We start from the raw sequence: 57,671 nt of genomic DNA, 5'->3' as shown, positions 1-57,671 counted from the left end.
GTCGTTGAAGAACAAATAGCGTTTACCTTTTTTAGCATCGTAGTTCATATTGGCAGCAAAGAGAACTACTATGTCAAATACAGGTTTTTTACTATCTTTGAGTATGAACTGACCCATATTGCGGATATCCCAGTCGTTAGTTTCTACGTAAGCTACCATTTTCATAGGTTCTTTGCGGTCGGGGCAGCTATAGGTTCCGGGAGGCATAGGTTTTTTAGAGGTTTCGCTAAGAGCGGTATAATCACCATCTTTATGCACTTTTACTAAATGGAATACTTGTTGACCAGCCATTTCTACTTTTAAAGGGAGTAGGTAGTCACCATAATCCAAAGAAGCAAAGTCTTTGATAGTAACTTTTACTTCAGCTTCAGTAGCACCTTTGGAGTAAGAAGAGCCTTCAAAAGTATAGTTGGCTGCAGGTAACAAACTATAGTCTGAAGCTCCTTTAAAAACATTGTAATCTTTTACAATTTTTTCCATAGAGCCGGTGAGCAATGTAACGGTTCCAGCATCGGTAGCGGCTTTTCCAGTTTTGATTGCAAATGTATAAGAACCATCGGCGGTAAAGGTAGTTTCCTCTTGTTGAGGAGCTGTTTTGTAATACAAGGAACTTCCTTGGCTACTCATAGTATTGTTCTCGGGCTGAGGCAACTCTATTTTGTCTTTGTCGCAAGCGTACAGCAATGCTGCACCTATCATTATATTGGCTATGATGTATTTTGCTTTCATATTATTCAGTTATTTTTACACCTTTCTCTTCTTCGTGTAGTTGGATAGTTAGTCTACCATTTTTGTTAGCCTGACCTCTTAGGATAAGATCGCGGTTATTGCCAGAAACGTCAGGTATTTTATTGTTTTTCACTTCATTCATTTTCCAGTAAGCGTACAATCCACTTTCAGTGTTTTTCACTTCGTACATGTTATCTTTTATTTGTGTAACGGTACGAGCTATGTTCCACAAACGGATTTCGCTAAAACGAGCTACGATACCGCGGTTGCTGTTGTAGCTACGTCCGATAAAGAAAGAACCAAGGCTACCAGAAGTATTATATTCAGTTACTTTTTTACCATTTACATAGGCGATAGTTTTGCTGCCATCTACTACTATAGCAATGTGATACCATTGGTTAGTTTTAAATTTTACGCCTATATCTTGACCATTAGCTTGCAAGTGGTCGGGGTCTACACCAGCATCTCCAAAGCGCATTAAAGTTTGACCTTCTGTACCCATAAAGGTAGAAATACCAGCGTCGCCGTTATCACCAGGGCCTCTAAATTTTTGTATATTGATAAGTCCTTCTAAGGTGAAAGTGCCACCAATATCACTTGCATTAGAACCACCATTGTCAATTAGTAAAAATTCATCACGAGTAACAGCTAGGGTGTTTTTAATTTGACCTTTTACTTTTTCAAAGCTTACCATGAGCAGTTGGGTGTTAGGGGTAACACTAGCTCCACTTACCGCGGTGAGTCGTAAGGCAAACATATAAGTAGTGTTGTCTTTTAGTTCATCTGAAACGGTTATGCTAGCAGTTCCTTCGTCTGATAGAATGTTACCAGCTTTGATTTTTAGGGTTTTATCATATGAAATATACTTAGCAGGTAGAGCAATATAATTAGTGCCATATAGGCTGTTATATTTTGCTACTTGGTTATTATCTAAAGAGATAAAAGCAGATAAATTGCTATTGTTTTCTTTAAACAATTGAACTTGGTAAGCAACTGTTTTTTGAGTACCTACTTCATTAGCCTGAGCTGAGACAGCTACTGGAGAGGAAAATTCGGCAGTTTTATTGCCGTCTTTTTGGAGCAGTACTGCCGATTGACCTCCTGCTTTAGTTCCTCCTCCTACATCTTCTTTAGGAGCGCAAGCCGCAAGGGCGAGAAACATACCTATTATTAAATTTCTTTTCATTATTTCTATTTTTATTGTTGTACTTTGTGAATAATGGCTCTCAAGGTTTTGAAAGTAGTTTTACCAGAGAGGTTATAGTAATCTTTTTCGATGTGGTAGAGGGCTACGCCAGCTCTATTAGAAGCTTTCCAATTGGTAATGTCTATTGTGCGTGGGTAGCGTCCATCTTTACCATCGGGGTTGAAATTAGCAGAGTCGGTATAACCATCTTCAAGACCTTCTTCGGAGAAATCAGTAGAAGGTAGGTAGCGAAGTGTAGTCCACTTTTCAGCTTGATCAGTGAAACTGCTGAATAGTTCATTGTCTTTTTTGCGGAATACCACCCAGTTAGCTTTGTCAATTGGTTTTTCCTCACTTGTTAGTCCGTACTCACCATACATATTTTCAACGGCAAAAAGCAAGTTGCCTTTGTTAGCAACGATAGCTGAAAGTACAGCATCAAAAGCTTCTTGAGAGAAATAGTCACTAGTTTCTTGAGGGAACTCAATGCTTACACCGTTAAATCCATTGGCTTTAGCGATTGCAAGAGCATCGGTAGCTAGTTTAGTAAGTTCGGTAGTATCGGTAGATGTAGTCTCAGAAAAGTCTATACCAAGCAATACTTTGGTAGCTTTTTTTTGTTGTACTCCTTTTAAATCGTTTTGAAGTATTTCGTCTATAGAGTTGTAGTTGTTTTTCACTACAATCACATCTAAGCTATCGGGGGTATTCATCAGGATAGCACCTGCTTCTTTTCCCCAATTGTAGAGCATTCCCATAGTGATTGGGCGATTGTTCAGGTTAGATTTGTATTGGGTAAGAGCCTGAGTGTTAATTTCACGTTTGGGAGCATCTATTTCTATTGGTTCGATATCGTTACAAGCAATAGCGAGTAACGAGGCTATGATCATTAATTTTTTCATTGCAATAACGTTTAAAAGTTAAGTTATTTCTTCACCCACCAAAGGTCGGTAGCGCCATTATCAGCACCTCCTAAGAAGCCTACAGCAGCGTTGCGGTTGGTAGGGTTGTTAGTAGTTTCTTTAGAAGAGAAAGGTAAGCGGCGCATACCGCCAGTATCTTTACCATTTGCTTGGGTTACCGAAGTGATCACACCATTGCTGCGGTTTTCTACAGGGGCCATTAGGTTAGGATAACCAGTTCTGCGCCATTCAGCCCATGCTTCGTGTGAGTTGTAAGGGTACATCGCAATCCATTTTTGGGTGATAATCTTTGATAATTTAACTTCATCGGTGGCGCTGTTATCCCATTTTACTGTAATAGCTGATGAGAAAGTAGGATTGTTGTAAGCACTTTCTCTAGGGTCAGTATAAGCACCACGAGTATTAGTATTGTTCAAGTAAGTTCCTAAAGAAACATTATGTTGTGCAAATGATAATTCAATACCTTTTTTGTACAAGTTTTCGGCAGTATCGCCTACAAAAGTCCAACCTTTGAGCGCCATTTCAGCTTTTATGAAAGCGACTTCTGAAGCTGTAATCCACACCATAGGAGATTCTTTTGTGATTTTAGGAGATGAAAAAAGGGCAGGAACAACAGTGATAGTAGGAGCACCGTTTCTTAGTCCGATATATTTTTGAGGTAATCCTGTAACTTCAGTGAAATAAGCTTCACGACGAGGGTCAGAAAAGGCATTCATATAGGCTACGATATCGGCACCTGCACGAGAGTCACCCCAGCTTGCAGCTACTTTGAAAGCCGCATTATCTTTGTTTTCTAACATAGCGTTATCGGCATTTTCAGTAATTACACCATTGTCAAGGGCGAATTGGGCATAAGCTTTAGCGTTGGTTTCATCTACATCACTCATACGTATTGCCATACGCAACAATAAAGAGTTAGCGTATTTCACCCATTTGGTCATATCGCCTTTGTACACAAGGTCGAAATCGGCATATTGTCGATCAGAGGCGTCTACAGCTTTCAAGGTGTTGATAGCTGTTTTTAGGTCTTCACACATGTATTTATACAAATCCGATTGTTTATCGTAAGGAGTTTGTGTTTTACCAGCTTCCATTTGGGAGTAGGGTAGAGGTCCATACGTGTCAGTAAGCCAGTGAGTAATAGCTGCGCGCAATACAGTTCCCCAAGCAAAATAGTATTTGTTCATATCGCCTTTGGAATAACTTTTTAGGGCGAAATAAGCGGGATATAGGTGCTTGGTATAAGTGTCGTCGAATACATAGTCTGTCCATCCTGTACGAGGGTTATACACAGGATAATCGGCTTGGAATTTAGGTTGTGCGGCATAGCCAGAATAAGGAGTAGCAGGCAGGTCAAAACACATTTGGTAAGAGTTTTCTTGTTGAGGGACTACCAATTTTTGCAATGCTACGAGTTCATTACCTCCTTGAGGGATTCTACTGAGTTGTTCATCTGTAGCTCCGTAAGGGTTTTTGTTGAAAGTTTCAAAATCTTTAGTACAGCCTACAGTGAGTAGCGCTAATACAGGGATAATATATTTTTTCATTCTTTTACTTCTTATTTAAAAGTTTGCTTTGATACTAAAGCCATAGCTTCTAAGGCTTGGCAACATAAAGTAGTCTAAACCTTGAGCGTAGTTACCAGTAGATGAAACAGCTTCGGGGTCGAAAGGAGCTTTGCTGTAAAGCATAGCTAGGTTTCTACCCACAACAGAAAGGGTAATATCTACTTTATCATTCACAAGTTTACGAGGTAAGTGGTAAGAAATATAAGCTTCTTGTAAGCGGAAGTTAGTAGCTGAATAAGTATAGTATTGAGCTACACGTCCTTTACCACGTTCTTCAAAGTAACCTTGTGCAGGTATTTTGTAACCATTGAGGTTTATGCCTCCTGCATTACGAGCCTCGGCAGATTCTTGAGAGACGCCATAGTGGTCTAAGGCAGCTTGGGTCATAGAGATAGCAACACCTCCAATACGTCCTGCGAACATGGCTCCAAATCCTACATTACCAATATTGAAATCATTGCGCCATCCTAGGTTGTATTTAGGTAATACGGTTCCTAATTTTACATATTGGTCACGATCACTATACTCTGCTACATTTACTTTTCCATTGCTGTCAACAAGTATATTGCCATCGGAATCACGTTTGAAGTCGTTTGTAGCATACACATCGCCCAAGGTGCCTCCTGTTTTAAGGATATAGCGAGCTCCACCAATTCCTCCTTTTTCTAAGTAATTGCGACCTTCACGTAGTCCAGTTACAGGGTTGACATAATCTTCTACGAGCGACATGATTTTGTTCTCGTTGTAGCTCATAGTGAAATAGCTATTCCAGCTGAATTTGTCTTTGATTTTCAAGTCGTAACCTAATCCTACTTCAAGTCCGCGGTTGCGTACGTCACCGGTTTGTAAATAGATGCCATCGTAACCAGTAGAAGGAGAGATTTCTGCTTTGATAGTTTGGTTGTAGGTATTTGTTTGATAAATGGTAGCGTCAAAAGTTAGATTTCCTTTGAGCCATTTAGTAGCAATACCTACTTCGTAAGAATCTGTACGTTCAGGGCGCAATTCACCAATAGGGAAATATGAAACTGCTTTCCATACTTTAGTGTCTTCATTGAAAGTGAAAGTAGGAGTAGTGAGTTCTCTATCAAAAGGAGATGCCACAGAACTAAAGGCTACACGCATTTTAGCAAAAGACAAGGTGTTATACCATTTAGCTTTTGTTTCAGGAGAAAGTAAATCGGTAAGTACCCCAGAAAGTCCCACAGAAGGATAGAAGAAAGAAGATTGTGGAGAGTTAGCTAATTGTGAAGCCCAATCGTTACGACCGGTGAGAGTAAGGTAAAGCCAACTGTTGTAACCTACTTCTAAACTACCAAAAATAGATTGAGTTTGTTCGGTATAACCAGATTGGTAAGGTCTAGTTTTGGCAGCGCCTTGGTCGATATTAAAAGCGTTGAATACGTTAGGAATACCATCTTTGCGTAAAGGACCTTTATAGCCTAATTCGTCATAACGGGTGTCTTGCAAAGAAGCCCCAATGTTAGCTACTAAAGAGAAACGACCTATGCCTTCCCATTCAAAATTTTTGTTGAGGTTAGTAAGTACATCAAGGTAAGTTTGTTTTTCATAACCACGAGCAATGCCAAAATAACCTGTTTTACTCATGTCTAATAGTGACAAAGTAGAAGCATAACGTTTGTCGGAGCTAGTAAAGTTAGTGTTATCGGTGCGTACACGTCCTGAAATATCCCATTTTTCAACAGGGCTCCATTTTTTAAGGTCGAATGTAACGCCAAGGGAGAGCATGTTGCGTTCGCGTTTACTTTCGCGCAAGTTACGATAAGCTACCCAATAAGGATTTTGTAAACTATAATCACCTGCATAGCTACCATTGAAAGTTCCATCAGAACCAGCAGTTAAATCACCCCATACTTGTTCGTAAATATGAGTGGTAGGGTTATAACGTTCAAATTGGCGAGCACGTTGTAAACCATAGCCACGAGGCATCAAATAAGCACTTACCAATGGGTTCATATATTCTCCTTGGTTGATCATATTAAGGTGGTTTTGGAGGATGTAACTTGCTGAAGCATCAATACGCAAGCGGTCATTAAGCAAGTGGGTAGTGTTGCGTACTGTAAAGTTGTAGCGGTTGTACTGGTTGTTAGGAACCAATCCTTCGGCATTGGTAGAGGCTGCCGAGAAATAAGTTTGATTTTTTTCAGTACCTCCAGAGAGTGCTACCGAATTGGTAAGGGTAATAGCTGGTTTGAAGAAGTCCTTTACGTCATAACGGCTTACATCGTCAGCTAATTTAGCTCCCCAAGAAGTTACTTTACCATCACTACCATAGGTGTTTTGGAATTCAGGTAAGATAAACGGATTACCAAGTTCTGTGTTTGAGGATAGCTGAATGTTCATTTTACCTTCTTTACCTTTTTTAGTGGTGATAAGGATAGCTCCATTGGCAGCAGCTGAACCATAGAGTGCGGCAGCCGAAGCCCCTGTAAGTACGGTCATACTTTCAATATCATCGGGGTTGATATCGGCAATACTTTCAGTAGTTCCTTGTGAATTAAATCTACCACTACCTTGAGTTGAAGTAGTAGAAAGCATAGGCACACCATCTACTACATAGAGTGCGTTATTGCTTTTTTCAATAGATTTAGCACCACGCATTACCACTTTGGTAGCTCCACCCACACCAGAAGAACTGCGGTTAATTGTTACCCCAGCTACTTTACCAGTGAGTGAGTTGATGAAGTTGGCATCTTTAACCTTGGTAAGTTCTTCTGCATTTACTTGTTGTACATTGTAACTTAAAGCTTTTTGTTCACGCTTGATACCTAACGCAGTAACTACTACTTCGCCAAGTTGTTGCGCTTCTTCTTTAAGAACGATGTTTAAAGTAAACGTTCCTTTTTTTGCTTCAATCTTTCTAAGTTGAGAAGCGTATCCCATAGAACTGAATTCAAGCACTTCGTTAGGGGCGACTTGAATTTCGTACTTCCCATCAAAATCGGTTGAAACACCACGTGTTGTCCCTTTGACAACTACACTCACCCCAGGAAGGGGGAGTCCATCGTTACCTGTAACAGAACCTGTAACAGATACTCTCGTTTGTGCTATTACAGCAGTGCAGAATAGCAACAAAACGAATAGCAACATTAATTCTTTTACTTTCATTTACTAAAAAATTATTTTTGACAAAGGTAGAAAGTTCTTAATGAACTGCCAAATTTTAACTAATAAATTTATTAATAATCTTTAATTTTAACATTTCTGTTTTTGCAAATACTTATCAATCAATCGAAAAAGAATTTTGATAAAAAAATAGTTTTTCATATAAAAACGTGCAAAATCGAAAAAATAAAGGTTTTTCAAAGAGGTGTTTTAAATATTTTTTAACAAAAAAGCTGAATACTCATAGAAAAAGAAAAGTTTTTAAGTTTTAAATAAATGTTAATATTTTTTTATGTGTGCAATTAGTTGTGTGTGACTTAATATTGGTAGGGAGTTTAGCAAACTTTCTTTAAACCTAAATTCTTTGTTAAGGTAATTTTATTAAATAAATATTCACTTTTGTAGCTTATGTTCCTTCGAGTAAAAGTCTGTGATAACAAGCTATGTAGGGAGGTCTAAGTAATTTTACTTGTTAATTCTCAATTAATTCGTACCTTTGCCCAAATTATAGATCATAAACGAATAAAACTAATGAAGAATTTTATAGAAGAATTGCGTTGGCGTGGTATGATTCAGGATATTATGCCAGAAACCGAACAACACCTTATGGAAGGTTTACGCGCAGCTTATGTGGGAATCGACCCTACTGCCGACTCGCTGCACATCGGTCATTTAGTGGGCGTGATGATGTTGCGCCATTTCCAAAATTGCGGTCATAAACCTTATGCACTCGTAGGAGGTGCAACAGGTATGATAGGTGACCCTTCAGGTAAATCGGTAGAACGCAATTTGCTCACCGAAGAAGTATTAGCACACAATATAGCAGGTATCAAAAAACAATTAGCAAAATTTCTCGATTTTGAAAGCACTGCACCTAATCGTGCTGAACTCGTGAATAACTACGATTGGATGAAAGAGTTCTCATTCCTTTCATTCATTCGCGATATCGGTAAGCACATCACCGTAAACTATATGATGGCTAAGGATTCAGTAAAAAAACGCTTCGACCCTAATGAAAATACTGATGGGATGTCGTTCACTGAGTTCTCATACCAACTCTTGCAAGGTTATGACTTTTTGCATCTCTATCAAGAGAAAAATCTCACTTTACAAATGGGTGGGTCAGACCAATGGGGGAATATCACCACTGGTACCGAGCTCATTCGTCGCATTGCAGGAGGAAAGGCGTATGCCCTCACTTGTCCACTGATTACCAAAGCCGATGGTACTAAATTTGGTAAAAGTGAAGGCGGTAACGTGTGGCTTGACCCCGAGAAAACTTCGCCTTACAAGTTCTACCAATATTGGATTAATATCTCCGATGCTGATGCTGAGCGTTATATCAAAATCTTTACAATGCTCAGCAAAGAAGAAATCAACAGTCTCATCGCGCAACACGCCGAGGCGCCTCACTTGCGTGTATTGCAAAACAAATTAGCTGAAGAACTCACCATATTAGTACACGGACGTGAAGAACTTGAGAAAGCTAAAAAAGCATCACAAATCCTCTTTGGTAACTCTACCTCTGCCGATTTGCGTACTTTAGACGAAAAAACTTTCTTAGAGGTGTTTGATGGTGTACCTCAAGCCGAAGTAAGTGCAGCCGATATTGTTAGCGGACTTGATATGATTGCCATTCTTTCAGCAAAAACAGGCTTTATTAGTTCTAATTCCGAAGCACGTCGTGCCTTGAAAGAAAATTCTATTTCAGTGAACAAAGAAAAAGTAGGTGAAGACTACCAAATAGCTGAAAAAGACCTTGTAGATGGTAAATTTATCCTATTACAACGCGGAAAGAAAAACTACTTTATAGTAAAGAAAGTATAACTCTTTATAATATCCAACTTTGCCAAAGTTTTCCTGCCCGTGTGGCTCGCACCTTTGGCAAAGTTTATTACTTTTTCACTATCCTCTATTCCCTATTCCCTTTTCACTCTTCATTTTTCACGATGAAAACATTTCTTCCCCTTATATTATGTTTTTTATTTATCGCTTGTAAAACAGTAGATATGACTGTGCTAAATGATGTGTCTTTTTATGCTTTTTCTAAAGAAAAGGAAGAAGATAATGAACGCAAATTTCCTTTTGTACCTTTGGAATACCAACAGCAAAAGGCAGTAGTGAATAGTTTTCGGTTGCATTTTAAAAAAGATTCTTTGTTTGTAACTTACTACTCAATTGCTAATGGCTCAACTATTCCTATAGTAAGAGGTTTTAAAGGCAAACAAAAAAGGCGTTTTTGGCGCTATTATGCCGCTCGTGAAATAGTGCCTTATTTTCCTATTTATATGAGAATTTATATTCACCGACTGCGTTTGCGCCCTACTGAAGAAGGGAATTTGAGAGTAGATACTTATATAGATAGAGAGGGAGCTGTATTAGCTGTATTAGGATCTGGTTATTCCTATAAATTAAAGCATATTTACAAGCGTATCAATGATGAAGAGCTGATGATTCCTTTTTTTGAAAATGGTAAATATGGTATCAACAAGGGAGGAAAGTTGCTTATACCTCCTCAATATGATTATATCAGTGCCTATACTGATGGTTTTTTTATTGTAGAACGAGAAGGGAAATGGGGTACCATTGATAAAAATGGTCAGATGATCATTCCTTTAGAATACGATGCTTTGCAGTATGACAAATCAGTAGATAGTCACCCTTTGTTTATAGCACAAAAAGAAAGGCGATACGGATTTTTAGAACCTTCAGGAGTACCTATATTGCCTCTTATTTATAGTTATATAGAAAAACAATCTAATGAGAGAAGTTACATTTTAGGGATAGGTAATAAAGTAGGGTATTTTACTTACAATACTAATTCCCCATCTCAAATGCCTTATTTATTTATTCCCGCTGTATATAGCAAAATAGAAATGCGCACTCTTAATTCAGATCATATATTAGTATACGATGGACTAACACCTCTTTTCATAGATCACAAAGGTAATGAATATGATTTGCAAATAGTTCATCTAAGCAAGTGGGAAACTTTTATGGGGGAAAAGTTGGGAAAGGAATGCATAGTAAAGATTGATAATAGTTTTTATAAACCTAACTTAGAGACTAAACGTCCCGCAATGCGATCTGAAAAACCTATAAATATTCAAGAAAAATGAAAAAACTCTTTTGCCTTATTCCCTTTCTCTTAATAGTAGCTTGTAGTAGCTCTAAGATGGATATGTCCGCGCTAAACAATCGCACTTATTACGCTTATTCTTATGAAACAAATGGTAGTAAAGGCAATTGTTTCACCTTTTTGCCTTATAGTTATTTAGATAAAGAGGGGATTCCAATGCGTTTCAAACTGCAGTTTAAGGGTGATTCGCTCCACGTGAATTATGAGATTTTTAAAGAAGGAAAAGTACTTACAGAAACTAAAAGTATCAAAGGAAAACTTAAAAAAGACGGCTGGAAGTTTGTATCGCGTAGATTGCTGCCTTTCTTTCCTGTATATTTCTATTCCTCAGTTTACAAGGTGTTGATATATCCTAATATTGAAAACGATATGCGTGTGGATACTTATAGTAGTAGTGGGGGCTGTCTGTTCTTCTTTTGTGCAGGTGGAGCAGGATATTCATCGCTCAATACATATAAAAATGAAGAAGATATTCAAATAGCTATTCCTTATATAGAAAATGGTAAATTTGGACTTAAACGTCAAGGGAAAATCATCGTCCCTGCTAGTTATGATCACATTGATATTTTTGATAAAGGAGTCGCCAGAGTAAAAAAGGATTCACTATGGGGAACGATTGATAATGACGGAAAAATTGTGATTCCTATTGAATATAAGGTGTTAGAAAAAGAGAATTACACTACTCCTAAATTATTTTTAGTGCAAAAAGATAAGCATTGGGGCTTTTTAGATGAGCAAGGAAACACAGTCTTGCCCATTATTTATGATGTAATTGATAGATCAGGCTCTAACTTCAACTTGTACTTAGGCGATAAAAAAGGATATTTCAAATATTATAAAGGCAAAGAAGATGAAAGTAGATTTATACCTGCTTGCTATACAGATATAGAGAAATTAACTTTATGGAGCAATTACATTTTAGTTTATGACGGTGATACTATATTATTTGTAGATAAAGAAGGTAATGAGTATGATGCTCAAGTTACTGAAGTACGAAAAATAGATGCTTTCTTTGGTTACCCACAGCGTGACAACGAAGTAAAAATAGATGGTAAATACTATCGCCCTAATATAGATAGCAAACGCCCTCCAAGAAAAGAATAGGGGCGTTTTGCAAAACGCCCCCTCTTACACTTATAATTCTTTAAAAGAATTGATAATTTCCTTCATTTGCTTGTAGTGCTTTTCCTTCTTGTTAGCTAATGTCCATGTGAAAATTTGGTAGTACGTTTTCTTTGTTTGGATAATTGCTACCACATAAAACACTCCCATACCATTCACTTCTTCTGTAGTTTCTACTACAATAGCAGGATACTTGTTAATGGTGGTCTCGGTGATTTGCTTGGCAGTAGGGCGCATCATATTAGCATCAGCCCAACCTTTCTTGCAAATCTCAAAATAATTTTTGAGCTTAAACTTTTTAGCAAAACCTTTTTTGCTACGAATTTTTAGGGAATCTTTTAAAACCTCATAAAGTACATCGTTAAGTTCCTCTCGGTTTTCGTCAATAACTGCTACAAAGAAATCAGTTTTACGATCTCCGTATTGTAGAGATGCTTGCTCGTAGAGGTTATTTTGGTTAGTAAGAGAGTTAGGTAGTTTTACTTCATACTTGCCTTCTATATTCACTACTTGAGAGGTTTCTGATGAGTTTTCACTCACTCTACAAGCAGTAGCCAGAAGAAAAAACGTGATGAAGTGCAGTTTGTTGAAACGTTTCATCTCTTGCTAATTTAGTTTTTTTCGCTACAAAAGTAGAAAGTTTTTTTAATAAAACCATTTTTTTTACTAAAAAATAACAAAAATGTTTTTTTTCTTCAAAAAAAGATAGAATTTTGTGCCCAAAATAAGACTATGCTACCGCTTAAAGATACATTAAAACATCAAGGATTACGCAATCAATTAGCTGATTTACTCAAAGAAAAAGGAATTAAAGATGAACGAGTGTTAGCTGCTATTCGCGCTATCCCTCGCCATTTGTTTATGGATAGCAGTTTTGAAGATCACGCCTATCAAGATAAAGCCTTCCCAATAGGTGAAGACCAAACCATCTCTCAACCCTATACTGTAGCTTTCCAAACCGAATTACTACAAGTAGCTCCACATCAAAAAGTATTAGAAATAGGTACAGGTAGTGGTTATCAGTCTAGTGTGCTCTTGTATTTAAATGTAAAACTCTACACAATTGAGCGCCAACAAAAACTCTTCAAGCAAGCCCAAATGCTGTTGCCTAAGCTCATCAATAAACCAGTGCGTATGTATTTTGGCGATGGTTACAAAGGTTTGCCTAACGATGCACCCTTCGATCGTATTTTAGTAACTGCGGGAGCACCTTATGTGCCCAATGCGCTCCTCTCACAATTAGCCATTGGAGGTCGATTGGTAATTCCTATAGGCAATGATACTCAAACAATGACACTCTACGAACGCATTTCAGAAAAAGAATTTCACAAAACTGATTATGGTACTTTTCAATTCGTACCAATGTTAAAAGAAAAAAATTAGTAAATTGATAAAAACAAGCCCGTGTGGCTTGCACCAAATTATGAAATATATACTTCCATTACTGTTCTGCTCTTTGAGTGTTTTGGCACAAAACAAAGATATACAAGGAGTTTACAAATTTAGTTTACAGAATGCAGGTGAGTTGCATCTCAATAGCGACAATACCTATAATCTTACGCTCTTCTCAGGAAATTATTCCATTGAAGGTGATAAAATTACCTTCACATCGGCACCTAACCCTTCATTTGCACTTCATAAAGAAGAGGGAAAATCATCCCAATTAGAACTTACATTTTATATAGCTAATGAATTGGAAAACTATATCTATGTGGGTTATGAAAATGCTAAAGGTGAAGTGACCTATACTGCTCTAACTGCTTTACACCCAGTAAAATATTCTGAAGCCTTACGAGTAACTATTCCTCGCACCGAATATCTCTATTTGGTAGACACCCAAATGGCTGAATATATACAACAGTTTACGGAACATCAGAGCAATGCTAAAGTGAAAGTAGAAAAGTTTGCTATAGGAAAACAAACCAATGCACTGAAAATAAATTATCTATCTCATCCTCACAATATGTTAGAAGAGGTTAATTTTGTATATGATGCTCCTACCCAAAGTTTGATAGTCGCCGATGAACATATAGATTCCATAGCCCTATTTAAGAAGAAAAATAAAGCCACCTCTCCTCAGTTTCCTTTAGTGAGTATCAACCCTTTGCCTAATTGGCAACAGCAACTTCACAAAGCCTCTGCCGAATTAACAATTACTCCGGAAAAGACTCTAAAAGAAGCCTTACAGAAAGCTAAAAAAGAACAACAACTCTTGGTGATACTCACGGCTACTGAGGGTTGGAATGAGAAATTAGTGAATTATCTCACCGATAAATATAGCAAAGATTGGGAAGAGGATGATGATAGCGAAGAAACGCCTCAAATCACTCTGCCTTATGTTTATTATATAGCGAGTCGTAAAGACCATAAATGGCTGAAAAAACACGGATTCTCTACCACAACTCCCCAGCTGATAGTAGTAGGTGAGAACGAAACTATTGTCTATTCACAACCGATAGACCCTGAGGCTGAATATTTCAATAATGCTATGGATGCCGAGGTGTATCAGGCTATAGTTTTAGCACGCAAAGTGGATAAAACACTCACCAATCCACAAGCACCCATCGCCGAAGTGCTACAAGTGATGAATGAAGTGTTTCAAGTTAATTACAAAGTGAATTTGTACTATTTGCTCCCTAAAGTTGCCGAAACGGATGAAGAAGATCAAACGGATTACTTTTTAGGTTTACAACCTGAACGCATCTACCATTTGCAACTTACCCCTGCACAACTCGCTACTCAGTGGGAGCGTTTAGTAGCTCACTACAACGAAAAGAAACCTCTAAATCAATCTTATTACAGTTTGTTGGCGCGCAACTTTGGAGCAGTTTCTCTCTCACATAAAATATTCAACACTCCCAATCCATTAACCCTTACCGATTATAAAGCAATTTGCTATTTGGTAGAAAATTACTCTGCTGTAAAAGATGAAAAAATAGATGTATACACTACCTCCCTCTATCGCACGATTAAAGATTTAGCAACCAATAAAGTTGTGCCTTTTAAAGATTTGCAACGCACGCTTTTAGCAGCTGAAAAACAACAATTGCTCTCTCTTAATCACTTAGTAGATTTCTATAAAAAGTTCACTCCTAATGAACTTACAGCTTTCTTTGCTACCTATTTCAATACACTAAAATCTGAGGGAGGCGGAAGTGTGCTTGCTGCCTTAGACAAGCGTTTTGAACAGCAAAAAGAGAATAGCGATTGGAAACGTTACAAATATCAATTTGCTTTAGTAGCCAATAATATAGCGTGGAAAGTTTTTGAAGAAGAAAATACCGATGTTTCTAAAGTAACCCAAGCTATGGAATGGGCAAAAATAGCAGCAGACTTAGTCCCAGAGAACCCTTTTATGCTTGATACTCTGGCTTGTTTGCTTTATACTCAAGGTGATAAAGTTACGGCTTTGTCTATTCAGCAAAAAGCAGTCAAACTGATGAAAGTATTGGTAGAAACCGAAGAAGAGAGTGTTTCTGACCTCAAAGAAATGGAAAAACACCTTTCTATCTTCAATGCAAAATAATGAACTTTGAATAAAAAATCTACTCCTTTTTGCTGTTAAATAAAAATAATTATGTACTTTTGCCCAAAATTTAATACAATGGAGAAAATAACCGCTGCCATTACAGCTGTCGGAGGTTATGTACCTGAAGATGTTCTAACCAATGAAATGTTAGAAAAAATGGTAGATACTAACGACGAGTGGATTTACACCCGTACAGGCATCAAAGAAAGACGCATACTCAAAGACCCTAATAAAGGTTCTTCATTTTTAGGAATTGAAGCCGCTAAAGACCTAATTCGCAAAAAAGGTCTCGACCCTAAAGAAATAGATTTAGTTATTTTAGCAACTGCTACCCCCGATATGCCTGTAGCTCTAACAGCTCCTTATGTAGCTTCACAAATAGGTGCTGTAAATGCTTTTTCATTCGATTTGCAAGCAGCTTGCTCAAGTTTCTTGTTCGGCGTTTCGGTAGCTGCTAAATACATAGAGTCAGGTCGTTATAAAAAAGTTCTCTTGGTAGGTGCCGATAAAATGTCATCTATCATCGATTATACCGACCGCGCTACCTGCATCATCTTTGGCGATGGTGGAGGAGCTGCACTCTTTGAACCTAACTATGAAGGTTTAGGTGTGCAAGACGAATTGTTGAGAAGTGATGGTATAGGACGTAATTACCTATATATAAAAGCAGGAGGATCACTTTGCCCTACTACTGCCGAAACAGTAGCTAACAAAGAGCATTTTGTCTTCCAAGATGGTAAAACCGTCTTCAAATACGCCGTTACTGGAATGGCCGATATAGCCGAAGAACTCATCAAACGCAATGGCTTAACTTCAAACGATGTACAATGGCTCACCCCTCACCAAGCTAACAAACGCATTATTGATGCCACTGCCGATCGTATGGGCTTACCTGCCGAAAAAGTAATGCTCAATATCCACAAGTATGGCAATACTACTTCAGCAACCATCATCTTAGCCCTTAATGATTACGAAAAACAACTCAAAAAAGGCGATAATATAGTATTAGCTGCCTTTGGAGGTGGATTCACTTGGGGAGCTGTTTACCTCAAATGGGCTTATGATGGAGCCCTTTATCACAAATAAAGAACAACCATAGAGAAAAATACAATATACGTATGGATTTAAGAGACATTCAAAATTTAATTAAGTTTGTTGCCAAGTCAGGGGCAAGCGAAGTGAAATTGGAAATGGAAGATGTGAAAATTACCATTAAAACAAACCCTGATGAAAGTGGCAAAGAGCAAGTGTTTGTACAACAATTGCCTATAGCACAACAACTACCTCAGTTGCCTTTGCAACAGTCAATACCTGTACAACAGTTCCCTGCAGCTGAACCTGCCGATAGCAAACCTGCAACACCTGCCGATGACGATAGCAAATATATTACTATCAAATCGCCGATGATTGGTACTTTTTATCGTCGTCCCGGTCCAGACAAACCTTTATTCGTAGAAGTAGGATCTACCATATCAAAAGGTAGCGTGATTTGCATTATCGAGGCAATGAAACTCTTCAACGAAATAGAATCAGAAGTTTCTGGTAAGATTGTTAAAATATTGGTTGATGACTCTTCTCCTGTAGAGTTTGACCAACCTTTGTATTTAGTGGATCCATCCTAAACCAAACAACTATGTTTAAAAAAATATTAATTGCCAACCGTGGAGAAATTGCCTTGCGCGTCATACGTACGTGTCGCGAAATGGGTATCAAATCGGTAGCCGTGTATTCTACTGCCGATGCCGATAGCTTGCACGTACGCTTCGCCGATGAAGCCGTGTGTATAGGCCCTCCACCAAGCAAAGATTCATACTTAAAAATACCTAATATTATTGCCGCTGCCGAAATTACTAATGCCGATGCCATACACCCTGGTTATGGCTTCCTTTCGGAAAATGCTAAATTCTCTAAGATTTGTGCAGAACACGGCATTAAATTTATAGGTGCATCACCCGAAATGATTGAAAAAATGGGGGATAAAGCATCTGCCAAAGCTACTATGAAAGCTGCTGGGGTGCCTACGGTACCTGGTTCCGACGGACTTGTAGAATCATTAGAACACGCTAAAAAAATAGCCGCAGAAATCGGTTATCCTGTGATGCTAAAAGCTACTGCCGGTGGAGGTGGTCGCGGTATGCGCGATGTATGGAAAGAGGAAGACCTCGAAAAAGCCCTCAATAGCGCAATGCAAGAAGCAGGAGCTGCCTTTGGTAACGATGCTATGTATATGGAAAAACTTATCGTAGACCCTCGCCATATCGAAATTCAAATCGTGGGCGACCAATATGGTAAGGCTTGCCACCTTTCTGAACGCGATTGCTCTATCCAGCGCCGTCACCAAAAACTTACTGAAGAAACGCCATCGCCATTTATGACCGATGATCTTCGCAAACGTATGGGGGAAGCTGCTGTAAAAGCTGCTGAGTTCATTAAATACGAAGGAGCAGGAACAGTAGAATTCTTGGTAGATAAAGACCGTAATTTCTACTTTATGGAGATGAACACTCGTATACAAGTAGAGCACCCTATTACCGAACAAGTAATTGATTACGACCTTATTCGCGAACAAATATTAGTAGCGGCAGGTGTGCCTATTTCAGGCAAGAACTATACGCCTAAGTTGCACGCTATTGAGTGCCGTATCAATGCCGAAGACCCTTATAACGATTTCCGTCCATCACCAGGTAAGATTACTACCTTGCACGCACCAGGAGGTCACGGAGTGCGCCTCGATACCCATGTGTATAGTGGTTACGTAATTCCACCTAACTACGATTCAATGATAGCCAAGCTTATCACTACAGCACAAACCCGTGAGGAAGCGATTGCCAAAATGAAACGCGCCTTAGATGAGTTTGTGGTAGAAGGTGTGAAAACCACTATTCCATTCCACTTGCAACTAATGGACGACCCCGATTACTTAGCTGGTAACTATACCACTAAGTTTATGGAGGATTTCCAAATGAAACCCCAAGTGGCAGAATAAGCAACTCAAAAATGAATGTATTAATAAAAGGGACTGTCTAACTCACAAGGAAGATAGTCCCTTTTATACCATTTTTAAAACATAACACAATGAACGATAATATCAAAAACATCGACACTACTTTTGAACTTACTCCTGGTCTTAAAAAACTACAAGGGGCTACTACCTATTTTGAAAAACTCAAAGAAATGACCCTTTTAGGGGTAACCTCTGGAATGAAATCTTCAGGAAGTATAGTAGTACTATTCCTATTGAATTTTTTGTTTCTTATAATAGGGGGCTGTATACTCGCTTTTTCAGCTAAGTTTGAATATATACAATTAGTTTATTTAGCTATTATCTTACTTATAGGAGCCCTCTTTGTATTTTTGGCTGTAAAACGTATGGCTTCTTTGTTACAATTAGATTATGTACTGTACGTGTTCAATCAGTTTGAACCTTTTATTCGTAAAATGTGCGCTGCTATTGTAGATAAAGCCGAAAAAAGCACTGAAAAAATAGTAACTGTAGATCAAGTAAAGGGAGTTTTTAATACATTTATCCCTAAAATACCTCCAGTATTTCAAAAAGTATTGTGGCTATTACTCTCTCAAGTACCCGTAGTAGGTTTCGTAGCCGAAATTTATCGTACTCCTCTGCTTGATACCTATGAGAAGCGCAGTGATAGATTGGTAGCACGTGTAAAACAATATATACAAAACAGCATAGAGATGCGTCGCAAAGCTAAATTTTTAGCTTGGGTACTCCCACTAAATATACTTTTGCAAATTATAGTAATATACTTATTATCAAGATAGAAATATGAAAATAATTGCAATGATACCTGCCCGTTATGGAGCAACTCGTTTCCCTGCCAAACTGATGCAAGACCTCTGTGGCAAACCCGTGATTGTACATACTTATCAGCGTGTAGCTGATACAAACTTGTTTGACCAAGTATATGTCGTAACTGATGACGACCGCATCGAAAAAGCTATTCACGAGGTAGGAGGTAAGGTAATTCGCAGCCAGAAAGAGCACAATAGTGGTAGCGATCGTTTAGCTGAAGCATCGAAGGATTTAGAGGTTGATATCATCGTAAATGTACAAGGAGATGAGCCTTTTACCGATGTAGAGAACCTACAAAAAATAATAGATATTTTTGCTAATGATTCTCAGCAAAATATAGCAGTAGCTAGTTTGATGGAATGCATTACTAACCCCGAAGATATTGCTAACCCTAACAATGTGAAAGTGGTAGTAAATAAATTTAATGAAGCTCTTTACTTCTCAAGAAGCGTAATCCCTTTCCCTAGAGACCCAAATATAGCCGTTCCTTATTATAAACATATCGGTATATATGCCTATCGTAAAGATGCTTTGCAACAGTTTACTCAGTTGCCCCCTTCTTTGTTAGAAGAAACTGAAAAATTAGAACAACTCCGCTATTTAGAAAATGGTTTTAAAATACGTTTAGCGCTTACTAATATCCCTACTATAGGTATTGATACCCCCGAAGATTTGGAAAAAGCCCGCAAACGACTCTCGAAATAGAGAATAAAAAGTTATTAACAGTTTTTTTTAAATATTTTTATTGTTGATTGTCAGTTGTTTGTAAGATTGTTGATAACTTATTGATAAAAAACTACTAAATTAATTGCTTTTTTTGTTTATCTTTGCTACCTGCAAGACTATAGTTTTGGATAAACAAATTCTTTAAGATATATAATAATAAAACAAACAAAAAATATCAATCTTATAAAAAAGTGAGATTGTTTTATGTGAAAAAATGAAGTATAAGAACTATTACATAGGTTTGGATATCGGCACTACCAAGATTGTAGCTATGGTAGGGGTTAAAAACGAATATGGTAAAATTCAGATTTTAGGATATGGGCAAGCAAAAAGTGAAGGAATAAACAAGGGGGTAGTAACAAATATCGCCCAAACTTCTCGATCCATAATGGATGCTGTCCAAGACGCAAAAGAGAAAACTGGTTTAGAAATTGAAAATGTAGTAGCTGGTATTGCAGGACAAAATATCATCAGTAGCTCCCATTCCGACTACCTTCTACGTGAAGATCCTAATAAACTTATAGATTTTGAAGACTTAGAACGTTTGAAAGAACGAGTTAATTCTATCTCATTATCTCCAGGACAAGAAATTATTCACGCTTTACCTCAAGACTATAAAGTAGACAACAATGATGTGAAAGAACCTATTGGTATGATGGGCTCTCGTTTAGACGCTGCTTTCCATTTAGTAATAGGACAAGGTAGTGCTATAGGGGCTATTTCACGCTCTGTAATGATGGCTCATTTGAAACCTAAAGCCCTTACCTTAGAACCTATTGCTTCAGCAAGTGCCGTACTTAGTGATGAAGAAAAAGAAGCAGGAGTAGTCTTAGTAGATATAGGAGGTGGTACTACTGATGTAGCTATCTTTAAAGATGGTATAATTCGCCATACAGCAGTGGTGCCCTTAGGCGGAAATGTTATTACCGAAGATATCAAAGAAGGCTGTGGAATATTAGCACGACAAGCCGAAATGCTCAAAGTACAATATGGATCTGCTTGGCCTGGCGAAAACCGAGATAACGAAATCGTTTCTATACCAGGAATTAGAGGTAAAGAACCTCGTGAAATATCCCTTAAAAACCTCTCTAAAATTATCCACGCTCGCGTAAGCGAAATTATAAACTTGGTGTTCAACGTAATTAAAAGTTATGGACACGAAGAACCTAAAAAGAAACTTATTTCAGGCATCGTGCTTACTGGTGGCGGTAGCCAGCTCAAACACATTGTACAGTTAGTCGAATATATCACCGGAATGGATACCCGCATAGGTTACCCTGATGAACACTTAGCAAGTAATTCTGATAATAGACTAACTTCCCCTATCTATGCCACAGCTATTGGATTAGTGATGAGCGCTATCGAAAATGAAGCTCAAGAACAATTCAAAAAACGATTAGAAGAACTTAAAGCCCAAGAAGTAGGAATCCCAAAAAATACAGAAAATACCCTATCCCAAGAAAAAACAATAGCCCCTGTAGATCAAAATATTACTATAGTAGATCCTATTACTACTACCGATCAAGAAGAACTACAGCCTATAGATGATAATGAGGAGGGAAAAACTAAAGCTAGCGAAAATTTTTTGGCAAAACTTAATAAATTTCTCTCTAAATATATAGGAGAAACAGACGACGAGTAAAGTATAAAACAAATAATTATGATTTAGATATGGAAGAGAACTATCAATTTAACTTTCCTAAAAACAATAGTAACTATATCAAGGTTATTGGTGTAGGAGGTGGAGGATGTAACGCCGTGAATTTTATGTATAACGAAGGCATAAAAGGCGTAGATTATGTAGTGTGTAATACCGATGCTCAAGCTCTTGAGTATAGCCCTATCTCTAATCGTATTCAGTTGGGAGTTACCCTTACCGAAGGATTAGGCGCAGGCGCTAACCCTGAAATTGGAGAACAAGCTGCCCTTGAAAGTATTGAAGATATCAAACGAGCCCTAGAAGGAAATACCCAAATGGTTTTCATTACTGCAGGTATGGGAGGTGGTACTGGTACTGGTGCTGTACCAGTAATCGCTAAACAAGCCAAAGATATGGGAATTCTTACTGTTGCTATCGTTACTACCCCTTTCAACTATGAAGGCCTAAAAAGAAGCCGACAAGCACAGGCAGGAATAAAAAAACTACGCGACTGCGTAGATTCTCTCCTAGTAATCAATAATAATAAAATAAGCGAAATTTACGACGACCTTACCGTAGAAGAAGGATATGGTAAAGCCAATGAAATCCTCCTAAAAGGAGCTAAAGGTATGGCCGAGGTAATTAGTAAACACTACCTCGTAAATATCGACTTACGTGACGCTCGCACTGTATTAGAAAATGGAGGTACCGCTATTATGGGATCAGCTATAGCTGAAGGCGATAACCGAGCCCTCAATGCTGTAGCAGGTGCGCTAAACTCTCCTCTACTCAACGATAATAAAATTTTAGGAGCTAAAAATGCATTACTCCTTATTACTTACGGAGATAGAAAAGCTACCCAAAAAGAAGTAAACGAAATTAGCAACTTTATCCAAGAAAAAGCTGGAGATGATATGGCCGACCTTATCTATGGTATAGGCGTAGACGAAAGTTTAGGTGAAGCAATCTCAGTAATCGTGATTGCTACTGGTTTTGATGCCGAACAACAACAAGAAATAGTAAACGCTGAGCCCCGACGCGTAATTCATGTACTCGAAGAAAACCAAACTATTGTTCGTGATTTAACTGAACAAAAAGGAACTGTAGTAAAAACTTCTATCACCCCTGATGATACAGTTTACCCTACTCCCGCAGTTCCAGAAATAAAAAAAGAACTCTCTCTTTCTGATTTGTTCAATATCTGGACAGATTGTGAGGTCGTAACAACTGATGACGCATTCGTTATTGTCGATAAAACAGCTCCCGCTCAGTTTAATGATAGTTTTCACTCACAAACTATAGTTCAACAACAACCACAAATTAAAGCTCCTGATGCCCCTATCATTCATACCTTGAAAGATGAACCTTATGAGTTTTCTTATACAACAAAATCTCCTATAAAAGAGGAAGAAATGTTTGATATGTATGTGAGAGATGTTGAGTTTGAAGAAAAATACGCTCATCAACCTGTAGTAGAAAAAAGTCAACCTGAGTTTGTAGGTGATAAAGGTAATGAAACTCCCCAATCTTATAATTCAAACACTTTTGTAGGGGTACAAACAAGCATGTTTGATGATGAACAAAAACTTAGTCCTATAGATGCTCCCATCTCAGATGTGCTTAACAAGCGTTCATCTAACCTAAAAACCTATAATCATAATTTTGGTAACGCAGGTCAGTCTCGTACAACAGTAGGTAAAGATAGTGCTGGAGAAATGCAGATAAGACGTAATAATTCTTTCTTACATGATAATGTAGACTAAAAATTTAATATCCTTAAAAAGAAAAAATCTGAAAGTTCATTATGAACTTTCAGATTTTTTTACTGTTATAGTTTAAAATGTTAAAGACTTCTATTTATATCCCATTTTTCGAGATATTCGGCAACACGTTGTACAAACATTCCTCCTAAGGCTCCATTCACTACACGGTGGTCGTAACTATGAGAGAGCATCATTTTGTAACGGATACCTATCACATCACCTTCAGGGGTTTCTATTACAGAAGGTACTTTGCGAATAGCTCCTATAGCCAAAATACCTACTTGTGGCTGATTGATAATAGGAGTGCCAAAAACATTGCCAAAAGAACCTATATTAGTAACTGTATAAGTGCCGTCTTTTACTTCATCAGGTTTAAGCTGACCTGCACGTGCGCGTACAGCGAGATCATTTACAATTTTTGCCATTCCGCGCAAGTTGAGAGCATCAGCATTTTTGATTACCGGTACAATGAGGTTGCCATCGGGTAGAGCTGTTGCCATACCTATATTGATGTGTTTTTTCTTAATAATTGTATTGCCCTCTACCGAAATATTCATCATAGGGAAATCTACCAAGGCTTTAGCTACAGCTTCCATAAAGATAGGAGTAAAGGTAAATTTTTCGCCTTCATGTGCCTCAAAGGCTTTCTTTACTTTATTGCGCCATTGCCATATACGAGTAACATCTACTTCGGTAAAGCTTTGTACGTGTGCTGAGGTTTGTTTGCTCATCGTCATATGTTCAGCGATGAGTTTGCCCATACGGCTCATCTCTATACGCTCGTCTCCTTGTACAAAAGAAGAGGTAGGTGTTGTAAGGGTAGGAGAGGAGTTTGTAATAGTTTTTTGATTTCTATAAGTTAAATAGTTTAAAATATCGTCCTTAGTAACGCGGTTGTTCATGCCAGTGCCTTGTATGTGGTTTAGTTCATCAAGGCTGATACCTTCTTTCTTAGCGATGTTTTTCACCAAAGGGGAATAAAAGCGTTCGCTACTGCTAAAATCAATAGGGGCAGCAATCGTTTCTTTGATTTCAGTAATGTTCTGCATTAAGCTCTCAGCCGATTGTTGAGGAGTTTCGGCTTTAGCCAAGGGTTCATTGGTTTTGTTATCGGTTTTGCCATCGGTTTCTATGATAGCCATTACTTCGCCTACTTTCACTACTTCATCTACTTTGAAGAGAATTTTGGTTACGATGCCCGATACATCACAAGGCACTTCGGTGTCTACCTTATCGGTAGCTACTTCTGCAATAGTTTCTTCGGCTTCAATAGGGTCGCCTACTTCTTTAAGCCAATTGGTGATAGTAGCTTCAGCTACACTTTCGCCCATTGAGGGTAATTTTAATTCATATCTTCCCATTTTGTGCTACTTTAAATCTTTCACCTCTTGAGGGAGGTTCATATTTTTGGTTAATACGCCTATCTTGTTTAGGTTAATATCACCTGTAAGTGATAGAACAACAGTTTGTTTAGAGTTTTCTGTAGGTTCTACTAACATTAGGAGTTCAGCTACATTATTCGCATCTTTTCCTCCTTTAGTGTAGAATTTTACGTTTTGAGCTTTGTCTTTCACACGCATTAATTCTGATAATGCTGCGGTTTTTACATAGGCTAAGGCTTCAGTTTTCATTTGAGCAGCCGCTGTAGTATTCTCGGTAGTGAAGATTTTCATTCCTTTGAGTTTGTTGGCTACTTCCATAAATTCTTTAGCGTCAGCGTCTTTACTATCTATTTTAGAGAGCATCTGAAACATTTTTTGGGATACCACTACCGTAGTGATATTTTTATTGGCTTCCAAACTCTCGAAAGCAGTTTGGGCACTTATGTTCATTGATACTAAGGCTACAGATAAAACAAATAGGTTTTTTATTTTCATAAGATTGTTATTTATGTTCTCTTTTTATAATTTTGTGTTTTGCTTCCTCATATTGCTGGAGGAATTCTACTTTTTCAACACCTTTGTTGTACTTTTCTAAAATCATCAGTAAGCCTTTTTTTACTTCAGTATATACTTTTTGGGCAGCTTGTTGCTCTTCTTGGCGTTGTTTGAGGAAATAGCCTATACCTGCTACTACAAGTACGACTATTAAACTTATCAGTATTGTTTTTTTCATCAGTTACGTTTGAATATAGATAGGTCGAAATCAAGGAAATAGAGCGTAATGAGTATGAGTATAGCTAGTATAATCCAAAAGGTTTTATTTACTCCTGCATTTTTTTTGTTTCTACTCTCATTGCGGATAGCGCGCCATTCTTCAGTGAAATGGTTGGTTACTGTTTCGCGGTCTCTGCGGATACGTGACCCCATTTCAAAAGCGTTGCCTTGTTCCTTTCCTTCGTAGTAACGAGGGGTATAGTTGAAACGTTTATTCTTCTGTAATTGAAATAGTTTAATCTTCATAATGCGCAAAGGTAAAAAAATATTGAGAATTAACAATGAACAAATTACAAAAATTATTCCAATAGGCTATCCATTTGGGAGATAATATCTCTAACGATATGATTTTCATCTATTACATTTTCAAATAGTTCAGTTTTGTTTTCTTGTAGTTTGATGATTTTTTCTTCTATACTATCCTTGCTTACAAATCGGATGACGTTCACTTTGTTTTCTTGTCCTATGCGGTGGGCGCGTGCAATGGCTTGGCGTTCAGAAAATGGATTCCACCAGGGGTCTAATAGCAATACATACGAGGCTTTGGTGAGGTTGAGCCCTACTTCACCAGCTTTGAGTGAGATGAAAAAGAAACTCACATCTTCTTGGTTTTGAAAAGCTTCTACTTGGCTTTTTCGTTCGTGAGTAGCGGTAGCTCCCGTGAGTTTGCTGTACTTTATTTTATGGGTTTTGCACCACGCTTCAAAGAGTTCTAAATGTTTTACAAAACTACTGAATATAAGAGCTTTGTGCTGTGCAGTGTAGAGAGTTTCCATATAGCTAATTACCTCTTGATACTTGCCTGAAGGGATAGTGCTTTCGGCATCAGCCAATACAGGGTGGTTGCTTATCTGTCGCAATTTGGTGAGCATTTGCAGGGCATTGAACTCGCTGATAGGTTCTGAGGCTTCCAATAGCTGGTTGCGCACTTTAGATTTTTCTCTCTCGTACCATTGGGCTTGGGCTTCACTCATCGGGCAGTAGGCGAGTTGTTCTTCTATATCGGGTAAATCGCTGAGTACTTGTTCTTTAGTACGGCGCAAAATGTGCTTGCCTACCAAAGTTTTGAGTTCTTCTAAGGCTTGTGGATTCTTTTTCTTGCTGATTTCTACCTCGTAATGTTTGTAGAAGAAAGGATAACTCCCTAATTGATTGGGATTGATAAACTGCATTTGCGCCCATAAATCGCTGAGAGCGTTCTCTATAGGCGTACCACTGAGAGCGATGCGATGCTCAGCTTTTAAGGCATTGATTGCTTTAAAAGTCTTGGAATTCTTGTTTTTAATACGCTGACTCTCATCTAAAATGATATACCTAAATTCGAGTTTTTCGAGTTCTTTGCCGTCGCGTTCCACAATGGGGTAGGAGGTGAATACCACATCGTAATTGGTAAGCCGGCGTACTTTTGTTTTGCGTTCACTGCTACTGCCTATGTATTGGGTGCATTTGAAATGAGGGGCAAAACGTTTGGTCTCGTCGTACCAATTGAAGAGCAAAGACGAGGGCAATATTACTAATACTTTTAGAGCTTCTTTTTGAGGCTCGGTAGCTGAAAAAAGATCGGTGAAGTTGTTTTCTTTTAAAGGGAGAGTATCGTGAATGGCAACTAATAAAGCTATGGTTTGCAAGGTTTTACCCAATCCCATATCATCGGCTAAACAAGCACCTACCCCGTTGTGATAGTGCTGCAAAAGCCATTCTACGCCTTCCACTTGGTAGGGTCGCAAAGTTGCGCGTAGGTTAGGGGAGGGGGTATAGGTTACCTTTTCGACGATATTTTGCGGTTTGAGTTCAGGAATAGCCTCTAAAAGAGCATAATTATTCTTTGCTAATTGCAGTTTTCCGCCTTGTTGCTTGCTGTGTTTGGCTATACTGCTGAATTTACTAAACCATTCTTGCGGAATAATAAAGATTTTTCCGTTAGGAAGTGTGTAAATAGGATTATTTTCCTTGATATTACTGATTAAATCCTTAAAATGGAAGCTGTTTTCACCTTGTTTTACCTCAATAGAAAGGTCAAACCAGTCGTTTTGGGTGCTGGTATTGCTATAAATAAGCTCTGAAGTACTCATATTCACCTCTTTTCCGTCTACCAAAAACGGGCGAAAGGTAAATCCTTGTTCACTAAGCCTTTGCTGGTGGTGTAACAAGTGAAAATAAGCTGCAAAAGAGTCGGTGTTTTGTAGTGAAAAAATACCGCTTTCCTCACTGAAGTCTATATCGGTGAGGTGTTGCTTCATTTGAGTTTCTTCCTCGGTATTTCTCTTGTATTTGTAGATAGTAATACGGTTGTTTTCGTCAATTTTTAGTTGAGAATGTACACTTTTTTTTAGATTGCTTTTAAAAGTGTAGCCGTCGTAATCAAAATGAAGTACAATTTTGTACTGATTGGCAAAAAAATCGTTGATAAGTTCTATTTCAGTGTTTTTTAGATTTGTTTTTTCGATAATTTCAAAGCTAATAGCTTCTACTTGGGCATTACGCAGAATTTTTTGAAGAAATTTGTCAAAATATTCTTGTAGATTTCTTTCAGGAATAAAAGTCTCCTCTTTGTTGAGGAAAGGTCTCAAGTGAGACGCTTTGATGTGAGCGATACGCACCACTTTTTGGTTTAGAGTAATCCACGTGTGAGTGTTGTTGAGCAGTTCAATTTGGCACTGATGAGGCAAGTGTTTTTGTCCGTTTTCTTCTATATACAAGCGGTAGGCAATACCCTCTTCTTTTTTCTCGAAAACTAATAGAGGTTCGAGTATTTCTTTAGTTATAAAGCGCCTTTTTTTGGAAATATCGTCCTTAGGAGAATAGTTGATGGTTAAAAATAGTTCGTTTTCAGCAATAAGTGAGAACAATTTGTGAGTTTGTTCCTCTATTTGCTCTTGGATATACTTTTTGGTGGCAGGATTTTGGAATAGTTTTTCAAAAGTCTCTCCTTTTTTAGCGTATTTATTGTAAAGAATATTGGTTTGCAGATTGTTTACTAACGCCAAAGCCTCTTTTTCGGCAGATGATAATTGCCAATTGGTTAAACTTTGGAGTACTTGAGGAGTTGCTTTTTTGTAGAAAGAAAGGAATCCGTTTTGCGTTTCACCTATATAGGCAGTGGGCAAATGGAGTTCTAAGAGAGGCGTATACGAAAGGTCGAAAAATAGAAACATTTCAAATATTTATATTGTAGAGTGTTGATTAATAATAAGGCTCTTCTTCGTTTTGATATTGTTCCCAAATGCGCATACATTGGAATTGTGAACAAATTTTTTTCAAATACTCTTCAAATTCTTGCGTCCTATCTTCCTTGTTTAATAGCAAAATAGGTAGATATTCTAATTCATCTATAAGGTTATAAAGTTCTCTATGAGGTAATTCTTGAACGATATTTATTTTTAAACGAATCATCAAATTGTGTATAGCTTTTATAGCTCGTCTGTTTTTTTCAGGGGGTATCATATTGTAGTGTTGTGAATATCGGTTATGATGTTGTGACAGCCTAATTTGTCAAGCACTTCTTCAATCGTATCAAAAGTTTGTCCGTGTAAATCGTTTTGATTGTAATGTTCTACATAAGCATATTTTTTCCGATTGCTAAAAAAGAGTTTTGATTCTAAATAGCTGTATATATTAGCAGTAAACTTAAAAATTTCATACCTTAACTCATAAGTGGGGTATGGCTTTTCTTTTACAAAAAGGATAAATTTGTTAAGCGTTTCGTACATAGCAATGTATCTCAATTTAATTTCTTTTTGAAGTGTCTTTTTCTTCAATAAACGTTGAGCATATAGGTAATATTTCATTCTTTTTTCAAAAAAAGAAAAGTACGCTTCTTTTTCTGCGTCATTAACCCTTTGTATTGAGAGGTATATTTGCCTAAATACTACCGCTAGAAATTTTATTTCTTCTTTTGTCATTTTGGTGAAAAATTTATCTAAGTGCCAATTGGCATCCATTTTTTCCTTTTCTTCATTTGTACTATAGCTTGGAGATATTCTTATGGCACAATGAAAGATGAGATTTTCTGAAAGTTTGTGTCTAAACCAATTTTTTTTCTCAGTAAATACTAAGCAAGCTAAAACTACTGTCTTTTCAGCAGAGGAAAAATACAAATTAAGATCTACCACATTGAGATATTTCTGATGCTTTTTAATTTCGGTTACCAATTGTTCAGCAGTAAGGAATTTTCCTTTTTTATAAAGTTGAAAAGTATTTCTGTCAGCCTCTTCAAAACCTTCTCTTTTTTGTTTTTCCTTAATCAGTCTTGTAAAATAAACGACCTTGCGAGAAATTTTGTTATAACAAATATCATCTGCCATACGCAATAAGGCAGTAGTCATTTCTTCTATAGATTCTTTAGTGTTGATATTCATTTATTTACTTAGGATATGCGATATCTTCTGATTTTGACTGACAGATAAAACTTCGGTTTTCTTGATTTTTAATCTTTATAGCAGCACTCAGTTCAATAGGTTCTTCAAGAAAAGGGCAATTATTTAATAGGAACCATTCATTTTCATAGCATATACTAATGGCATACAAACAATCTTTAGAAAAATCATAACTTGCTGAAGCTATCAAATCGTTATGACCTTTTATGTAGAAAGTAATGATGGGCTCCGTAAATTCGTTTTCTAAATTGTCAATTCCCAATACAGGTACTTGGTAATCTTCGGGGTATTTTTCTTCGAGGTTTGCTTCCCAAACCCATACCCATAATTTGTTATCAATTACATCTTTGGCAGTAATTGTATCTAAATTTTTAGGTTCTCCAAATCTATACATAGCGCTATAAAATATAATGTTCGTGATGCAAAAGTAGTAATTCTTTTTTCAAATCTTAGAATAAGGGGGAGTGTCTTTCCATTTATAATTGTAAATATCATCCGCTAAAATTTCACTAATTTTATCTAATGAATAGGCGCATTCATCACCATTATTAAAGAATAGACATTTACTATCATTTGTTTGTAACATAATGTAATAGATTACTAGCTCTTCTGTATAAAGAGTTTTTCCTATGCCAAACTCAATATTTGTAATTTTATCTCCTATTAATTTTGATAAAGAGGAATTACTACCTATTCTTTGTATAGTATATGCTTCATATTTAATATTGTTCTTATCTTTCCAATAACTCGCTATTGAAAAAAGCAATATTTCTCCCTCTTCAGAAGCTGAGATACTAATAGATTTTTTACTGTCTAAATGTTTGAGGTTTAAATGCAATTCTAAAAGTATTCCATCTAAAGTTACTTCTATTATATTGCATATTTTGTAATTCTTTATTTGTTCTATTGTTACCATATCACATAATAAAATTACTTTATGACTTTTAACATTTTATTTTTCTATCTTCATAGAATATATGAATATCTCCTGCAGCATATTTTCTGTTGAAGGAGAATGGATGTTTCTATGAATAATACTGCAAAGGTAGCAATTATTTTTTAGAAGAATGAGAGAAAAGTTTTTTCGTTAAGAGACGGATTGAAATTTGCTAATCAACAAATTGGCTAATTTGTTAATTATTTATATCTTTGCCGCGATTTTTAAACTACAAAAAGAAATGTCAGCAGTTAGAAAAGAATACAAACGCGTAACTACCAAATCGGTAGTAGAGATGAAAGCTAATGGTGAAAAGATTTCGATGCTTACCGCCTACGATTATACTTTTGCAAAATTATTAGATTCCGCTGGTATCGATGTACTTTTGGTAGGTGACTCAGCCAGTAATGTAATGGCAGGACACGAAACGACCTTGCCTATCACCTTAGATCAGATGATTTATCACGCTTCATCTGTAATAAGAGGGGTTACTCGTGCTTTGGTAGTGGTAGATTTGCCTTTTGGAACGTATCAATCCGACCCTAAAAAGGCATTGCGTTCGGCTACTCGTATAATGAAGGAAAGTGGGGCTCACGCTATCAAATTGGAGGGAGGCAAGGAAGAAGCCGAAAGTATCAGACGCATTGTGAATGCAGGTATTCCTGTAATGGGACACTTGGGGCTTACGCCGCAATCAATTCATCAGTTTGGTTCTTTTGCTTTGCGTGCTAAAGAAGAAGCTGAAGCGCAAAAGCTCAAAGAAGATGCAAAATTGCTCGAACAATTGGGCTGTTTTGCTATTGTATTAGAAAAAATACCTGCTAAATTAGCAGAAGAAGTAGCTAAAAGTGTGCGCGTGCCTATCATTGGGATTGGTGCAGGTAGTGCGGTAGATGGGCAAGTGCTTGTAATGCAGGATATGCTTGGAATGAACAATGAATTTCAGCCTCGTTTCTTGCGTAAATACGCTAACTTGCAAGAGGTGATTACCAAGGCAGTGTCTCATTATATTGAAGATGTGAAGAACGTTGATTTTCCTAATGAAAAAGAACAGTACTAATGTTCCGCCATCAAGGTAAAAAGCGTACCGCTAAACACAATTTACAAATAGCCGTAGTGCTCTCATTCGTTGCAGGAATGGTGAACGTTACGGGCTTTTTGTTTGTGGGCAAACTCACTACAAACGTTACGGGACACTTTGCTTATTTTATTTATGATGTATCGGTAGCCGAATTTTGGAAAGGATTGATTTACTTTCTGTATATTTTTGCTTTTTTGTTGGGCTCTTTTACTTCGGGACTGCTCATTGAAAATGCTAATTATCACCGTACCCAAAATAAATATCTAAAACCTACACTATTAGAGTGTTTTGCCTTGCTATTGGTAATGGGGTTGCACTTCTTTTTCCCTGAAGCAATTCCTACAGATGTAACGGCTTGTATCTTGCTCTTTGCGATGGGGTTGCAGAATTCTTTTGTAACCAAAATCTCCAACTCAGTAGTGCGCACCACTCACCTTACAGGGCTTTTTACCGATTTGGGTATTGAACTCGCTCAAAGGCTTTATTTAAATCGCAATCACTATGAGAATCAACACGCGCAACTGAAAAACACTATTCGCTTGCGACTTTTCATCATTGCCTTTTTCTTTTTAGGCGGATTTAGTGCGGGTTATTTTTATATTGAACGCGGGCTTTCTATATATACACTGCTGATTTCAGTAATCATACTTCTCATCGGACTTTTTTACGATGGAATACGTTTTCTCTACTTCACTAATAAACGACATTATGAAACTTATCACAAACGCCGAAAACGTAGACGTGCTTTACGAAGACAATCACGTTATCGCCGTAAACAAGCGAGTGGGCGACATAGTTCAGGGCGACAAGACGGGTGATATACCCCTAAGCGATATTGTTAAGGCTTATCTTAAGAAGAAATACAACAAACCTGGGGAGGTGTTCCTCGGGGTAGTTCATCGATTAGACCGCCCTACTACGGGGGTGGTGCTATTTGCTAAAACTTCTAAAGCGCTGGCACGTCTCAATGCGATGTTTGCTAATAAGGAAGAAGTACAAAAAACTTATTGGGCTTTGGTAGATGCTGCCCCTCCAGCTGAAGAAGGTACGCTTACCCATTGGTTAGTGCGCAATGAAAAGCAAAATAAATCGGTAGCGCATCAAAAAGAAGTGCAGCATAGCAAGAAAGCTGTACTGCACTACAAACTATTAAAAACTTATGATCGTTATTACTTATTAGAAATCGACCTTATCACAGGGCGACATCACCAAATAAGAGCACAATTGGCTGCCATTGGGTTGCATATCAAAGGTGATTTGAAATATGGAGCTAAACGCTCAAATCCCGATGGCGGTATCTGTCTTCACGCTCATAGGCTCCGCTTTTTACATCCCGTTAAAAAGGAACCTATCTCTATTGAGGTAGCTCCTAATTGGCAAATTGGCTAATTAGTTAATTTATTTGTACATCGCCTCTATTTCACGACTGTAATTAGCGTAAATCACCTTTCTTCTCAACTTTAATGAAGGAGTAATTTCGTTGCGTTCAATCGTAAAAGCTGAAGGAAGTAGTGTGAATTTCTTAATTTGTTCGTAGTCAGGTAAGTCTTTTTGGAATTTTTGCAATTGCTTGCCTATATATTCTATCACCTGACTGTGTTTAATCAAATCTGCTGTGTTTTTATACTTAATGTTGAGGTCTTTTAAGGCTTGTGACAACATCTCGAAATTAGGTACAATAAGTGCTGAAACAAACTTTTTGCCATCGGCAATTACAGCTATCTGTTCAATAAGGTTATATTTGCCTACTTTACCTTCAATCATTTGCGGAGCAATGTATTTGCCATTAGAAGTTTTCATCAATTCTTTGATGCGCTCAGTAATAAAGAGACTATTGTTACCGTCTAACTTACCAGCATCACCAGTACGCAAAAAGCCATCTGGGGTAAATACTTTGGCTGTTTCTTCAGGGTTTTTATAGTAACCCTTCATCACCATTCCTCCTTTTACCAATATTTCGTTATCTTCACCTATACGTACTTGTACGTTAGGCATTACCTCCCCTACCGATTGAGGGTTGATACGATTGTCACCCCAGCAAGAAATGGTAGCGACAGTTTCGGTCATTCCATAACCCAATTTTAAATTAATACCAATTGATTGGAAAAACCTACCTATACTAGGTTCGAGATTCGCACCTCCACAAGGCATAAACTTAATGCGACCACCAAGGGCTTCTTTTAGTTTTTTGTATACTAACTTATCAAAAAGATTGTAGGCTTTTTGCAGTACTAACGAAGGTTTTTTACCTTGTTCGCGCAGTGCTAATACACGTTTGCCCGTAGCGATAGCCAAACGGAAGAGTTTGCGCTTTACAAAAGAAGAAGTATCGGCTTTGTCGTGCACTGTTGCAAAAATCTTTTCGTAGAAACGAGGTACAGCACACATCAAAGTAGGACGCACTTGGGCAAGGGCTTCGCGCACTAAATTAGTATCGTCTAAATAGTATACAGTAACGGCTTTATAGAGACAGAAAAACGTCCAAGCGCGTTCAAAAACGTGTGATAAGGGTAAGAAAGCTAAAGAAATATCGGTGTTATCCACAGTTGATAGGCGCTCGGAATGTCCTATCATTTGGAAAGCTAAGTTCTCGTAGGAAAGCATTACTCCTTTGGGTTCACCAGTAGTACCCGATGTGTAGATAATCGTAAAAAGATCATCTAAGTTGCGTTCTTTAAGGCGTTTTTCAAACTCAACATCGTACTGAGAGCTACTGCCGAGTGCTAAAAAGTCGTTCCAATGAATGGAATATTGTTTTTCGGTAAGAGCAACTTCGTTGTCGCATACTATAATCATTTGTAATGATGGACATTGATTAGCAACTTGAAGTACTTTTTGGTATTGTTTTTCATCGCCTACAAATAGTACTTTCACTTCAGCGTGATTCATCACGTAAAGAGCTTGTTCGGCTGTGTTTGTAGTGTATATAGGCACCGTAATAGCGCGTATTTGCAAGCAAGCGAGGTCGGCAAGCGACCATTGAGGAGTGTTTTGAGAGAGAATCCCTACAGTTTCTTGGGGTTGTACTCCCAATGAAAGTAAGGCTTTAGAAAGAAGGGTAGTGGTATTGCCTAAAGTTTCCCACGTAATACCTTGCCATTGAGAAGCTTTATTTCTTCCCATCAAGGCATCTTTTTGTGGGTATTGCTGTACATTATTGCGGAACAGCGACACAAAATGATAGGCTGTTAAATTCATTTTCGTTATTGAATTAATTAGTTGGGGCAAAAGTATAAAATATTTTTCAATTAGCAATATAGAAGTAACAAATGTTATACCGCAAAAAAAGGAACAGAGCGATGCTCTATTCCTTTATATAATCAATTAAAATTTATTACTAAGAAAACAAACGTTCAAAGAAGTTTTTACGTTTTTCATTCATCGAATCATCTACGTGTAGCATATCGTCAGACACAGGTGCTGCTACTGGTGTATTATCTACTGCAGAAACAGTTTCTGAACTAAAGCTTTGTTGTTGTCCTTCCGACATAATGTCGATTACAAAGTCGATATAATCTTTGCCTTGTTTAGCCAAGTAGTTTTTGAAGAAACGACTGCTGAGTTCTACCCCACCTATTCTCTCCATTTTTAAGAGTGAATCATAGAAAGGAGCTACATAATTGGTAATAGCCGATTCTGGCACAGATTTACGTCTACCAATATAGTGTGTAATCTTACCTGTTTCGTCGCGACGCATTTCAAAATCAGTTACTACCCAATAGTATTCACCTGTTTTTGCTAAGTTCTTGATAACCCCTACAAAGTTGTTACCTGCTTTCAAGTTATCCCAAAGGAGTTTGAAAATCAATTTAGGCATATCGGGGTGACGAATAACATTATGCGGTTGCCCAATGAGTTCGCTGGCAGAATAATGTGCTACCGAGCAGAAGACATCGTTTACATTGGTAATAGTTCCTGCAGGATCAGTTTCACTGATGAGAACTTTGCTTTTATCCCAATCTACTTCATGGTCTATAGGGGTAGGGCGCTCGATAGTAGGTACTGGATTTTGAAAATCTGACATATTATTTCTTTTTATTGTTAATTTAATAAGTTCTCCAGTAATAATTTTCTCCTAACTAAATAGGAGACTGAAGAAACTTTTACGTTTTTCGTTCTGAGCTTCGTTCATTGTTACAATATCATCAGATACTACAGTGCTAGTATCTACTGATGATACAGGAATTTCCTCAAAGGCTACGTTTTCACGGTTTTCATTCATTACATCAATGATAAAATCAATATAGTCTTTACCTTGTTTAGCCAAATAGTTTTTGAAGAAACGAGCGCTGAGTTCCATACCACCTACTTTTTCAAGTTTCAATAAGGTTTGGTAAAGAGGTGCTACATAGTTTTCAATCACAGCTTTAGGTACTGACTTACGGCGAGCGATATAGTGAGTGATATTACCCATTGCGTCGCGGCGCATTTCAAAATCGGTAATTACCCAATAGTATTCACCGCTCTTAGCCAAGTTTTTGATAACCCCAATAAAGTTATTACCAGCTTTAAGGTTATCCCAAAGCAATTTGAAAATTAGTTTAGGCATATCAGGGTGGCGAATGATGCTGTGAGGTTGTCCTATCATCTCCTCTGGTGAATAGCCACAAACATTGCTAAACACATCATTCACATTAGTAATACGACCATAAACATCAGCTTCACTAATCACCACTTGTGATTTGTTCCAAACTACTTCTCTGTCTATTGGAGTAGGGCGTTCTACGGTAAGTTCAATTTCTCTGTAATCATTAATCATTCCAAGATTTTATTTTCGGTTATTATCGCGCAAAGGTACAAAGTTTCTTAAATATGGAATATTTTTTTTCTCTTAAACTTTTCATAAAATTTCGGAACGTCTAAAACTTACTTTTTTACGTTTTTGAATATCAAATTGTTGCGTTATTGTCCGTAGTGTTATCGTTTTCAGATTTATCTGTTTCTTCAATCTTGTTAGTGTATTTGTTATAAAAAAATGATGCTACAAGCACTAAGAAACCGAGAATTACAAATACAATAGTTTTTCTCAAAGCATCTAAATGGGTGGTATCGTACAAGAATAATTTTAATATACTGAACCCGATGAGTACAATACCTGAAATACGCAGATGTTTCTTACGTTTGAAAATACCTAAAACAACCAAAAGAAGTGCGTAAGAGCCCCATAAGATGGTAAGTCCTAATTTGTAGTTAGAAGCCGAACGGTAAAGTTCTGTCCAGTGCAAGAGCTCGCTGCTGGCAACCCATAAAATAATAAGGTGTAGAACAAATTCTAAACTTTTTTGCATTTCTTCTTTCAAATTGAGAAAACGACTCAATAAATAGGATGTATAACAGAATATAGCAAAAACTACAATTCCTACATATCTCACATTCAAGAACCAAAGTGATAACTGAGGATTATCGAGGTAACTTTCTCTCAATTCACTGAAAGTGTATAGTCCTAAGGTCATAAAAATGAATGCGAGCAAAATGCTGATGCCAAACTGTATTTCACCCAATAATTTAGATTTGAACAATTTTATATTTAATAAGGTGTAAACAACAAAAAAAAGCAAACTATAAACTATTTTCCATACGTTTTTAAAATTATCTAACGCTTCCCAAGCACCATAATTATCTGTAAGATTAGGTGTTTGCTGGAGAGCTCTTACATCGCACAAAATATCTATTTCTCTAAAGAATATAAAATAGAGAGACCCTACACACAAAATATTTAGTATGATGGTAAGGAGCTTATAGATTTCCTTGTTAGCAAGTTGAGTCAAACGGTGTGTATATGCCATAAAACCAAAAGCAGCACTATATAACAATGCATTGATGAACATCGCATTACCAAACGGAACGATATTACTAAACTCATTCAAATTTGTATAATATAAACTGTAGTCTGCTTTTGTCCAATCAATTATTAAACTGAAAGTTGCCAATAGCATTACAGCATACGAAATCCGCTCGTATACCAACAAGTTTTTGCGGCGACCAAACCAGAAGAGCAAAGCAGCTTCGGCACTCCAGAACACTGTAATCCAAGAACCTTTGAATTGGATAGGTATCACTAAAGTAGCATAGGACAATGCCAATACTAATATCAAGTATTTTAGAGCTTGTGAAGGGAATTTTTTAATGTGGAAATAATAGGCTACCCCAAAGTGCAATAGGGCATTTCCCAAAGTGAATGCCGCTATAGCAGTGCTATTACCTATAGAATAGTCGTGAATATACCACACTCCCATACTAAAGAAAAGCAAACTATTAAATAGAAATAGTACTACATCTAAACCTTTTAACTCTTTTTCTTGATGTATTTTCTGGAAGATAAAAGCTATATAAAAAGTGAGGAAAGTAACTAAATTGAAAGTGAAATAAGGTGCAAAATCATCGTACTCGTAATTGTTAGCCCACAATGATAGCAACATTAACCAAGTAAAGGCAAAAGCTGATAAATAGAGTGAACGCCACTGTTTGTAGAAAGAAATGATGAGTACTCCTATGTTGATGATAGCTGTATAAGCAAACAAAATAGATACGCGTCCTGAATTATCGCTCAGTAAGAATGGTACAGCATAACTGCCTACCAAGCCTATCAGTGCAATCACTACTTTGTTGTAATTCAGTGAGGCGGCTACCGTAAAGGCAGTGAAGAGGAACATTAGTATAAAGGTAAGTGACTGTGGGAAAAACTCAAATACCGAATAGCCTATAAAAGTAACAAAGTAGAAAATCGTCATCGCTCCACTCACAAGCACTGCACTGAAGCTTTCGTATTTCTTTTTGAGCATTGCTCCTGCTACAAAGAGTCCTGCCCCTACTAAGTAGCCCAATACCAATCGCATTGCAGGGCTGATCAAGTTGTGTTCTATAGAGTATTTTACTCCTATAAATACCCCAATAATGATAATGCCTATCCCTATTTTGCTGAATAAGTTTTCACCTATGAAGCGTTCCCAATTAATAGATTTTTTAGGTTTGTACCAATCATCTACAGGTTTTTCAAAATTAGGTTTTCTGCTATGGTAAGGTTGGTTAGCTTCTACGGGTTGAGGTGCAATAGCAGCAGTTTCTTCGGCTGTTACTTCTTCTACTATTTGAGGATTAATAATAGGATTTTCCACTACGCCTTCCGCAATTTCTACTGTTGCAGGAGATGTAACTTTTTCTTCCTCAATTGCCTCAGGAATAGAAGGAGCTATGATAGGCTCTACAACTAGAGGAGTAACATTCTCTTCTATAGTATTTTCCTGCATTGTAGCTTTCAGTTCCCAAAGATAGTTTTTAATGTCTTTCATCTCTTTGATGAAATTATATTGTTTATCTACAGCTCCATCAACTTTACGCATTAGGGCTTCTAATTCTTTGTCTGTGATCATATCCTTTTGAGAATTTTCGTTTGAAAGCACAAAAGTATAAAACTATTAACAATTAACAAATAATAATCTAAAAATTGTTTTATTATTTATCTCTTACTTTTTACTAAAATAAAATTTTGCTAATTAACTGATTGTTTTCTATTTTTGCAGTCTTAAAACTTTTATAGTAATTTCAAATGGAACGAATAAGTGTATTCGATATGCTTAAAATAGGGGTAGGCCCTTCTAGTTCTCATACTTTAGGTCCTTGGCGTGCTGCCGAGGCTTTTCTTAAAGAATTGAGAGAGAAGTGTCTCTTAACTTGTACAACTAAAGTGCATGTAGATTTATATGGTTCCCTCTCCCTTACAGGTAAGGGGCACGCTACTGATTTAGCGGTAATGCTCGGTCTCAGTGGTGCCGACCCTGAGTATGTGCCTATTGAGAGCTTAGACGTAATCATTACAGCTATTACTAACAATCAAAAACTCTGTTTGGGTAACGAACAGATTATCAACTTCAACCCTAAAGAAAATATCGTTTTTAATAGGAATTTCTTGCCTTTTCACGCTAATGGGCTTACTTTCTCAGCTGAAGGCGAGGGGTTTAGTTATACGTCTACTTTTTATTCTGTAGGAGGTGGTTTTATTGTGAAGGAAGGAGAACAAGTAGCAACTAAAAAAGATACTCGGCGCAACTTTCCTTTTCCTATTGATAAGGCTGAAGAACTCATCAACTATTGCCACCAAGAGGGTAAGAAAATATCCGAAATAGTTTATGAAAACGAAAAATCCTTGCGCACAGAGGAACAAATTCATAGCGAGTTGATACGTATATGGCATACAATGCTGGAATGCACTTATATAGGTTGCCATACCGAGGGGGTACTCCCTGGCGGCTTGCACGTGCGCCGTCGCGCTTATGATATCCACAAGAACCTCATCGGGGTAGTTACTTATGATAGTCCTGAAAATTGGCTGAATTCTATCAAGAAAACGAATATCAAGTTCCGCGAAATCCTCAAATGGGTGAGTTGTTTTTCACTGGCAGTCAATGAAGTGAATGCTTCGTTAGGGCGTGTGGTTACCGCACCTACTAACGGAAGTGCAGGAGTAATTCCAGCGGTGTTGCTCTACTATGTAACTATTGAAAACCAACAGGCTACCGAGGAGCACATTCAGCAATTTCTCTTGGTGGCAGGCGAGATAGGCAGTCTCTTCAAAAAAGGGGCAACCATATCGGCGGCTATGGGTGGTTGTCAAGCTGAAATAGGGGTGTCATCAGCAATGGCGGCAGGCGCGCTCTGTGAACTCTTGGGCGGTTCTCCTGAGCAGGTGCTCATCGCTGCCGAAATAGCAATGGAACACCACTTGGGGCTTACTTGCGACCCTATCGGCGGATTGGTGCAAATCCCTTGTATTGAGCGCAATGCAATGGGGGCAATCAAAGCAATTAACGCTGCCGAATTGGCTATCGAAACCGACCCTAAGAATGCCAAAGTTCCTTTGGATAAGGTGATAAATACAATGTGGCAAACTGCCAAAGATATGAATTCTAAATATAAAGAAACCTCCGAAGGTGGTTTAGCCGTCGCCGTAAATATGGCTGACTGCTAACCCCCTGAAACCTGAACCCTGAAACCTAACACCTGACACCTAATATTTATGACCATCAATTGTAAAGGAGAATTGCTCTCTATGGATACCCCCAGAGTGATGGGAATCCTCAATCATACCCCCGACTCTTTTTACGAAGGGAGTCGTGTAACCGAAAAAACACTCTTACAACGCGCTGAAACAATGCTCGCTCAAGGTGCTGATTTTATTGATGTAGGGGGCTATAGTACCCGTCCCAATGCACCTGAAGTTTCACAAACAGAAGAACTTAATAGGGTAGTACCTGTTGTGCGCTCTTTGGTACAACATTTTCCTGAGATACGTATCTCGGTAGATACTTTTCGCAGTGAAGTAGCACGCCAATCGCTCTTAGAAGGAGCTTGTATAATCAATGATATTTCTGCTGGACTCTTAGATGAGCAGATGTTGCCCGTAGTAGCACAATTTCAGGTGCCTTATATTGCGATGCATCTTGTAGGTACCCCCCAAACAATGCAACAACATACTGATTATAAGGATATCATCAGCGATATGCGCTACTATTTTTCCGAGCGCAAAGCTAAAGCCTTAGAAGCAGGAATTAATGATTTTATAGTAGATGTAGGCTTTGGATTCTCTAAAACTTTAGAACAGAATTACGAAGTCTTGAAGCACTTAGAACTATTTCAGTGTTTTGGTTGTCCGCTATTGGTAGGTTTTTCCCGCAAGTCGATGTTGTACAAACTGTTAGAAACTGACCCCGCTAATGCCCTGAATGCTACGACAGTAGTCAATACCATCGCCCTAATGAAAGGGGCACACATCTTGCGGGTACACGATGTAAAAGAAGCTAAAGAATGTGTAACACTCTTTGAAAAAATACAATGAAACTATTCGATATTTTAGACTTTACCGTTGTCGATGCGATTGATATACTGCTATTTGCATCCCTTTTGTACTACCTCTACCGATTGATTCGGGGTACGGTAGCTATCAATATTTTTATGGGGATTGTGATTATCTACCTGATATGGAAAATTACAGAAGCCCTGCAAATGCAGTTGCTCAGCAGTATATTAGGTCAGTTTATCGGGGTAGGAGTCTTTGCGCTGATAGTTGTGTTCCAGCAAGAAATACGCCGTTTCCTGCTCACCTTGGGTTCTACTAATATCACAGCGCGCAATAAGTTACAACGCGTATTTCATTTTTTCAAAGAAAAGGAAATTGTACTCAATATCGAAAGTTTGGTAAATGTATGTTTGAAATTAGGAACTACCAATACAGGAGCGCTTATTGTTTTGGAACACAATATGCCCCTTGATTTTGTGACTGAAACGGGTGACAAGGTGAATATAGAATTTTCCGAGCCTATTATCGAAAGTATCTTTTATAAAAACAGCCCGCTACACGATGGAGCAATAGTGATAAAAGGCGACCATATTGTAGCAACGAGAGTGATATTGCCAGTAGCAAGTGAAATCAATTTGCCCAAACGCTATGGATTACGCCACCGTGCTGCTATTTCCATTACCGAAAAAACCGATGCTACTGCATTAGTAGTTTCTGAAGAAACAGGGCATATCTCTTACTTCAAGAATGGAGCTTTTGTGAAATTCAAAGACCCCGATGAACTCATCAAAGCTATACAAGCTGATTTTTAAAATTGCTTTTGTATCACACACATTGTCAAAGTCCTTGGACTTTGACAATGTCTAAAACTCCTAATGATAGTATGATATGAAGTCTTTATTTTTAATACTTTTTTTTAGCTTATACAACCTCTGTTTTAGCCAACTTTCCACAGCAATGCAATGGGAAAAACTTTATAGGGGATCTATCGACAGTGTGATAGTAGTTAGTAGCAGAGGCTATACTAAAGAGATCTCTCCTTATCTAATTTTTAAGCTAAAACTCTTCTCTTCTCCTAAAAATCCCTCTAATAAATCACCTGCTACTGCTTTCCTTGCACCTTTGGGCGCTCCTGTAAAGATAAGGTCGCCTTTGCGAAGGGTAAAGTACTGTGATACTTCAGCAATGATAGTATCAAATCCTCTGAGCATTTGTGTTGTCTTTCCCTCTTGTATAGTAGAGCCGTCTTTATCTAAGTGAAACTCAATAGGGGAGGAGTTGCTAAACATTTCTTTAGATACAAATTTTCCCACGATAGCCGAGCTGTCAAAAGCCTTTGCTTGCTCCCAAGACAGCCCTTTTTGGCTCAATTCAGCTTGTAGATCGCAAGCTGTAAAATCAATGCCCACAGCAATCTCGTCGTAATATTTATGTGCAAACTTCTCCGAAATACATTTCCCATTTTGGTTGATTTTCAGCACTAATTCTATTTCGTAATACAAATCTTGTGTAAAATCAGGAATGTAATAAGGAATTTCGAGGTTGTGGATAGCTGTGTCTGGTTTCATAAACACTACTATAGGTTGAAGTGGTGTTTGATTGTTTTCTTCGATAGTCTCGCGGTAATTTCTACCTATACAAATGATTTTCATAGTCTTTACTTTTTTAACGTATAAAAATGATATTGCAAAAGTAGTATTTTTTCATAATTCGTAACTCGTAATTCGTAATTATTTTATACCTTTGCCCCGAAAAAAAAGATTTTAAAAACTTTTTACGAAGATGAATACCATAACAAAAACAAACTTTAAATTCCCTAAACAAAAGTCTGTTTACAGAGGGAAAGTACGTGATGTGTATCAACTAAAAGATGATACCCTCATTATGATTGCCACCGATCGTATTTCAGCTTTCGATGCTATTCTTCCCAAAGGCATCCCTTATAAAGGTCAGATATTAAACCAAATAGCTGTAAGTTTTTTGCAACAAACTGAAGATATTGTGCCTAACTGGCTCATTGCCTCTCCCGACCCCAACGTCTCTATAGGGCAAGTGTGCGAACCTCTAAAAGTAGAAATGGTGATTCGCGGTTATCTTGCAGGGCACTCAGCTCGCCTCTATAAAAACGGAGTGCGCAAACTCTCAGGAGTGCCTTTACCAGAAGGATTGCGCGAGTTTGATATGTTCCCTCAACACCCCATCATCACCCCTGCTACTAAAGCAGAACAAGGCTTGCACGACGAGGATATCTCACGTGAAGAAATCATTCGTCGCGGAATTGTAAATGAAGACGACTATCGTTTGATGGAAAAATATACCTATGCTCTCTTCGCACGAGGTACCGAAATTGCTTCTAAACACGGTTTGATTTTGGTAGATACCAAATATGAGTTCGGTAAAACCCGCGATGGTGAAATCGTACTCATCGACGAAATTCACACCCCCGATTCTTCCCGTTATTTCTACAAAGAAGGCTATGAAGAACGCCAAGAAAATGGTGAACCTCAAATCCAACTCTCCAAAGAATTTGTGCGTCAGTGGCTCATCTCACAAGGCTTCCAAGGCGAAAAAGGACAAAAAATGCCTGAGATGAGCGATGAATATGTACAATCTGTTTCCGATCGTTATATCGAGCTCTACGAAAATATTATGGGTGAAAAATTTCTCCCTGCCGATACCTCCGACATTGAAAACCGTATCCACGACAACGTATTGCGATTTTTACAAAATCAATAATCAAGAAATCTATAAAAATAGTATTCTTGCTTCTACTTTGCCAAAGTTTCTAATTGCCCATTGTGGATTGCACCTTTGGCAAAGTTCGTCTCAAATTGTATCAAAAACACTGGGACTTTTGTTAATTATTAATTGTCAATTGTCAATTGAACCACGACGTCTACATATCATTAGGAAGTAATTTAGGGAACCGTAAAGCGTACTTACAACAAGCCATAGAAGGCATTGCTACGCGGGTAGGTACCATTGTGGATATAGCCCCTATCTACGAAACACCCTCTTGGGGATTTTCAGGCGAGGCTTTCCTCAACACTTGTCTGCTCTGTCGCACCTTCCTCTCTGCTGAGCAGGTGCTAATGCAACTCTTGCAAATAGAGCAAGAACTGGGGCGCGAACGTATGCCTCATTCTAAAGGCTACCAGTCCCGTACGATAGACCTCGATATACTTTTCTATGACGATGAAGTGATTCATACCGATGTACTTACTGTGCCCCATCCGCTTTTACACCAACGTAAATTTGTGCTCAAGCCTTTAGCTAACATCGATGACCTCAAAATACACCCCGTACTTAAAAAAACAGTTGCCGAACTGCTCCGCACTACCAATGACACTTCACCTGTACAACGCTTGTTCGACCAACTGTCATTTCCCGCACAAAAGTCGCCGTTTTTAAATTATAAGTACATCGCTATTGAAGGAAATATAGGTTCTGGTAAAACTACTTTGGCTACTAAAATCGCCGAAGATTTCAATGCTAAACTGATTTTAGAACAGTTTTCCGATAATCCTTTCTTGCCTAAATTCTACGAAAACCCTAAACAATACGGATTTACGCTCGAAATGTCGTTCCTTACTGAACGATACCAACAAATGCGTGAGCAATTAGCACAAACCGACTTGTTTAAAGAGTTCGTCGTTTCCGATTACGATATCTTCAAATCTCTCATTTTCTCTAAGGTAACCCTTACTGATGATGAATTTATGTTGTACCGCAAACTCTTCTATATTCTCTATAGCCAAATCATCAAACCCGATTTGTACGTATTTCTTTATCAAAATACCGACCGCCTTATTGAGAATATTAAAAAACGCGGCAGGGAATACGAACAGAACATCTCCCCTGATTATCTAAAAAAAATACATTATGGCTATTTAGATTTTATACAGAAAAATGCCGCTATCAATTCTCTTATCATCGATGTAACCGATCTTGATTTCGTGCAACACTACACTCACTACGAGTATATTATAGAAAAAATCCGTGAGAATTAAGCTATGAAATGTACCCTTTTGCTTTTAGTATTTTCTACAATTGTCCTCAACCATTGTAATACTCAATCACCTACCTCTACCGCTGTTAAAGAGCCAGAAGTAATTACCTTGCCTAATGCAAAAATTGGCGTACAAGCAACACTAAACTACACTGATGTAAACCGAGAATATGCTGAGGTAGTTATTGTAAATTACTCTGATAAACCCATTGAAATCAATACTTACTCATGTGTTTCACTTTGGGTTACAATATGAAGATGAGAATGGCAAAGCTAAAGATATACAAGGTTGCCTACCTCCTTCTGTACCTCCAGCAAATTTAGATGATTGCAAAAAAAACTTTGCAGAAAGGTGAGAAATACAATCTTGTCTATTACATAATTGATAAAATGATCAATTGCGAAGATATGCTCAACTTTGATAAACCGGTTGTAAAAATCCGTGCTTCTATACATTACAAGTATCCAAATGATAAGAAATATAATGTAGCTTATACCAATTGAATAACTTATGAAAAACACTCTTAATATTTTCTTCTTAACAAATTATTTTCGCTATTCGTAACTCGTATTTCGTAATTATTTGTATCTTTGCCAAAAATTGATTTTTAAGATACAAATGAATATATTACGATTTATCACTGCAGGTAGTGTAGACGACGGTAAAAGTACCCTCATAGGTCGTTTGTTATACGATAGCAAAAGCATTTTAGTCGACCAGCTTGAGGCGCTCGAACAACAATCTAAAAATAAGAACGATGATGGTATAGACCTCGCTATCCTCACCGATGGCCTTCGTGCAGAACGTGAGCAAGGTATTACTATTGATGTGGCTTATCGCTATTTTGCAACCCCTAAACGCAAATTTATCATTGCCGATGCTCCCGGTCATACGCAATACACCCGCAATATGATTACTGGAGCCTCTAATTCCGAGCTTATTATCATTCTGGTAGACGCTCGCAATGGCGTAACCGAACAAACTCGCCGCCATTCTATCATAGCCTCTCTGCTCAATATTCCAGAGGTCGTGGTAGCTGTAAACAAAATGGATTTGGTAGGCTATAGTGAAGAGGTATTCAAAAATATCCAGCAAGAGTATGAAGGTATCGCCAAACGTTTAGGTTTGAAAAGTGTACACTATTTCCCAATTTCGGCTTTTGTAGGTGATAATATTGTGAATACCACCGAAGCAATGCCTTGGTACAAAGGAAATTCATTATTAGACTTCTTAGAAACTATAGAAATTAATAAAGATAATTACGACCAACCTCGTTTTCAGGTGCAGTATGTAATACGCCCTCAAACTGAAGCCTTACACGACTATCGCGGTTACGCAGGTCAAATCATATCAGGGGTTTATCACAAAGGCGATGCTATAGTGGTACTCCCTGAAGGTATCAACACTAAAATCAGTAAGATAGAGCACAATGGCGAAGAAGTGGCTGAAGCCAAAGCAGGCGACCCTGTAGTGTTACATATCGAAGATGATATCGATATTTCTCGTGGTGACTATTTTGCCAAACAAGGAGCTGAACCTCAGCAAGGTCAGGATATAGAAGCCCTTGTGTGCTGGATGGACAAACGCGAATTGCACGAAGGTAATAAGTACTTGTTACAACAGCGCAGTAGGATCGTAAAAGCCATTGTAAAGGAAATTGAATACAAAATTGATGTCAATACCCTTGACCAAACTGAAGGAGTAGAAAGTGTAAAACTCAATGAAATAGCAAAAATCCGACTTAAAACAGCTGCTCCATTAGTATATGATGCTTTCCAAAGCAATCCCCCTATGGGTAGCGCCATCCTCATCGATGAAACTAGCAATGCTACAGTAGGAGCTGTAATGATATCTTAGCTTTTAGCTAATCCCTAAACTTTGCCAAAGTTTTAATTGCTCGTCGTGCTACGACCTTTGGCAAAGTTTTAAAAGTAAAAAAAAAACATCACTTGCTGGAAATAAGTATTTTATAGAATTGAAGGACTTTATATCAATAAGAATAAAGTACAATTAAAAAACAACAAGTTTCTCATTCAGAAATTATAAATATCAATAGTTTTACCAACTATGGTTAATAATTGAATATAATAATTTTTGAAGATTTGCTTTCGAAAAATAATTAACATCGTTTAGGTGTTTTTTTTTTTTTATTGGGTAATTTTTATAACTAATAACTAACTGCCAACAACCAAAAATAAAACAATCTTATTTTTAATTAACTTCATAATAAACAAAATACACTAAGAAATTACAGTGAAGTGTATAGCTATCATTCACTAATTTAATGACATACATAATAAAGATGGTTTTTCAGTTTTATAAAATAGGTTATAGAGAAATATTCAAGATATTATATTTATGTTTCATCTTTATTATTTAAGGATAATATTTTATCCAGAGAGGTGTTTTTTACTAAAAAATAGTAAAAATTTTTAATAGAAGAGTAATTTCTAAAAATTTGATTTTGAGGAATATAATTTTTAATTCTTAATGTAATGCAAATAAAAACTAAAAAAAGTGTTAAAAAAAATTGGAGGTTATAAAAATAATACATAGTTTTGCGTCATAAAAAACTAAACACTATATATATTATTATGACTGGAACAAAACTACAAGAGTTACTCGACGCCCATTGCTTAGAAATGAAAGAAAACATGCCTGGGTTTCTATTTTATGGAATTTTAAGCTGTAAAGATGGAACTATTTTATCTAAAGCTTCAGCTAATGAAGAATCTTCAAAAATAGTAGAACAAAGTTCAGCTTTTCATTTGACAATTGTAGATCAAGTGAAAAAAGTGATGAATAGCAATAAATCTATGGGAGAAACAGCTTTAGACTATATTCTAATTGAAGCTGATAAAATAACCTATATGCTAATGATTTCAGCTTTAGGAAAATTCTTTTCAATCACTGCATTGGATAGACTAAAATCTAACATCGGTATTTCAAGAGCTCTACTATACAAGTGTAAAGCAGAATTTGGAACAATGTTAGACGACTTCTTTTAGGAAACGAGTAGTAACGCAAAAACTTTATAGCACAGATTTGGATATTCCAAATTTGTGCTTTTTTTGTTTTTTACGAAAATTAGTTGTATATTTGTCGTCTAAAAACAAAACGAAAATATATGACATCACAAAAATTAACCTCAGAACAAGCAATGGCACTGGAAAATCAGTATGGTGCTCATAACTATCACCCACTACCTGTTGTGCTTAGCAAAGGGCAAGGGGTATATGTGTGGGATGTGGAAGGCAAACGCTACTACGATTTTCTTTCCTCTTACTCTGCTGTAAACCAAGGTCACTGCCATCCTCGCATTATCAAAGCGCTCACAGAACAAGCGAAAACTCTTACACTTACCTCTCGTGCTTTCTATAACGATAAACTCGGAGTGTATGAAAAATATGTAACCGAGTATTTTGGCTTTGAAAAAGTCCTCCCGATGAATACAGGAGCTGAGGCTGTTGAAACAGCTATTAAAATATGTCGTAAATGGGCATACGAACAGAAAGGAGTGCCAGAAAGTGCTGCTATTATTATTGTTTGTGACCAGAATTTCCACGGGCGTACCACTACAGTAGTTTCTTTCTCGTCCGATAAGAATGCGCGCAAGAACTTTGGTCCTTATACACCTGGTTTTGTATCTGTTCCTTACAACGATTTAGCAGCTTTGGAACAAGTGCTTGCCGATAATAAAGCAACAGTAGCAGGCTTTTTAGTAGAACCGATACAAGGAGAAGCGGGGGTATACGTCCCTTCTGAAGGTTATTTGAGTGGAGCTAAAGCCTTATGCGAAAAATATAATGCGCTCTTTATTGCAGATGAGGTGCAAACAGGGGTAGCGCGTACTGGGAAGCGTTTGGCAGTAGATCACGAAAATGTAAAACCCGATATATTGGTATTAGGTAAAGCCCTTAGCGGGGGTGTATATCCTGTGAGTGCTGTTCTTGCCGATGACCGTATAATGCACGTAATCAAAGCAGGGCAACACGGCAGTACTTTTGGAGGCAATCCTTTGGCAGCAGCAGTAGCAATTGAAGCCTTACAAGTGGTAAAAGATGAACATTTGGCTGAAAATGCTGCCCGTTTAGGTGAGATTTTCCGCAAAGAAATTGGAGATTATATCAAAACCTCAAAAATTGCCTCATTAGTACGTGGTAAAGGGTTATTAAATGCGGTAGTTATCAACGATACCGAAGAGAGTGACACTGCTTGGAATATCTGCCTAAAGATGCGTGACAATGGCTTGCTCGCCAAACCTACTCACGGCAATATCATTAGGTTTGCTCCGCCCTTGGTGATGAATGAAACAGAATTACGAGAATGTATTGCTATTATTATCAATGCTTTAAAAGCGTTTGAAAAATGATAAATCCTATTGTATACAAATAGAAAGCTGCCTAATGTTTTAGGTAGCTTTTTATTTATACAGAAATATTTTGTACATTTGCCCCCATAGAAACAAATTTTACCTTATAAAAAGAAAGAATTATGTACAATTTATTAAAAGGAAAAAAAGGCATCATCTTTGGTGCTTTAGATGAAAATTCTATTGCTTGGAAAACAGCAGAACGCGTGCACGAAGAAGGTGGTAAGTTCGTACTTACCAATGCTCCCGTGGCAATGCGTATGGGACAAATAAAAAACTTAGCCGAAAAAACTGGCTCTGAAATCATTCCAGCCGACGCTACCAATATGGACGACCTCCAAAACTTGGTAACTAAAGCAATGGAAATTTTAGGTGGTAAGTTGGATTTTGTATTACACTCCATCGGTATGTCGGTGAATGTGCGCAAAAATATCCCTTATACCGAGTCTAACTATATGAATACTGAAAAAGGTTGGGACGTTTCAGCACTTTCTTTCCACAAAGTATGCCAAGTGCTTTACAAGAATGATGCAATGAACGAGTGGGGTAGCATCGTTGCCCTTACTTATATGGCAGCCCAACGCACTTTCCCTGATTATAACGATATGGCTGATAACAAAGCCTACTTAGAGTCTATTGCGCGTAGCTTTGGTTATTTCTTTGGTAAAGATAAAAAAGTGCGTGTGAATACCATTTCACAATCACCTACTGCTACCACTGCAGGACAAGGAGTAAAAGGATTTGATGGCTTTATTGCCTACGCCGATGCAATGTCACCACTGGGTAATGCTACCGCTCAAGATTGTGCTGATTATACAGTATCTCTCTTCTCTGATCTTACTCGCAAAGTAACAATGCAAAATCTCTTCCACGACGGAGGATTCTCTAATACAGGTGTAAGCCAAGAGGTAATTGAACGATTTGGTAAATAATGAAATACCTTTTCATTTATTTGGTACGCTTTTATCAGGTAGCTATTTCACCACTGAAACCGCCTACTTGTAGGTATACCCCCACCTGCTCCCAATACACTTTGGAAGCCCTACAAAAATATGGTTTTTTCAAAGGAGGTTGGTTAGCTATCAAGCGTATATGTAGTTGTCACCCTTGGGGAGGTAGTGGCTACGACCCTGTGCCTTAACAAAAAAGCAAAGTGAAATTAAATCTTCACTTTGCTTTTTTTGTAACTGATTATTTTATACAAGAGAACAAAATCAAATACCTATATCTAATGAATTATATAAAGAAACTACAACAGAGTGATGAATTTGAATACTGTGAAGGTGCTACTTCCGAAGAAATTCAAATTGTAGAAACATCTTTAGGGGTATTACTCCCTAAAGCGTATGTAAAGTTTTTGAGCGAATGTGGCTCTTGTAACTTTGGAGATACTTATATCAATGGAGTTTACAAAGAAGATGGGACATTATCATATCCTGTGGTAGAACTCACCAAACAGTTGAGAGAAGAACTCAACCTCCCCGATGATTTTATCGTACTCAATTACGAAATTGACGAATATCTTATTCTGTACAAAGTCTCAAAAACAGATCGCCTCAACGATTCAAAAGTATATGATGCTGAAATACATTGTAATAAAGACGGTAATTTTGTAATGAGCAAACCTACACTTCTATTCAATTCTTTTGATGAATATTTTGAGGATTTCTTAGAATTAGCAGATTAATTACTATGTAAAAATAAGCCTTTAAAATGTTGTAAAATCACTTATTTCTACAAAAATGTAAAAATAAGCTATTGTTACTATGTTTATTTTTACTATTTTTCTTTCCAAAATAATGAAATATTTTATAAAAAAGAGCAAAACGACTTAACGCTTTGCTCTTTTTCTATAATTGTATACTAAGTAATTCTGCACCGAGTTTATGCAACCCTTCTTGTATTTTTTGACGTTGAGCTGTACGAGGTTTTTTTAGCCCCACAGCGTATTGATGTATCAATTTCTGATTGATACCTGTGAGACGTTCAAAGGCGGGGTTGCTTATTATCCCTTTAAAATATTGTAACAGACTTTCAGTGTCATATTTGTAGGTAAGTTGGTAATTGTTATAAGGAAAATTACCGAGTTCTTTTTGCAGAGCAATAGCCTCAAAGATACCGTTTTTAGCCTCTTGAACAGTTTCACCTCCTGCACTTATACCTTCTACATTTTCAGCATAAGCCCAATAAAAATCGTTACTGCGTTCTATAATGATAGTAATGTTTTTCATATTATATAATGTTTTTTAGGATAGTTCCATTTCCTTTTTTACTTTTTTCTCAAGTCCTTTCCCTACCTCTTTACTTCCGTGATACGGTACGGGATAAGTTTTATCACCTTTTTGATAGATATAATGACTTCCAGAAACCCTTATTAGTATCCAATCATTTTCAGTGATAAGCCGATGTAACTCACTTGACTTCATATATTAGTTTAATTGGTTTTTGATGTTGCAAAGGTATATATTTATATACTTACATCCAAATTTTTGATGAAAATATTTTAAAAAGAAAAGAGCAAAGCACTTTAATGCGTTTTGCTCTTTTTGTTCCTTAAATAAGTTTCTAAGGGTAATTATATGGGAGATTTATTGCTTGACAAAAGTCATAGTAGAAGTATGTTTATTTCCTCTATCATCTTCTACTGGAGAAGTAAAGGTAAGTTTATTCCCTAATATGGTAAAATTTGAAGAACCACTTTCTTGATTATCAATAAGTACTATTGTATTTTTTGAAACAGTGTATTTTCCAATTGTTTTTTTGAGTTCACAAGAACCATCATAAGAATAGGACACATATTCTTTGTCAGAAAAAACAAAATAAGGAAGCTTCTTACATTTTCCACAGAATAAATACTCAGGATATACTTCACAAGCATTCTTTCCATCAATAGTCATACTTTCTAATTTCCAAGTGCCAATTAAGTTCTTGTTGTCTGCACTTCCCCCACTGTCGCTTTTACCACAAGCGATAAGGGTTACTAAAATTACTGCCATAATGGCTACTAACTGTGTAGCAGTGCGAAAAGTCGCCCTTACTACGTTTTTGCTGTTGCTTTTCATAGCTATTGTTTGATAAAAATTAAGTTTATACCTACTCTGTTCAGGCTTTTCGGTTGCCGCCTTTATCGGGTAGGTTTCGCTATAGTAAGGCAATAAAAAACGTGGAAACATTCCTTATTGCTCAATTTCTGAAGCCCGACCAAAGGCTGATGTAAATAAGCAAAAGGAATGCCCACGTAACCGCAGGCATTTCCACTTTTACTTTCCTATTTACATCTAAAAAAAATGGTCGTATTTCAGAAATTAGGAAACTGTAAAGCGAAACGCTATATGTTATTTTATAATACTGTTTAAATATAGAAAATCATCTCTTCTTCTTTTGAAGAAGAAAAATGGTTTTCTGTGATATTTTTGTATTCAGGTAAGTACTCTTCTTTAGAAAGAAAAACTTCTACCTTTCTTCTGTTTTGAATCCAAGAAGTAAGGTTTTCTTCCGTTTCTTTTGAAAGAGCCTCATCTAATTCTCTTTCTAAGGATTTTAAATCTAGCATAGTTATATTTTTTCTTGTTTTAAGAAAGAAAAATTCTGTATAATATTAGGATTATATACAGCTATTTGTATTCTCTTTCTAAAAGCAATGGTTCTAATCTTCCCATTGTTATAGGTTATTGGTTTTACAAAAGAATGTTTTTCTCCAATAGGTAAATCTTGAAATTGAATAAAATCAACTTCTCTCCAAATCCCTCTATCAAAAATGTAATCATTCAACTCCTTTAGAGTAGGTTTTTCTTTTGTTTTTTTAATGATTGTTTTAGCTATTTTCTCTAATTGTTTCAACCAAAAATAATAATGATCTTCGTTAAAAACAGTATCCAAGTAATTTTCTGATTTTAAGATACAATCATAAACTTCAAAATAGCCTGTTCTTCTTTTGGAACTATATCCCCAATCTTCAGCATCTTCTATTTCTTTCCAAAAATAGTATGCTTCACCTAACCAAGCATCTTCCCTAAGGCATTTTTGTGGAAAACTCAATTCTTTTTCTCTGCTTTCTTGCGTATGAAAAACTCTCATAATATTTTTTTTGGTTTTGTGGGGCAAATATATAAAATAGTTTTATTTCTACAAAGTAAAAGAACAATTTTAACACAAAAAAAGCAATGTACATCTTCTGCACATTGCTTTTTTTATTTATTACTTCTTATTTCTTATTTGTAAAGATTGCGAAGTTCTTTGGCGGTATCCACCATTGCGTGAAGAGCTGCTTTGGTTTCTGGCCAGTGGCGTGTTTTGAGTCCGCAGTCGGGGTTTACCCACAATTGCTCTTTTGGCACTACTGAAATCGCTTTCTTCATCAAGTTGGTCATTTCCTCTTGTGAAGGTACGCGTGGTGAGTGAATGTCGTATACCCCAGGTCCTATTTCGTTAGGATATTTGAAATCACCAAATACATCGAGGAGTTCCATTTGTGAACGTGAACACTCTATGGTAATCACATCGGCATCCATATCGGCGATAGCTTCAATCATATCGTTGAATTCAGAATAGCACATATGGGTGTGGATTTGGGTTTCGTCTTTCACGCCTGAAGCAGAAATGCGGAACGCTTTGATAGCCCAATCAAAGTAGGCTTTCCACTCGCTTTTGCGCAATGGTAATCCTTCGCGGATAGCTGGTTCGTCAATTTGAATTACTTGTATACCCGCTTTTTCAAGGTCTACCACTTCATCACGGATAGCCAAGGCTATTTGTAAACAAGTTTGAGAACGAGGTTGATCATCACGTACAAACGACCATTGCAAGATAGTTACAGGTCCTGTAAGCATACCTTTTACTGGCAATTTGGTAAGCGATTGTGCGTATTTGCTCCAGCGTACAGTCATTGGTTCAGGGCGTGAAATATCACCAAAGATAATCGGTGGTTTTACGCAACGTGAACCATAACTTTGTACCCAACCGAATTTAGTGAAGGTATATCCTTTTAGCAATTCGCCAAAGTATTCCACCATATCGTTACGCTCAAATTCGCCGTGTACGAGTACATCGATATTGGTATCTTCTTGAAAACGGATAGACTCTTCAATTTCTTTTTCCAATAGCTTATCGTATTCGGCTTGAGTGAGTTCTCCTTTTTTGAAGCGAGCACGCCAGCTGCGTACCTCGTCGGTTTGAGGGAATGACCCAATAGTAGTTGTAGGGAAGAGAGGTAAGTTCAACGCTTTATGTTGTGCTACTTTACGCTCGTTGAACGGACTGTGGCGCACATCGTCTTTGGCAGTGATGTTGTTCACGCGTTCTTTCACTTTGTTGTCGTGGATAAGCGGTGAAGTTTTACGCGTTTCAGCTGCTTTTTTGTTTTCTTCAAAAACAGCTTTTACCTCAGGAGTTATTTGTCCGTTAGCAATTGCTTGCAAAGTAGTTACTTCTTTTACTTTTTGTTTAGCAAAAGCCAACCATTGTTTGATTTCAGGGGTAAGTACTTTCTCGTTGTTTTCGAGTTCGAGGTTGCAAGGAGAGTGCAATAATGAGCAAGAAGTAGCTATCAATAGACGGTCAGCACCGATAGCTTCTTTGGCTTTCTCAATCAATGCTAATGAGTGTTCGAAGTTGTTTTTCCAAATATTACGTCCGTCTACTACTCCAAGTGATAGTTTTTTATCGGCAGGAAGAGCTTTGAGCACTTTGTCAAGCTGAGCCGCTGCGCGCACTAAATCAATGTGCAATACGTTGAAAGGCAATGAAACAGCTAATTCGGTATTGTTATCGAGTGCGCCGAAGTAAGTAGTGAGGATAAATTCGGTAGTAGGGAATTTGCTTCTTAGCTCGGTATATACATTTTTGTATACATCAGCAGCGCCTTCAGGAAGGTCGAGAACTAAGTAAGGCTCATCTATTTGAATAGTTTTAGCACCTGCATCTACTAAACTTTGTACGATTTGTACATACACGGGCAACAAACGTTCAGCCAAGTCTAAACGGTGGAAACCTTGTTCTTTTTCTTTACCGAGAAGCAAATAAGTTACCAAACCGATAAGCACTGGTTTAGTGTCAAAACCGTGTTTTTTAGCCAAGTTATATTCCTGCAAAGGTTTGTTTACAAGAATTTTGAAAGATTGGTCTTTGGTAAATTCGGGTACGATATAGTGGTAATTGGTATCAAACCATTTGGTCATTTCCATAGCGGTAATATCGATACCATTTTTTTGATAGCCACGTGCCAAAGCGTAATAACGCTCCAAATTGCTCAACTGATGGATAGGAGCAAAACGCTCAGGGATAGCGTTTACTGTAAACGAAAAGTCAAGCATTTGGTCATAGAAAGAAAAGTCGTTAGAAGGGATCAAGTCAACCCCTGCTTCTCTTTGTAGTGTCCAGTTATGAACACGAATATTTTCAGCCACAGCAAGGAGTTCTTCTTCTGATATTTTACCAGCCCAGAATGACTCATTAGCTTTTTTAAGTTCTCGTTTTTCACCGATACGAGGATAACCTAATACGTTTGATTTCATATAAAATTTTTATTTTGAGTGCAAAGCTACAATATTTTATCAACTTACCAAAATAATACATTAAAAAAATCATTTTAGTAGTTAAAATAGAATATTTTTCTGTTTTTTAATATTGTAAAAGGAATAATTACTATTTTCTTTAATTCTGTTTTTTAATTTTAGTATCCTACAGCTGTGTCATCACCACGAGGGTCGGCACCCCCTTCTAAGCTGCCATCGGGCTGTACTAAAATAGCATCAACTTTGCCGATGATAACAAAGTTTTCTTCACGAGGTTTATAGCCTTTGGTTTTGAGTTTTGCAATGAGCTCAGGAGCAAATCCGTTGGGCTCATACATCACATCATCGGGTAACCATTGGTGGTGGAAGCGCGGTTTACTCACCGATTCTTGCATTGTCATACCATATTCGGCTACATTGAGAAAACACTGTAATACCGAGGTGATGATAGTGGAGCCGCCAGGAGTGCCTATCACCATAAAGAGCTTACCTCCTTTTTCTATAATGGTGGGGCTCATAGAGCTGAGCATACGTTTGTTAGGAGCAATGGCATTTTTTTCGGATCCTACCAAGCCATAGGTATTGGGTTCGCCAGGTTTGATGCTAAAATCGTCCATTTGGTTATTGAGGAAGAAACCTCCGCCTTTCACATATACCTTGCTGCCATAATTGGTATTGAGGGTAGTAGTAACTGCTACGGCATTACCAAAACGGTCTACAATAGAGTAATGAGTGGTTTCATCGCTTTCGTAACCTGCTATTTTGCCGTGTGCTATCTCACTTGATTTGCTCGCTTTCTCCCACGAAAAACTACTCATACGTTCTTTGAGATAATCGGGAGAGAGGAGCGTTTCAGTAGGGACTTTCACAAAGTCGGGGTCGCCCATATAGTAAGCCCTATCGGCATAAGCACGGCGTTCGGCTTCTACTAATAACTGAATGTATTGCTCGCCGTTATGAGGATACAGACCTATATTATAAGGTTCTACACTTTTGAGAATCTGTGCCAAACAGATGCCTCCGCTTGAGGGGAGAGGCATAGAGTTGACCGTGTAATCTTTATAGGTGAAAGTAACAGGCGTGCGCCATTGAGGTTTGTAGTTTTTAAGGTCGTCTAATGAGAGGATACCTCCAAGTTCTTGTACATAGCTAACAATGCGTTTGGCTGTT

54 protein-coding genes (2 of these 54 cut by a window edge) are annotated in these 57,671 nt (G+C 37.5%); 27 read left to right on the top strand and 27 right to left on the bottom strand.

The annotated features are described in order from the left end of the window. The 5 genes in view from Q0162_RS05015 to Q0162_RS04995 are tightly spaced (at most 23 nt apart) and all read right to left on the bottom strand, a layout consistent with a single transcriptional unit that may run on beyond the window. Positions 1-729: the 5' portion of a DUF1735 domain-containing protein gene (locus Q0162_RS05015; protein ID WP_297889976.1), read on the bottom strand. Its footprint begins 672 nt before the window's first position; 729 of the gene's 1,401 nt are visible here — the first part of the coding sequence; its start codon is at positions 727-729; its stop codon lies off the left edge, out of view. Position 730: 1 nt separating this feature from the next. Next, positions 731-1,915 (bottom strand): DUF1735 and LamG domain-containing protein, encoded by a 1,185-nt coding sequence (locus Q0162_RS05010; RefSeq protein ID WP_297889974.1) that lies wholly within the window; start codon positions 1,913-1,915, stop codon positions 731-733. A gap of 11 nt (positions 1,916-1,926) precedes the next feature. Further along, the gene (locus Q0162_RS05005; RefSeq protein ID WP_297889972.1) at positions 1,927-2,817 is read right to left on the bottom strand and encodes a glycoside hydrolase family 18; all 891 of its coding nucleotides are present in this window, start codon (positions 2,815-2,817) and stop codon (positions 1,927-1,929) included. Positions 2,818-2,840: 23 nt separating this feature from the next. Next, the gene (locus tag Q0162_RS05000; RefSeq protein WP_297889970.1) at positions 2,841-4,385 is read right to left on the bottom strand and encodes a SusD/RagB family nutrient-binding outer membrane lipoprotein; all 1,545 of its coding nucleotides are present in this window, start codon (positions 4,383-4,385) and stop codon (positions 2,841-2,843) included. 15 nt (positions 4,386-4,400) lie between these two features. Further along, positions 4,401-7,535, bottom strand: a complete 3,135-nt coding sequence (locus tag Q0162_RS04995) for a SusC/RagA family TonB-linked outer membrane protein (RefSeq protein ID WP_297889968.1) — start codon at positions 7,533-7,535, stop codon at positions 4,401-4,403. Positions 7,536-8,063: 528 nt separating this feature from the next. On the opposite strand from Q0162_RS04995, the gene tyrS reads away from it, so the two are divergent. From tyrS to Q0162_RS04980, 3 genes are all read left to right on the top strand, one after another. Then, the gene (tyrS, locus tag Q0162_RS04990) at positions 8,064-9,359 is read left to right on the top strand and encodes a tyrosine--tRNA ligase (protein WP_297889966.1); all 1,296 of its coding nucleotides are present in this window, start codon (positions 8,064-8,066) and stop codon (positions 9,357-9,359) included. 122 nt (positions 9,360-9,481) lie between these two features. Then, positions 9,482-10,651 (top strand): WG repeat-containing protein, encoded by a 1,170-nt coding sequence (locus Q0162_RS04985; protein ID WP_297889964.1) that lies wholly within the window; start codon positions 9,482-9,484, stop codon positions 10,649-10,651. Further along, complete coding sequence (locus tag Q0162_RS04980; RefSeq protein WP_297889963.1) at positions 10,648-11,775, top strand: WG repeat-containing protein; 1,128 nt, start codon at positions 10,648-10,650, stop codon at positions 11,773-11,775. Before Q0162_RS04985 ends, Q0162_RS04980 begins: the two co-directional genes overlap by 4 nt. Positions 11,776-11,805: 30 nt before the next feature. Here Q0162_RS04980 and Q0162_RS04975 read toward each other — a convergent pair whose 3' ends face one another. Next, positions 11,806-12,393, bottom strand: coding sequence for a hypothetical protein (locus Q0162_RS04975; RefSeq protein WP_297889961.1), 588 nt, complete (start codon positions 12,391-12,393; stop codon positions 11,806-11,808). A 132-nt stretch (positions 12,394-12,525) separates the two neighbouring features. On the opposite strand from Q0162_RS04975, the gene Q0162_RS04970 reads away from it, so the two are divergent. From Q0162_RS04970 to ftsZ, 9 genes are all read left to right on the top strand, one after another. Further along, complete coding sequence (locus Q0162_RS04970; protein WP_002680772.1) at positions 12,526-13,176, top strand: protein-L-isoaspartate(D-aspartate) O-methyltransferase; 651 nt, start codon at positions 12,526-12,528, stop codon at positions 13,174-13,176. Between the two features lie 40 nt (positions 13,177-13,216). Further along, positions 13,217-15,319 carry a hypothetical protein gene (locus tag Q0162_RS04965; protein ID WP_297889958.1) on the top strand — a complete coding sequence of 701 codons (2,103 nt, stop codon included), beginning with the start codon at positions 13,217-13,219 and terminating at the stop codon, positions 15,317-15,319. 78 nt (positions 15,320-15,397) lie between these two features. After that, on the top strand, positions 15,398-16,408 hold the full coding sequence (locus Q0162_RS04960; RefSeq protein ID WP_297889956.1) for a beta-ketoacyl-ACP synthase III: 1,011 nt from the start codon (positions 15,398-15,400) through the stop codon (positions 16,406-16,408). 32 nt (positions 16,409-16,440) lie between these two features. Continuing rightward, complete coding sequence (gene accB / locus Q0162_RS04955; RefSeq protein ID WP_297889954.1) at positions 16,441-16,944, top strand: acetyl-CoA carboxylase biotin carboxyl carrier protein; 504 nt, start codon at positions 16,441-16,443, stop codon at positions 16,942-16,944. An 11-nt stretch (positions 16,945-16,955) separates the two neighbouring features. Then, positions 16,956-18,308: an acetyl-CoA carboxylase biotin carboxylase subunit gene (gene accC / locus Q0162_RS04950; RefSeq protein ID WP_009419788.1), complete on the top strand. Its 1,353-nt coding sequence runs from the start codon at positions 16,956-16,958 to the stop codon at positions 18,306-18,308. 89 nt (positions 18,309-18,397) lie between these two features. Continuing rightward, the gene (locus Q0162_RS04945; protein WP_297889949.1) at positions 18,398-19,105 is read left to right on the top strand and encodes a hypothetical protein; all 708 of its coding nucleotides are present in this window, start codon (positions 18,398-18,400) and stop codon (positions 19,103-19,105) included. A 4-nt stretch (positions 19,106-19,109) separates the two neighbouring features. Then, positions 19,110-19,841, top strand: a complete 732-nt coding sequence (gene kdsB / locus Q0162_RS04940) for a 3-deoxy-manno-octulosonate cytidylyltransferase (protein ID WP_297889947.1) — start codon at positions 19,110-19,112, stop codon at positions 19,839-19,841. Positions 19,842-20,076: 235 nt separating this feature from the next. Next, entirely contained in the window at positions 20,077-21,504 is a 1,428-nt protein-coding gene (gene ftsA, locus Q0162_RS04935; protein ID WP_297889945.1) for a cell division protein FtsA, read from the top strand. Positions 21,505-21,533: 29 nt separating this feature from the next. Then, entirely contained in the window at positions 21,534-23,264 is a 1,731-nt protein-coding gene (gene ftsZ, locus Q0162_RS04930) for a cell division protein FtsZ (RefSeq protein ID WP_297889943.1), read from the top strand. Positions 23,265-23,344: 80 nt separating this feature from the next. Here ftsZ and Q0162_RS04925 read toward each other — a convergent pair whose 3' ends face one another. From Q0162_RS04925 to Q0162_RS04885, 9 genes are read right to left on the bottom strand one after another with little or no spacing between them, the layout of a single operon-like run. Then, positions 23,345-24,625, bottom strand: a complete 1,281-nt coding sequence (locus Q0162_RS04925) for a dihydrolipoamide acetyltransferase family protein (RefSeq protein WP_297889941.1) — start codon at positions 24,623-24,625, stop codon at positions 23,345-23,347. 6 nt (positions 24,626-24,631) lie between these two features. After that, entirely contained in the window at positions 24,632-25,141 is a 510-nt protein-coding gene (locus tag Q0162_RS04920; protein ID WP_297889939.1) for a DUF4252 domain-containing protein, read from the bottom strand. A 7-nt stretch (positions 25,142-25,148) separates the two neighbouring features. Beyond that, the gene (locus Q0162_RS04915; RefSeq protein ID WP_297889937.1) at positions 25,149-25,379 is read right to left on the bottom strand and encodes a hypothetical protein; all 231 of its coding nucleotides are present in this window, start codon (positions 25,377-25,379) and stop codon (positions 25,149-25,151) included. After that, positions 25,379-25,666: a hypothetical protein gene (locus tag Q0162_RS04910; protein WP_281638880.1), complete on the bottom strand. Its 288-nt coding sequence runs from the start codon at positions 25,664-25,666 to the stop codon at positions 25,379-25,381. Before Q0162_RS04910 ends, Q0162_RS04915 begins: the two co-directional genes overlap by 1 nt. Positions 25,667-25,719: 53 nt before the next feature. Beyond that, positions 25,720-28,575, bottom strand: a complete 2,856-nt coding sequence (locus Q0162_RS04905; RefSeq protein WP_297889935.1) for a DEAD/DEAH box helicase — start codon at positions 28,573-28,575, stop codon at positions 25,720-25,722. Positions 28,576-28,603: 28 nt separating this feature from the next. Continuing rightward, entirely contained in the window at positions 28,604-28,864 is a 261-nt protein-coding gene (locus Q0162_RS04900; protein ID WP_198466200.1) for a GTP-binding protein EngB, read from the bottom strand. Continuing rightward, positions 28,861-29,778, bottom strand: coding sequence for a hypothetical protein (locus Q0162_RS04895; protein WP_297889930.1), 918 nt, complete (start codon positions 29,776-29,778; stop codon positions 28,861-28,863). Before Q0162_RS04895 ends, Q0162_RS04900 begins: the two co-directional genes overlap by 4 nt. A 4-nt stretch (positions 29,779-29,782) precedes the next feature. Further along, positions 29,783-30,190: a hypothetical protein gene (locus Q0162_RS04890; protein WP_297889928.1), complete on the bottom strand. Its 408-nt coding sequence runs from the start codon at positions 30,188-30,190 to the stop codon at positions 29,783-29,785. A 48-nt stretch (positions 30,191-30,238) separates the two neighbouring features. Then, positions 30,239-30,712, bottom strand: a complete 474-nt coding sequence (locus Q0162_RS04885; protein ID WP_297889926.1) for a hypothetical protein — start codon at positions 30,710-30,712, stop codon at positions 30,239-30,241. Positions 30,713-30,974: 262 nt separating this feature from the next. On the opposite strand from Q0162_RS04885, the gene panB reads away from it, so the two are divergent. Genes panB through Q0162_RS04870 form a run of 3 tightly spaced genes read left to right on the top strand, consistent with a single transcriptional unit; the run spans position 30,975 to position 33,203 of the window. After that, complete coding sequence (gene panB / locus Q0162_RS04880) at positions 30,975-31,793, top strand: 3-methyl-2-oxobutanoate hydroxymethyltransferase (protein WP_297889924.1); 819 nt, start codon at positions 30,975-30,977, stop codon at positions 31,791-31,793. Then, the gene (locus Q0162_RS04875; RefSeq protein ID WP_095897967.1) at positions 31,793-32,632 is read left to right on the top strand and encodes a YoaK family protein; all 840 of its coding nucleotides are present in this window, start codon (positions 31,793-31,795) and stop codon (positions 32,630-32,632) included. The genes panB and Q0162_RS04875 overlap by 1 nt, the downstream gene beginning before the upstream one ends. Further along, entirely contained in the window at positions 32,523-33,203 is a 681-nt protein-coding gene (locus Q0162_RS04870; RefSeq protein WP_297889922.1) for an RluA family pseudouridine synthase, read from the top strand. Before Q0162_RS04875 ends, Q0162_RS04870 begins: the two co-directional genes overlap by 110 nt. Before the next feature lie 9 nt (positions 33,204-33,212). On the opposite strand, the gene Q0162_RS04865 is transcribed toward Q0162_RS04870, so the two are convergent. The 4 genes from Q0162_RS04865 to Q0162_RS04850 form a co-directional block, all read right to left on the bottom strand. Beyond that, on the bottom strand, positions 33,213-35,012 hold the full coding sequence (locus Q0162_RS04865; protein WP_297889920.1) for a long-chain fatty acid--CoA ligase: 1,800 nt from the start codon (positions 35,010-35,012) through the stop codon (positions 33,213-33,215). Positions 35,013-35,151: 139 nt separating this feature from the next. Continuing rightward, the gene (locus Q0162_RS04860) at positions 35,152-35,838 is read right to left on the bottom strand and encodes a PAS domain-containing protein (RefSeq protein WP_297889918.1); all 687 of its coding nucleotides are present in this window, start codon (positions 35,836-35,838) and stop codon (positions 35,152-35,154) included. A gap of 51 nt (positions 35,839-35,889) precedes the next feature. Next, complete coding sequence (locus Q0162_RS04855; protein WP_297889916.1) at positions 35,890-36,573, bottom strand: PAS domain-containing protein; 684 nt, start codon at positions 36,571-36,573, stop codon at positions 35,890-35,892. 130 nt (positions 36,574-36,703) lie between these two features. Continuing rightward, positions 36,704-39,184: a DUF2339 domain-containing protein gene (locus Q0162_RS04850; RefSeq protein WP_297889914.1), complete on the bottom strand. Its 2,481-nt coding sequence runs from the start codon at positions 39,182-39,184 to the stop codon at positions 36,704-36,706. A 176-nt stretch (positions 39,185-39,360) separates the two neighbouring features. Between Q0162_RS04850 and Q0162_RS04845 the strand changes: the two genes are divergently transcribed. From Q0162_RS04845 to Q0162_RS04835, 3 genes are read left to right on the top strand one after another with little or no spacing between them, the layout of a single operon-like run. After that, the gene (locus Q0162_RS04845) at positions 39,361-40,779 is read left to right on the top strand and encodes an L-serine ammonia-lyase (RefSeq protein ID WP_297889912.1); all 1,419 of its coding nucleotides are present in this window, start codon (positions 39,361-39,363) and stop codon (positions 40,777-40,779) included. A 48-nt stretch (positions 40,780-40,827) separates the two neighbouring features. Next, positions 40,828-41,646: a dihydropteroate synthase gene (gene folP, locus Q0162_RS04840; RefSeq protein ID WP_297889910.1), complete on the top strand. Its 819-nt coding sequence runs from the start codon at positions 40,828-40,830 to the stop codon at positions 41,644-41,646. Further along, positions 41,643-42,419, top strand: coding sequence for a diadenylate cyclase (locus Q0162_RS04835; RefSeq protein WP_203093095.1), 777 nt, complete (start codon positions 41,643-41,645; stop codon positions 42,417-42,419). Before folP ends, Q0162_RS04835 begins: the two co-directional genes overlap by 4 nt. A gap of 228 nt (positions 42,420-42,647) precedes the next feature. Here Q0162_RS04835 and Q0162_RS04830 read toward each other — a convergent pair whose 3' ends face one another. Further along, the gene (locus tag Q0162_RS04830; protein WP_297889906.1) at positions 42,648-43,259 is read right to left on the bottom strand and encodes a fumarylacetoacetate hydrolase family protein; all 612 of its coding nucleotides are present in this window, start codon (positions 43,257-43,259) and stop codon (positions 42,648-42,650) included. A gap of 130 nt (positions 43,260-43,389) precedes the next feature. Here Q0162_RS04830 and Q0162_RS04825 point away from each other — a divergent pair, with 130 nt between their 5' ends. From Q0162_RS04825 to Q0162_RS04785, 9 genes are all read left to right on the top strand, one after another. After that, the gene (locus tag Q0162_RS04825) at positions 43,390-44,343 is read left to right on the top strand and encodes a phosphoribosylaminoimidazolesuccinocarboxamide synthase (protein WP_002680677.1); all 954 of its coding nucleotides are present in this window, start codon (positions 43,390-43,392) and stop codon (positions 44,341-44,343) included. Between the two features lie 146 nt (positions 44,344-44,489). Continuing rightward, the gene (gene folK / locus Q0162_RS04820) at positions 44,490-45,617 is read left to right on the top strand and encodes a 2-amino-4-hydroxy-6-hydroxymethyldihydropteridine diphosphokinase (protein WP_297889899.1); all 1,128 of its coding nucleotides are present in this window, start codon (positions 44,490-44,492) and stop codon (positions 45,615-45,617) included. Between the two features lie 3 nt (positions 45,618-45,620). Continuing rightward, the gene (locus Q0162_RS04815; protein WP_297889897.1) at positions 45,621-45,872 is read left to right on the top strand and encodes a hypothetical protein; all 252 of its coding nucleotides are present in this window, start codon (positions 45,621-45,623) and stop codon (positions 45,870-45,872) included. 363 nt (positions 45,873-46,235) lie between these two features. Next, positions 46,236-47,474, top strand: coding sequence for a GTP-binding protein (locus Q0162_RS04810; protein ID WP_297889895.1), 1,239 nt, complete (start codon positions 46,236-46,238; stop codon positions 47,472-47,474). Between the two features lie 737 nt (positions 47,475-48,211). Next, entirely contained in the window at positions 48,212-48,625 is a 414-nt protein-coding gene (locus tag Q0162_RS04805; protein WP_297889892.1) for a hypothetical protein, read from the top strand. Between the two features lie 119 nt (positions 48,626-48,744). Further along, positions 48,745-49,989 carry an ornithine--oxo-acid transaminase gene (gene rocD / locus Q0162_RS04800; RefSeq protein WP_297889890.1) on the top strand — a complete coding sequence of 415 codons (1,245 nt, stop codon included), beginning with the start codon at positions 48,745-48,747 and terminating at the stop codon, positions 49,987-49,989. A 122-nt stretch (positions 49,990-50,111) separates the two neighbouring features. Continuing rightward, entirely contained in the window at positions 50,112-50,921 is an 810-nt protein-coding gene (locus Q0162_RS04795; RefSeq protein WP_002680779.1) for an SDR family oxidoreductase, read from the top strand. Then, positions 50,921-51,130 (top strand): membrane protein insertion efficiency factor YidD, encoded by a 210-nt coding sequence (gene yidD, locus Q0162_RS04790; RefSeq protein ID WP_002680684.1) that lies wholly within the window; start codon positions 50,921-50,923, stop codon positions 51,128-51,130. Before Q0162_RS04795 ends, yidD begins: the two co-directional genes overlap by 1 nt. A gap of 90 nt (positions 51,131-51,220) precedes the next feature. Further along, on the top strand, positions 51,221-51,676 hold the full coding sequence (locus tag Q0162_RS04785; RefSeq protein WP_297889882.1) for an SMI1/KNR4 family protein: 456 nt from the start codon (positions 51,221-51,223) through the stop codon (positions 51,674-51,676). A gap of 163 nt (positions 51,677-51,839) precedes the next feature. On the opposite strand, the gene Q0162_RS04780 is transcribed toward Q0162_RS04785, so the two are convergent. The 7 genes from Q0162_RS04780 to ggt all read right to left on the bottom strand — a co-directional run. Next, a complete protein-coding gene (locus Q0162_RS04780) occupies positions 51,840-52,220 on the bottom strand; it encodes a type II toxin-antitoxin system HicB family antitoxin (protein ID WP_002680655.1) in 381 nt (126 codons plus the stop codon). A gap of 15 nt (positions 52,221-52,235) precedes the next feature. Then, on the bottom strand, positions 52,236-52,415 hold the full coding sequence (locus Q0162_RS04775) for a type II toxin-antitoxin system HicA family toxin (RefSeq protein ID WP_002680670.1): 180 nt from the start codon (positions 52,413-52,415) through the stop codon (positions 52,236-52,238). Between the two features lie 162 nt (positions 52,416-52,577). Next, the gene (locus tag Q0162_RS04770) at positions 52,578-53,162 is read right to left on the bottom strand and encodes a lipocalin family protein (RefSeq protein WP_297889878.1); all 585 of its coding nucleotides are present in this window, start codon (positions 53,160-53,162) and stop codon (positions 52,578-52,580) included. Between the two features lie 179 nt (positions 53,163-53,341). After that, positions 53,342-53,542, bottom strand: coding sequence for a hypothetical protein (locus tag Q0162_RS04765; protein WP_297889877.1), 201 nt, complete (start codon positions 53,540-53,542; stop codon positions 53,342-53,344). Positions 53,543-53,544: 2 nt separating this feature from the next. Then, entirely contained in the window at positions 53,545-54,066 is a 522-nt protein-coding gene (locus Q0162_RS04760) for a hypothetical protein (RefSeq protein WP_297889875.1), read from the bottom strand. Positions 54,067-54,200: 134 nt separating this feature from the next. After that, positions 54,201-56,501 (bottom strand): 5-methyltetrahydropteroyltriglutamate--homocysteine S-methyltransferase, encoded by a 2,301-nt coding sequence (gene metE / locus Q0162_RS04755; protein WP_297889873.1) that lies wholly within the window; start codon positions 56,499-56,501, stop codon positions 54,201-54,203. Positions 56,502-56,659: 158 nt separating this feature from the next. Continuing rightward, on the bottom strand, positions 56,660-57,671 hold the 3' portion of the coding sequence (gene ggt, locus Q0162_RS04750) for a gamma-glutamyltransferase (RefSeq protein WP_297889871.1). 695 nt of this gene lie beyond the right edge of the window; 1,012 of the gene's 1,707 nt are visible here — the last part of the coding sequence; the start codon falls outside the window, past its right edge — the gene reads right to left on this strand; the stop codon is at positions 56,660-56,662.

Origin of the sequence: uncultured Capnocytophaga sp. (assembly GCF_937936315.1) — a bacterium.
Classification (GTDB): domain Bacteria; phylum Bacteroidota; class Bacteroidia; order Flavobacteriales; family Flavobacteriaceae; genus Capnocytophaga.
Note: the sequence above shows the minus strand (reverse complement) of the source record. Positions and strands in the feature narration are given on the sequence as shown.

What these genes read in the sequence shown, in the direction of transcription:
- Q0162_RS05010 (WP_297889974.1), bottom strand. Translation starts at nt 1,915, where the DNA reads ATGAAAAGAAATTTAATAATAGGTATGTTTCTCGCCCTTGCGGCTTGC.
- Q0162_RS05005 (WP_297889972.1), bottom strand. Translation starts at nt 2,817, where the DNA reads ATGAAAAAATTAATGATCATAGCCTCGTTACTCGCTATTGCTTGTAAC.
- Q0162_RS05000 (WP_297889970.1), bottom strand. Translation starts at nt 4,385, where the DNA reads ATGAAAAAATATATTATCCCTGTATTAGCGCTACTCACTGTAGGCTGT.
- Q0162_RS04995 (WP_297889968.1), bottom strand. Translation starts at nt 7,535, where the DNA reads ATGAAAGTAAAAGAATTAATGTTGCTATTCGTTTTGTTGCTATTCTGC.
- tyrS (WP_297889966.1), top strand. Translation starts at nt 8,064, where the DNA reads ATGAAGAATTTTATAGAAGAATTGCGTTGGCGTGGTATGATTCAGGAT.
- Q0162_RS04985 (WP_297889964.1), top strand. Translation starts at nt 9,482, where the DNA reads ATGAAAACATTTCTTCCCCTTATATTATGTTTTTTATTTATCGCTTGT.
- Q0162_RS04980 (WP_297889963.1), top strand. Translation starts at nt 10,648, where the DNA reads ATGAAAAAACTCTTTTGCCTTATTCCCTTTCTCTTAATAGTAGCTTGT.
- Q0162_RS04975 (WP_297889961.1), bottom strand. Translation starts at nt 12,393, where the DNA reads ATGAAACGTTTCAACAAACTGCACTTCATCACGTTTTTTCTTCTGGCT.
- Q0162_RS04970 (WP_002680772.1), top strand. Translation starts at nt 12,526, where the DNA reads ATGCTACCGCTTAAAGATACATTAAAACATCAAGGATTACGCAATCAA.
- Q0162_RS04965 (WP_297889958.1), top strand. Translation starts at nt 13,217, where the DNA reads ATGAAATATATACTTCCATTACTGTTCTGCTCTTTGAGTGTTTTGGCA.
- Q0162_RS04960 (WP_297889956.1), top strand. Translation starts at nt 15,398, where the DNA reads ATGGAGAAAATAACCGCTGCCATTACAGCTGTCGGAGGTTATGTACCT.
- accB (WP_297889954.1), top strand. Translation starts at nt 16,441, where the DNA reads ATGGATTTAAGAGACATTCAAAATTTAATTAAGTTTGTTGCCAAGTCA.
- accC (WP_009419788.1), top strand. Translation starts at nt 16,956, where the DNA reads ATGTTTAAAAAAATATTAATTGCCAACCGTGGAGAAATTGCCTTGCGC.
- Q0162_RS04945 (WP_297889949.1), top strand. Translation starts at nt 18,398, where the DNA reads ATGAACGATAATATCAAAAACATCGACACTACTTTTGAACTTACTCCT.
- kdsB (WP_297889947.1), top strand. Translation starts at nt 19,110, where the DNA reads ATGAAAATAATTGCAATGATACCTGCCCGTTATGGAGCAACTCGTTTC.
- ftsA (WP_297889945.1), top strand. Translation starts at nt 20,077, where the DNA reads ATGAAGTATAAGAACTATTACATAGGTTTGGATATCGGCACTACCAAG.
- ftsZ (WP_297889943.1), top strand. Translation starts at nt 21,534, where the DNA reads ATGGAAGAGAACTATCAATTTAACTTTCCTAAAAACAATAGTAACTAT.
- Q0162_RS04925 (WP_297889941.1), bottom strand. Translation starts at nt 24,625, where the DNA reads ATGGGAAGATATGAATTAAAATTACCCTCAATGGGCGAAAGTGTAGCT.
- Q0162_RS04920 (WP_297889939.1), bottom strand. Translation starts at nt 25,141, where the DNA reads ATGAAAATAAAAAACCTATTTGTTTTATCTGTAGCCTTAGTATCAATG.
- Q0162_RS04915 (WP_297889937.1), bottom strand. Translation starts at nt 25,379, where the DNA reads ATGAAAAAAACAATACTGATAAGTTTAATAGTCGTACTTGTAGTAGCA.
- Q0162_RS04910 (WP_281638880.1), bottom strand. Translation starts at nt 25,666, where the DNA reads ATGAAGATTAAACTATTTCAATTACAGAAGAATAAACGTTTCAACTAT.
- Q0162_RS04905 (WP_297889935.1), bottom strand. Translation starts at nt 28,575, where the DNA reads ATGTTTCTATTTTTCGACCTTTCGTATACGCCTCTCTTAGAACTCCAT.
- Q0162_RS04900 (WP_198466200.1), bottom strand. Translation starts at nt 28,864, where the DNA reads ATGATACCCCCTGAAAAAAACAGACGAGCTATAAAAGCTATACACAAT.
- Q0162_RS04895 (WP_297889930.1), bottom strand. Translation starts at nt 29,778, where the DNA reads ATGAATATCAACACTAAAGAATCTATAGAAGAAATGACTACTGCCTTA.
- Q0162_RS04890 (WP_297889928.1), bottom strand. Translation starts at nt 30,190, where the DNA reads ATGTATAGATTTGGAGAACCTAAAAATTTAGATACAATTACTGCCAAA.
- Q0162_RS04885 (WP_297889926.1), bottom strand. Translation starts at nt 30,712, where the DNA reads ATGGTAACAATAGAACAAATAAAGAATTACAAAATATGCAATATAATA.
- panB (WP_297889924.1), top strand. Translation starts at nt 30,975, where the DNA reads ATGTCAGCAGTTAGAAAAGAATACAAACGCGTAACTACCAAATCGGTA.
- Q0162_RS04875 (WP_095897967.1), top strand. Translation starts at nt 31,793, where the DNA reads ATGTTCCGCCATCAAGGTAAAAAGCGTACCGCTAAACACAATTTACAA.
- Q0162_RS04870 (WP_297889922.1), top strand. Translation starts at nt 32,523, where the DNA reads ATGAAACTTATCACAAACGCCGAAAACGTAGACGTGCTTTACGAAGAC.
- Q0162_RS04865 (WP_297889920.1), bottom strand. Translation starts at nt 35,012, where the DNA reads ATGAATTTAACAGCCTATCATTTTGTGTCGCTGTTCCGCAATAATGTA.
- Q0162_RS04860 (WP_297889918.1), bottom strand. Translation starts at nt 35,838, where the DNA reads ATGTCAGATTTTCAAAATCCAGTACCTACTATCGAGCGCCCTACCCCT.
- Q0162_RS04855 (WP_297889916.1), bottom strand. Translation starts at nt 36,573, where the DNA reads ATGATTAATGATTACAGAGAAATTGAACTTACCGTAGAACGCCCTACT.
- Q0162_RS04850 (WP_297889914.1), bottom strand. Translation starts at nt 39,184, where the DNA reads ATGATCACAGACAAAGAATTAGAAGCCCTAATGCGTAAAGTTGATGGA.
- Q0162_RS04845 (WP_297889912.1), top strand. Translation starts at nt 39,361, where the DNA reads ATGGAACGAATAAGTGTATTCGATATGCTTAAAATAGGGGTAGGCCCT.
- folP (WP_297889910.1), top strand. Translation starts at nt 40,828, where the DNA reads ATGACCATCAATTGTAAAGGAGAATTGCTCTCTATGGATACCCCCAGA.
- Q0162_RS04835 (WP_203093095.1), top strand. Translation starts at nt 41,643, where the DNA reads ATGAAACTATTCGATATTTTAGACTTTACCGTTGTCGATGCGATTGAT.
- Q0162_RS04830 (WP_297889906.1), bottom strand. Translation starts at nt 43,259, where the DNA reads ATGAAAATCATTTGTATAGGTAGAAATTACCGCGAGACTATCGAAGAA.
- Q0162_RS04825 (WP_002680677.1), top strand. Translation starts at nt 43,390, where the DNA reads ATGAATACCATAACAAAAACAAACTTTAAATTCCCTAAACAAAAGTCT.
- Q0162_RS04815 (WP_297889897.1), top strand. Translation starts at nt 45,621, where the DNA reads ATGAAATGTACCCTTTTGCTTTTAGTATTTTCTACAATTGTCCTCAAC.
- Q0162_RS04810 (WP_297889895.1), top strand. Translation starts at nt 46,236, where the DNA reads ATGAATATATTACGATTTATCACTGCAGGTAGTGTAGACGACGGTAAA.
- Q0162_RS04805 (WP_297889892.1), top strand. Translation starts at nt 48,212, where the DNA reads ATGACTGGAACAAAACTACAAGAGTTACTCGACGCCCATTGCTTAGAA.
- rocD (WP_297889890.1), top strand. Translation starts at nt 48,745, where the DNA reads ATGACATCACAAAAATTAACCTCAGAACAAGCAATGGCACTGGAAAAT.
- Q0162_RS04795 (WP_002680779.1), top strand. Translation starts at nt 50,112, where the DNA reads ATGTACAATTTATTAAAAGGAAAAAAAGGCATCATCTTTGGTGCTTTA.
- yidD (WP_002680684.1), top strand. Translation starts at nt 50,921, where the DNA reads ATGAAATACCTTTTCATTTATTTGGTACGCTTTTATCAGGTAGCTATT.
- Q0162_RS04785 (WP_297889882.1), top strand. Translation starts at nt 51,221, where the DNA reads ATGAATTATATAAAGAAACTACAACAGAGTGATGAATTTGAATACTGT.
- Q0162_RS04780 (WP_002680655.1), bottom strand. Translation starts at nt 52,220, where the DNA reads ATGAAAAACATTACTATCATTATAGAACGCAGTAACGATTTTTATTGG.
- Q0162_RS04775 (WP_002680670.1), bottom strand. Translation starts at nt 52,415, where the DNA reads ATGAAGTCAAGTGAGTTACATCGGCTTATCACTGAAAATGATTGGATA.
- Q0162_RS04770 (WP_297889878.1), bottom strand. Translation starts at nt 53,162, where the DNA reads ATGTTTCCACGTTTTTTATTGCCTTACTATAGCGAAACCTACCCGATA.
- Q0162_RS04765 (WP_297889877.1), bottom strand. Translation starts at nt 53,542, where the DNA reads ATGCTAGATTTAAAATCCTTAGAAAGAGAATTAGATGAGGCTCTTTCA.
- Q0162_RS04760 (WP_297889875.1), bottom strand. Translation starts at nt 54,066, where the DNA reads ATGAGAGTTTTTCATACGCAAGAAAGCAGAGAAAAAGAATTGAGTTTT.
- metE (WP_297889873.1), bottom strand. Translation starts at nt 56,501, where the DNA reads ATGAAATCAAACGTATTAGGTTATCCTCGTATCGGTGAAAAACGAGAA.